Genomic DNA, 56,784 nt, shown 5'->3' on the forward strand with positions numbered 1-56,784 from the left:
GCAGTCTGGTGACGGGGGTGGATGCAGATTACCAGTTGAAGGTGGTGGTGCCGGATATGGATCACTATCAGAAGCTATTGCTGGGACACCTGACCCGGATTGAAGGGGTGACCAGCGTTCGTTCAAGCTTCGTACTGAATCAGGTGCTCAACAGCACAGAACTGCCCTTGACCCACCTGCGCAACTGATCAAAAGCCCCTCACCCCAGCCCTCCCGAAACGTCGGACCGCCCAAAGGGAGAGGGGGCCGGCCGAGGAGTCTGGCGTCATACATCGACCTGAAAGATTGAGTCGATTATGGATTCACAACAGAACGTTCAGGTCGGCGTATTTTGCGAGCATCCCCCGGTCAGTCCCCTCTCCCTCCGGGCGGTCCGACGTTTCGGGAGGGCTAGGGTGAGGGCAACAGTTCCGGATCAGACCCAGATCAATGTCACCCCACACACCTTGGCGTATACTCGCCGCGCCCTTTTAGCCCCATGCGCGTCGGAGAAACCCAATGGATCCAGCCTTATTAGAAGAGTGGATGATGACCGGTCTGGTCAGCATCCTGATCATTTTCATGGGTTTCATCGTCTGGGATCTGGCGAAGAAGTCCAAAGCCGGGCGCTTTGGCTCGCTCATTCTGTTCTTCGTACTGGGCCTGGGCGTGGCCGCGTTCATCATCAAGAGTGTGGTGATCGGCCTGATCGAATCCGGCGCTTTATAAGCGCGCCGGCACTTCCTTCCACTGGCCCTGATCGAGTCCGTCGATCGTCCAGTCACCAATCTTCACCCGCACCAACCGCAATGTCGGCAGGCCTACCGCCGCCGTCATGCGCCGTACCTGACGGTTGCGCCCTTCGCGAATCACCAGTTCCAGCCATGACGTCGGTATGGTCGCGCGAAAACGCACCGGCGGATTGCGCGGCCACAACTCAGGCTCATCCAGCTGCCGCGCTTCGGCGGGCAAGGTCATGCCGTCATTCAGTTCAACGCCATCGCGCAAGCGCTGCAATTGCTCAGCCGTCGGCACACCTTCGACCTGCACCCAATAGGTCTTCGCCAGTTTGTGTTTCGGATCGGCGATACGCGCCTGCAACTGCCCGTCGTTGGTCAGCAGCAACAATCCTTCACTGTCGCGATCCAGGCGTCCGGCCGGATAAATGCCGGGCACATCGATGAAATCCTTGAGCGTCGCCCGCCCTTCACCGTCGCTGAATTGCGTCAGCACATCGAACGGTTTGTTGAACAGGATCAGTTTCGGCTCTGCCGGGGGTGCCTTGGCAACACGGCGCGGCGCGGACGACTGAGGCTTCGCGCCGGGGCGGCGGGAAGGTGGACGCGGGGGACGAGACATAAGAGAGCAGACATTTAGCGATCAGGGCTGACAATGCTAGTGCCCCGACCGCCAAATGACCACGACTAAGCGTTAACGGAACGGCGGCTCGTCGAAGCTGCGCAATTTGCGCGAGTGCAACGAGTTGAGTTCAGTGCGCAGCAGGTCCACCGCTTCAATGCCGATCTTCAAGTGCTGGCTGACCGCGCGTTCATAGAAGGCATTGGCCGAACCCGGCAGTTTGATTTCACTGTGCAGCGGTTTATCTGAAACGCAGAGCAACGTGCCATATGGGACCCGCAGGCGATAACCCTGCGCTGCAATCGTGCCGCTTTCCATGTCCACGGCCACGGCGCGGGACAGGTTGATCAACGGTCGTTCCTGCGCCCAGCGCAATTCCCAGTTACGATCGTCATAGGTCAGCACGGTGCCGGTGCGCAGGCGTTTTTTCAGATCATCGCCCTTCTCGCCAGTGACATTGGCGGCAGCCTGTTGCAACGCCATTTGCACTTCTGCCAGGGCCGGGATCGGGATGTTCGGCGGCACCACACGGTCGAGAATGCCGTCGCGACGCATGTAAGCGTGGGCCAGCACATAGTCGCCGATGGTCTGCGACTGACGCAGGCCGCCGCAGTGGCCGATCATCAGCCAGCAATGCGGACGCAGCACCGCCAAGTGGTCGGTGATGTTCTTGGCGTTGGACGGGCCGACGCCGATGTTGACCAGCGTCACGCCGTGGCCATCGCTGGCGATCAGGTGATAGGCCGGCATCTGGTAACGGTGCCAGACCACACCGGCAGCAATCGCCGACGCTTCGCCGTGATCCATGCCCTTCTCGATGATCACGTTGCCCGGCAAGACCATGCGCACGAAACGCGGGTCGCGGCGCAACTGTTCCAGACCATGGACGATGAACTGGTCGACATAGCGGTGATAGTTGGTCAGTAGAATCCACGGCTGCACATGCCGCCAGTCGCTGCCCGTGTAGTGCACCAGACGGCGCAGGGAGAAATCCACGCGCGCGGCGTCGAACAAGGCCAGCGGCAGCGGATCGGTGTTTTCCCAGTCGTAAAGACCGTCGGCGATGCCATCGGTAGCGGCAGACAAGTCGGTGCTCGGGAACACCCGCGCCAGCACGGCAGCGGTGACGCCAGAGCCGGCGAGTTCATCGCCCTGCTCGACCACGTACGGATACGGAATGTTTTGCTGGCTGACGCCGACTTCCACAGTCACGGTGAAGTCGTGCATCAACGGCACCAACTGTTCGAGCAGGTATTTGCGGAACGCCGCCGGGTGGGTGACGGTGACGCTATAGGTGCCCGGCAGTTGCACCTTGGCATAAGCGCGGGTGGTCTGCGGCACTTCGCCCTGGCAATGATAGGTCAGACGCAGTTCGGGATAACGAAACAGAGCACGCTGCGCAGCGTCGGGTTCGACGCGATCCTTGAGGTAACGCTTGAGCGCCGAGTTCAGCGCAGTGGTGGCCCGCTCATGCAGCTCGGCCAGACGGTCCACGGCTTGTTCGGCGGTTTGAACGACAATAAACGCTTCGGTCACGATCAGCTTCCTGTGTTCTGACTTGCAGAGCTTCATCTTGCCTGCATCGTGGCGTCACGGGAACAGTGGCGTTGTGGGTGTACCCAAATCTTTCAGACAAAGCGAACCCCTGTGGGAGCTGGCTTGCCAGCGATGAGGCCGGCACATGCAACATCAGTGTTGACTGACAGGCCGCCATCGCTGGCAAGCCAGCTCCCACAGGGTTTTGTAGTGTTGGGGAGATTGCGGTCAGAAACCTTGCGGGGTCGAGCGGGCGACGATAGCTTCGACGTCTAGCCCACGCGGCAAGGCGCCGTAAACCCGGCCGCCACCGCTCAGGCGGCTGGCGATGAAGGCATCGCTGACCGTTGAATTTCCGGCCTCCAATAAAAGCCTGGCCTGTAAACCAAGCGCGATGTCTTCGGTCAGTTGCCGAGCCCGATACTGAATGTCACTGGTGTCCTTGAACTGCGCCTGCAACTGCTGAATATGCGCGGCCAGGCGCTTGTCACCGTGCCCGTCGCCCAATTCGCTGAACAACACATCAAGCACACCCGGCTCTTTCGACAACGCCCGCAGTACGTCCAGACATTGCACATTCCCCGAACCTTCCCACGTCGAGTTCACCGGTGCCTCACGGTACAGACGCGGCAGGATGCTGTCCTCGACATACCCGGCGCCGCCCATGCATTCCGCCGCTTCGTTGATCATCCCCGGCGCACGCTTGCAGATCCAATACTTGCCCACCGCCGTCACCAGCCGCGCAAATTGCGCTTCGTGGCGATCATCCAGATGATCCAGCGCCTTGCCCATGCGCAAACTCAGGGCCAGCGCGGCTTCGCTTTCCAAGGCCAGATCAGCCAGGACGTTTTGCATCAACGGCTGTTCGCTGAGCAGTTTGCCGCCGACCTTGCGGTGTGCGCAGTGGTGGCTGGCCTGGGTCAGCGCCTGACGCATCAACGCGCTGGAACCGACCATGCAGTCGAACCGAGTCATAGCGACCATCTCGATAATAGTCGGCACGCCGCGCCCCTCCTCACCAACCATCCACGCCAGCGCGCCACGGAACTCCACTTCGCTGGAGGCGTTGGACTGGTTACCGAGTTTGTTTTTCAGGCGCTGGATGTAGAACTGATTACGCGTGTCGTCCGGGCGATGCCGTGGCAGCAGGAAACAACTCAAACCCTTGTCGGTCTGCGCCAAGGTCAGAAACGCATCGCACATCGGCGCCGAGCAGAACCACTTGTGCCCGACCAGTTCATAAGCCTGACCCGGGCCACTGGCGCCGACCGGGTAAGCCTTTGTGGTATTGGCGCGCACGTCGGTGCCACCCTGTTTCTCGGTCATGGCCATGCCGATGGTCACGCCGGCCTTGTGCGCCATGCCGACGTTGCGTGGGTCGTATTCGGTGGCGAGGACTTTCGGTAGCCACTGCTCAGCGATGTTCGCCTGCAAACGCAGGGCCGGCACACTGGCGAAGGTCATGGTCAACGGGCAACCGCTGCCGGCTTCTGCCTGGCTGTGCAGATAGGTCATCGAGGCGCGCGCGACATGCGCGCCGTCCTGTGGATGGGTCCATGGCAGCGACGTCAGGCCATGCTCGATCGCCGTGCCCATCAGTTCGTGATAGGCCGGATGAAATTCCACCAGATCGATGCGATGACCGTAGCGGTCATGGCTGGCGAACGTTGGTTTGTTCTGGTTGGCGAGGAACCCGGCTTCCATCAACGGCCCACCAGCGAGTGCACCGTAGGCATCGATCCGCGACTCCGCCCACCCGGCACCAAAGCGCCGCGACCACTCCTGCAACGGCAGGTCGATGCGGTACAGGTTAGTGCCGTCCAGCGACGGTGGCTGGTTGGTGACTTCGTGAGTTTCGGCGAACTGATGCAGGTTCATTACGGGCTCCTTCGGGCAACCAAGGAACCCAGTTAAGCACCGCTCCGCAACCGGTCAAAGTGTCATATCCGCCGAATTTGCGGCGCTTTTACCCTGTTAGCAGCACAACACCCGCCGCTCCAGCGCAGATTGCAGATCTTCGAATTTTACGGGTTTGCTCAAGTAATCGACCGGCGCCCCCGTTGCGCAAAGCTCTCGGTCGGCAGTTAGCGCCAGCATGAATACCGGCAAGTTCGCGCAGCCCGGCAACGCATGAATCTGGCAGCACAATGACGCGCCGTCGTAAGCCGGCAACTGGCAATCGATCAGCACTGCGTCGAAAGTCTCTCGTTGCAAGCAATCAAATGCCGCCGCGCCGTTGTCGGCGGTACGCACGCGAAAGCCGAGCTTGAGCAACATGCCACGCATCACCAGTTGGTTGACACTGTTGTCATCCACCAGCAGCACCGTGCAGTCCTGCGGCGCACGCACACAATCGTGCGAAGGCGCGACGATCGGCGCAGCTTCAACCGCCGGCAGTTCAAACTCAACGTCCAGTTGAAAACGGCTGCCACGTCCGGGCTCCGAGCGATGAGTGAGCTTGCCGCCGAGCAGCTCAACCAACTGTCGGCAGATCGCCAGCCCCACGCCCAGTCCGCCGTATTCGCGGGTCATCGAACCGTCGAGCTGGAAGAAGCGCTGGTACATCGTCGCCTCGCCCAGATCGGTAAAACCGATGCCGGTGTCGATCACCGCAAACGACAACGCCAGGCGATTGTCCGTCGACGGTTTGCCGGTCACCCGCAGCGCCAGCCCGCCGACGCGGGTGAACTTGATCGCGTTGTCCAGCAGGCATTCCAGGCATTGCGCGAGTTTGGCGCTGTCGCCGTACAGGCGATCTGGCAGGGTCGGCAGCACCTCGACCTTGAAGTCCAGCGACTTGCTCGCCGCGTTGCTGTCGAACTGCACGCGCAACGCTTCGACCACCGCGCGCAGGCTGAAACTGCCCGGCGCAGCCTTGAGCTTGCCGGCCTGCAATTCCGTGAGGGTGAGGATGCCGTTGACCATGCGCATCATGTCCCGCGCGGAACCGGCGGCGGTCTGCTGGTATTGCTCAAGCTCCGGATCCAGCTCGACGGTCTGCATCAGCTCCAGCGAACCGATCACGCCGTTCATCGGTGTGCGCAGTTCGTGGGTCAGGGTCGCGAGGAATTCGTCCTTGAGTTTGTTGCTGTGGGCCAGTTGCTGGTTGAGCACTTCGAGTTTCTGCCCGGCGTCATACAGGGTCTTCGCCTGTTGCTCGCGCATCGCATTGATCCGGTCGGCCAGTGCCAGCGACAGCAGCGCCACTTCGATAGCTGAGCCGATCTGGCTGGCATACATGGTCAGGAATACGTTCGGCAGCAGGCCGAGCACCATCAGCGTGTTGACGATGCCGCCGAGCAGAAACGCCGACCACGCGATGATGAAATAGCGCGCCACGCGCAAACCACGCCACCAGGCCAGAATCCCGGCGGCAAAAATCACCACAGTGAAGGTCAGTGCCAATATCGTCGCCAGACGCAGCGACAGTGCGTAACTGGTCATCAGCGACAAACCGACCACCAGCGCACCGAACGCGATCAGTGCAATCAGCAAGCGATCAAGCCAGCGACTATGGTTTTTGGTCTGCAGGAAACTGCGGGCGAACTGACTGCCGAACAGCCCCGCACAGCCGATGAAAAATGGCGTGGCCGCGTTGGCCCACCACGGATTGTCCGGCCAGAAATACTCCACCGCCGCACCGTTCACCGACAGCTGATAAAGGCCAAACGAGGCGATATAGAAGATGTAATAGAGGTAACTGGTGTCGCGCACACTCAGGTAGATGAACAGGTTGTAGACCAGCATCCCCAACAGCACGCCATAAATGATCCCCAGCACATACAGGCGCACCGGCTGATCTTCGAGGTACGCCGTGCTCGACCACAACGTCACCGGCGCCTGAATCGAGCCTTCACTGGCCAGTCGCAGGTACACGGTTTGTTGTTGACCCGGTGCGAAAGCGAGGTCGAACAAATAGTTGTTCTGGCGGATCTCGCGACTGGCGAACGGCAAGGCGTCGCCGGTTTGTCGGACGAGGCGGTAGTCGCCATTGGCGTCGGCCGTATAGAGGTCGAGATGGTCAAGCGGTGGATAAGCCAGTTCCAGCAGCCAGGTGCGCTGGGCGGCGGGATTGCTCGGACGGTAATGCAGGTCAATTTTCAGCCAGAACGCCGAACGCGAGTAACCGGCATTAAGCGTGGCTTTATCGTGGGGTTTGAAATTGCCGGCGGCAGCCTGCGCGCGAACATCGGCAATGCTCGCCTGACCGCTCGGGTCTTCGAACACTTGCAGCGACCGGCCCAGAGGGAGGCTCTGGGTAAATTCGTCGAATTCGACGGCGCTCGCCATGAGGGGCAAGCAGAACAACAACATCAGCAAATAGCGCATTGAAGCCCCAGCGTGGCTCGTCCGGTTGTGTCAGGAAGCCCCCCCATTCCCTTTGAGTAGACGTAAAACCGGTATTACCTGTTATTGGTTTGGATCCAGACTAGCATAGCCGTTGATGGCCATTGAGCACCATTGAAATTTTTCCTACAAAGGCTCTAGAACGGGCGTTCCAGAGCAAAGCAGCGGGCTAGAGCTGTTGAGTTGGTCAACTTGTGACAGCATGGTCGCAATCTCTTGCCGGGTTATCGACCCGCCACAACAGCACTGAACCCGAAAATCAGCTTTGGTGGTAAGCTCGCGCACCATGAATATCTACAGCTCCCGCCCCGTTGTCCTCTGTCTCTCCGGCCACGACCCAAGTGGTGGCGCCGGCTTGCAGGCAGATATCGAAGCCCTGCTCGCGCAGGGTTGCCATGCGGCTCCGGCCGTCACCGCCCTGACCGTGCAAGACACCGTCAACGTCACTGACTTCCGCGTCCTCGACCGTGAGTGGGTGTTGGCTCAAGCCAATGCCGTACTCAACGACTCCGAAGTCGCGGCAGTCAAACTGGGCATGCTCGGTTCGCTGGAAATGGTCGACACCGTTGTCGAACTGCTTTCCGCGCACCCGCACTTGCCGGTGGTCTGCGACCCGGTGCTGCGCGCCGGCGGCGGCGGACGCCTGGGCAAGGACGAGGTGGGTTACGCGATGCGTGAGCGTCTGCTGCCGCTGTCGATCATTGCCACCCCTAACCTTCCTGAAGCGCGAATCCTCGCCGAACTGCCCGAAGGCACTGCGGACGAGTGCGCTGAAAAACTCCTGCCGTTCGTCAAAAACCTGCTGATCACCGGCGGCCATGGCGACGAAACTGAAATCCACAACCGCGTTTACAGCCGCGACGGCCTGCGTGAAACCTTTATCTGCCAGCGTCTGCCGGGCAGCTATCACGGTTCCGGTTGCACACTGGCCAGCGCCCTCGCCGGTCGTCTGGCCCAGGGCGAACACCTGGCCAGCGCTGTGCGCAGTGCTTTGGATTACACCTGGCGCACCCTGCGCGATGCCGAACAACTGGGCAAAGGCCAGTTCGTCCCGCGTCGCCTGCCGCTGGATTTCTGCTCGTAACGTCGTGAGGTCTGCCTGATGAAACTACGTGGCCTGTATGCCATTACCGACAGCCAGTTGCTGGCCGGCAAGTTTCTGTCTTACGTGGAGGCGGCGCTGGAAGGCGGCGTCACCCTGCTGCAATACCGCGACAAGAGCAACGATGAGGCCCGCCGTCTGCGCGAGGCCGAAGCGCTGCGCGATCTGTGCGAGCGCTACAAGACGCAGTTGATCATCAATGATGATGCTGAACTGGCGGCGCGCCTCAACGTTGGCGTGCACCTCGGCCAGACCGACGGCCCGCTGTCGCCGACCCGCGCCCTGCTCGGCTCGAAAGCGATCATCGGTTCGACCTGCCACGCGCAAATCGCGCTGGCCGAACAAGCGGCCAAAGAAGGTGCGAGTTATGTCGCCTTCGGTCGCTTCTTCAACTCCAACACCAAGCCCGGCGCGCCGACCTGCAGCCTCGATCTGCTCGACGAAGCCAAGCGCACGCTGCACCTGCCAATCTGCGCGATTGGCGGCATCACCCTCGACAACGCCGCGCCGCTGGTGGCCCATGGGGTCGACCTGCTCGCCGTAGTCCACGGTCTGTTTGGTGCCGAGAGCACCGCCGAAGTGACCCGCCGCGCCCGCGCGTTCAATGAATTACTGAAAGTCTGATTTGAGAGCCCGATCATGTCTCGTTCCGAAACGCTGTTTGCCAATGCCCAGAAACACATCCCCGGTGGCGTGAACTCGCCCGTTCGTGCGTTCAAGAGCGTTGGCGGCACGCCGCTGTTCTTCAAGCACGCTGAAGGTGCTTACGTTACCGACGAAGACGACAAGCGTTATGTCGATTACGTTGGTTCGTGGGGTCCGATGATCCTCGGCCACAGCCACCCGGACGTGCTGGACGCAGTGCGCAATCAGCTGCAACACGGCTTGTCGTACGGTGCGCCGACCGCGATGGAAACCGAGATGGCCGATCTGGTCTGCTCGCTGGTGCCATCGATGGACATGGTGCGCATGGTCAGCTCCGGCACCGAAGCGACCATGAGCGCGATCCGTCTGGCCCGTGGTTACACCGGCCGTGACAGCATCATCAAGTTCGAGGGCTGCTATCACGGCCACTCCGACAGCCTGCTGGTCAAGGCCGGTTCCGGCGCACTGACCCAGGGCGTACCGAGCTCGGCCGGTGTGCCGGCGGCGTTCGCCAAACACACCCTGACCCTGCCGTTCAACGACATCGACGCGGTTGAGAAGATGCTCACTGAAGTCGGCCAGGAAGTGGCCTGCATCATCGTTGAGCCAGTGGCCGGCAACATGAACTGCGTACCACCAGCGCCGGGCTTCCTAGAAGGCCTGCGCACGCTGTGCGACAAGCATGGCGTGGTGCTGATTTTCGACGAAGTGATGACCGGTTTCCGCGTTGCCCTCGGCGGTGCTCAGGCGTATTACGGCGTCAATCCAGACCTGACCACCTTCGGCAAGATCATCGGTGGCGGCATGCCGGTCGGCTGCTTCGGCGGCAAGCGTGAAATCATGCAGCGTATTGCGCCGCTGGGCCCGGTGTATCAGGCCGGCACGCTGTCGGGTAACCCACTAGCGATGGCCGCCGGTTTGACCACGCTGCGTTTGATCAGCCGTCCGGGTTTCCACGCCGAGCTGACCGACTACACCACGCGCCTGCTCGATGGCCTGCAACAACGCGCCGATGCTGCTGGCATTCCGTTCGTGACCACGCAGGCTGGCGGCATGTTCGGTCTGTACTTCAGCGGCGCCGACGACATCGTAACCTTTGAAGATGTGATGGCCAGCGACGCTGCCCTGTTCGGTCGCTTCTTCCACCTGATGCTGGAAGGTGGCGTGTACCTGGCGCCGAGCGCCTTCGAAGCCGGGTTTACCTCGATCGCCCACGGCGAAGCCGAGTTGAAACTGACACTGGACGCTGCCGAGCGCGCCTTCGCCGCACTGAAATAACCGCACTACCGCTGACGTTGGCTATCACCAGCGTCAGCATTCACCTACATCGACGCTGTTTTTCCGATGCCCCTGCTAAAAATCTCCCCTAAAGTGGTCGATATATTCCCCGCGCAGCAGAAAAACGAGTAAAGACTTTGTAAGGTTGGCCCTGCTTATTTCATAATGCGCGCTTATTGGATCCCTCGATGGGTCCGCGTGCCCTTCAGAGGTAAGTCGATTCCCATGAACCGCACCGGCCGCACCCTTGCCTTGGGCTGCCTGTTGCTCCTTCAGCCCCTGCTCGCGCATGCACAAGCAGGCGGCAACTCGTTGTTGATCCCGGCGATGGGTCGTTGCACCCTCAATACTCAGCCGCAAGACGTCACGCAGGCACTGGCTGCTTGCCAGAAAGCCGCGGACGAAGGGGATGCGCAAGCGCAATACGAGTTGGGTGAGTTCTACTACGACGGCAAGAATGCCCCACGCGACCTCAATCAAGCCTTGAGCTATTTCGAAAAAGCCTCGTTGCAAGGCCACGCTCAGGCGCAATTCAAACTTGGCACCATGTTCTTCCACGGTGAAGGCGTGCAGGCCAACAATATTCAGGCGTACATCGTGCTGAAGATGGCCGCGGTCAACGGCGCTGAAGACGCGCTGGACACGGCCGACGAAGTCTCCGAAAAAATGTCCCGCGAAGACCTTGAAACCGCGACCCAGGTGCTCGGGCAAATTTTCCGTAAATACCTGATGGAACTGCAGAGCGCCGATGGGCGTACGCCGTTTTCGCCTCTTCCCTGATTTCTCTATAGATTTTTCTGGCCTCTTCGCGAGCAGGTCTTGAAGCTTACTTCTCAGGCATCGGCATCGGAAACGGCATCACATTGCCGACCGCGCCGCGGGCTTCGCTGATTTTCGGGGTGCCCAGACGTTCCACTTCATCGATGCGCACAATCGAATGCATCGGCACAAAGCTGCGCACCACGCCTTCGAACTGCGCCTTGAGCTTTTCTTCGCTCGGATCGACGACCACTTGCGTGCGCTCGCCAAAGACGAACTCTTCCACTTCCAGAAAGCCCCACAGATCACTTTGATAGATCTGCTTGGCGTACATTTCGAACACCTGGCCCTGGTTGAGGAAAATCACCTTATAGATTGGAGCTTCGCGTTTGGTCATGGCGGGGGGATAACATCGGGGATAAAAATGAGGGCGCAAACTATAGCATAGCCACCGGACGCGCAGCGGTAGGAACCTGAAGGCTTGTTCCCTATAATGCGCGGTTCTTTGAATCACGTGATGACCCTAATCCATGGCCAAGAAGCTTTACATCGAAACCCACGGTTGCCAGATGAACGAGTACGACAGCTCGCGCATGGTCGATCTGCTGGGTGAACATCAGGCCCTGGAAGTCACCGCGCGTGCTGAAGACGCCGACGTGATTCTGCTCAACACCTGCTCGATCCGCGAGCGCGCCCAGGATCGCGTGTATTCGCAGCTCGGCCGCTGGCGCGAACTGAAACTGGCCAACCCAGAGATGGTGATCGCCGTTGGCGGTTGTGTGGCCAGCCAGGAAGGCGCGGCGATTCGTGATCGCGCGCCGTACGTCGACGTGGTCTTCGGCCCGCAGACCCTGCACCGCCTGCCGGAAATGATCGACGCCGCGCGTATCACCAAGCTGCCGCAAGTCGACGTTTCGTTCCCGGAAATCGAAAAATTCGACCATTTGCCCGAGCCGCGTATTGATGGCCCGAGCGCTTATGTGTCGGTGATGGAAGGTTGCAGCAAGTACTGCACGTTCTGCGTGGTGCCTTACACCCGTGGCGAAGAAGTCAGCCGGCCATTCGATGACGTGGTCGCCGAAGTCATTCACCTCGCCGAAAACGGCGTGCGTGAAGTGACGCTGCTGGGGCAGAACGTCAATGGCTATCGCGGTACGACCCATGACGGACGTCTGGCTGATCTCGCCGAATTGATCCGTGTTGTCGCCGCCATCGACGGCATCGACCGCATTCGCTACACCACTTCGCACCCGTTGGAATTCTCCGACAGCCTGATCCAGGCCCACGCCGACGTCCCGGAACTGGTCAAGCATCTGCACTTGCCGGTGCAATCGGGTTCCGACCGGATTCTCGCGGCGATGAAGCGCAACCACACGGCGCTGGAGTACAAATCCAAGCTGCGCAAACTGCGTGCGGCGGTACCGGGCATCTGCATCAGTTCGGACTTCATCGTCGGCTTCCCCGGCGAGACCGAGAAAGACTTCGAACAGACGATGAAGCTGATTGCCGATGTCGGTTTCGACTTCTCCTACTCGTTCGTTTACAGCCAGCGCCCGGGTACCCCGGCGGCCGATCTGGCCGACGAGACCCCGGAAGAGTTGAAAAAGGAACGCCTGAACGCCCTGCAACATCGCCTGAATCAGCAAGGCTTTGAGATCAGCCGACAAATGGTCGGCTCGATCCAGCGCATTCTGGTCACCGACTATTCGAAGAAAGACCCGGGCGAGCTGCAAGGGCGCACCGAGAATAATCGAATCGTCAACTTCCGCTGCGACAATCCGACCCTGATCGGCCAGTTCGCCGATGTGCACATCGACGCGGCGCAACCGCACTCGCTGCGTGGCTCGCTGATCCAATAAATGCAAAAGATCGCAGCCTTCGGCAGCTCCTACATGGATTACATTCCCCTGTAGGAGCTGCCGGAGGCTGCGATCTTGGCGGTCTCGACGCCAAGAATATTTAAGAGCTTTCGCACCCAGGCCTCTGGCGTTATCCTTGATTTCATCTTAATTGCCCCAGGGCGGCTAAATACGACCTTGAACGCACCCATAGAACCACATCGTTTTATCCTCGAGCCTTTTGAGGCTCGCCGCTTCGCCAATCTGTGCGGGCAATTCGACGAGCATTTGCGCTTGATCGAACAGCGCCTGACCATCGAGATCCGCAACCGCGGAAACCAGTTCGAGTTGATCGGCGACCCCAAGCACACCACGTCTGCGGAAAACCTGCTGCGCCGCCTGTACCGGGAAACCAAAGGTACTGAGCTGTCGCCGGACCTCGTGCACCTGTTCCTCCAGGAATCGGCCGTGGTCGAGCTGGACAATCACGCCCCCGCCGAAGCCTCTGTCGCCCTGCGCACCAAGAAAGGCATGATTCGCCCACGCGGTTTGAATCAACTGCGCTATGTGAAGGAAATCCTCGGTAACGACATCAACTTCGGCATCGGTCCGGCCGGTACCGGCAAGACCTATCTGGCCGTGGCCTGCGCTGTCGATGCTCTGGAACGCGAGCAGATCCGCCGCATCCTGCTGGTGCGTCCGGCGGTTGAAGCGGGTGAAAAACTCGGCTTCCTGCCCGGCGACCTGTCGCAGAAGATCGACCCGTACCTGCGCCCGCTCTACGACGCACTCTACGAGATGCTCGGCTTTGAATACGTGGCCAAGCTGATCGAACGCCAGGTGATTGAAGTTGCGCCGCTGGCCTACATGCGCGGTCGCACGCTGAACAACAGCTTCATCATTCTCGACGAAAGCCAGAACACCACCGTCGAACAGATGAAGATGTTCCTGACCCGGATCGGCTTCGGCTCCACCGCAGTCATCACCGGTGACATCACCCAGGTCGACCTGCCGCGTGGCACCAAGTCCGGCCTGCATCATGTGATCGAAGTGCTCAAAGACGTGCCGGGCATCAGCTTCACACACTTCCAGCCGAAAGACGTCGTGCGCCATCCTTTGGTCCAGCGGATCGTCGAAGCCTACGAGCGCTTCGAAAACCGTGACGAAGCACCCAAGGACACCTCGCGAAATGCTTGAGCTAGACCTGCAAATCGCGACTGAAGCGAACGCGCCGAGTGAAGCCGACTTCCGCCTGTGGTGCGAACTTGCCCTGCGCCAGCGCACCGCCGACTCGGAAATGACCATTCGTCTGGTTGATGAGGAAGAAGGCCGCGAGCTCAATCACACCTGGCGCCACAAGGATTACGCGACCAACGTCCTGTCGTTCCCGGCCGAAGTACCCGACGAGTTTCTCGACATTCCATTGCTAGGCGATCTGGTGATCTGCGTGGCGGTGGTCGAGCGTGAAGCCGCCGAACAAGGCAAGGAACTAAAGGCCCACTGGGCACATCTGGTCATTCACGGCTGCTTGCATCTGCTGGGTTACGACCATATAGATGACGAAGAAGCCGAAGAAATGGAAGCACTGGAACGCGAGTTGCTTGCCGAACTGGGCTACCCCGATCCGTACGCGGACGACGAACCCGAAACATCCCCTATCGTTACAACAAAGGATTCAGAGTAATCGCTATGAGCGAAGATCGATCGAGCAACGGGCAGAAGTCATGGCTGGGTAAACTGACCCAGGCTTTTGCCCACGAGCCGAAGAACCGTCAGGAGCTTCTCGAGCTGCTGCGTGATGCACATCAGAACAAACTGCTGGACAGCGAAGCGCTGGCCATCGTCGAAGGCGCCATTCAGGTGGCTGACCTGCAAGTACGCGACATCATGGTGCCGCGTTCGCAGATGATCAGCATCAAGGCGACCCAGACACCCCGTGAATTCCTCCCGGCCGTGGTCGACTCGGCCCACTCGCGCTATCCGGTGATCGGCGAAAGCCATGACGACGTGATGGGCGTACTGCTGGCCAAGGATCTGCTGCCGCTGATCCTCAAGGAAAACGGCGACAGCTTCAACATCAAGGATCTGCTGCGCCCGGCCACCTTCGTGCCGGAGTCCAAGCGCCTGAACGTGTTGTTGCGTGAATTCCGCGCCAACCACAACCACATGGCCATCGTCATCGACGAATACGGCGGCGTGGCCGGTCTGGTAACGATTGAAGACGTGCTGGAACAGATCGTTGGCGACATCGAAGACGAGCACGACGTCGAAGAAGACAGCTACATCAAGCCACTGCCCAGCGGTGACTTCCTGATCAAGGCGCTGACGCCGATCGAGAACTTCAACGAGTTTTTCGACAGCGAGTTCTCCGACGATGAATTCGACACCGTCGGCGGTCTGGTGATGAGCGCGTTCGGGCACTTGCCAAAACGCAACGAAATCACTGAAATCGGCGCCTATCGTTTCCGCATCCTGAACGCCGACAGCCGTCGGATTCATTTGCTGCGACTGACGCCAATTGCTCGTTAATTCTAAGGACTGAAATGCGCTGGACAACCCGCCCCGGCTGGCCCGGTAACCTGCTGGCCGTGGCGGCCGGTGCAATCACCACCTTCGCTCTAGCACCTTTCAACATCTGGCCGCTGGCTTTGCTGGCGGTCGGCTTGTTCTATGCCGGTTTGCGCGAGCTGAGTCCGCGTCAGGCACTGGGCCGTGGCTGGTGCTTCGGTTTCGGCCTGTTTGGTGCCGGCACCAGCTGGATCTATTACAGCATCCACCATTTCGGCGGCGCTTCGGTGCTGTTGGCCGGGTTCCTGATGCTGCTGTTTACGGCGGCGATTGCCTGGTTCTTCGCCTTGCCGGCCTGGTTATGGGCGCGCTGGTTGCGCCGTAACGAAGCACCTGTGGCTGATGCCTTGGCGTTCGCTGCCTTGTGGGTCGGCCAGGAAGCGTTTCGTGGCTGGTTCCTCACCGGCTTCCCATGGCTGTACTCGGGTTACAGCCAGCTCGATGGCCCATTGGCCGGACTCGCTCCAGTGGGTGGCATGTGGCTGGTGTCGTTCGTTCTGGCACTGACCGCAGCACTGATCTACAACGCCCCACGCCTGCTGCAAACCGGCCGCAAAGGTTTTGTTGCCGCAGGTTTGGTGCTGCTGGTTGGCCCTTGGGTGGCCGGCACTGCGCTCAAGGGCCATGCCTGGACCAGCCCCTCCGGCGCGCCGCTGAGTGTTGCCGCGATTCAGGGTAACGTCGCGCAAAGCATGAAATGGGATCCGGCTGAGCTCAACGCGCAGTTGGCTTTGTATCGCGATTTGAGCTTCCGCTCGAAACCGGTGGACCTGCTGATCTGGCCGGAAACCGCCGTGCCGGTATTGAAGGAGTCCGCCGAGGGCTACCTGACCATGATGGGCACCTTCGCCGCCGAGCGTAAATCGGCGCTGATCACTGGTGTACCGATCCGCGAAACCGTTCGTCACGAAAAACGCTTCTTCAATGGCATCACCGTGGTCGGCGAAGGCGACGGTACTTATCTGAAACAGAAACTGGTGCCCTTCGGCGAATACGTGCCACTGCAGGATGTATTGCGCGGGCTGATCGCCTTCTTCGACCTGCCAATGTCCGACTTTGCCCGTGGCCCGGCCGATCAGGCGTTGTTGCAGGCCAAGGGTTATCAGATCGCACCGTTTATCTGCTACGAAGTGGTGTATCCGGAATTTGCCGCCAGCCTGTCGGCGCGCAGTGATTTGCTGCTGACGATCAGCAATGACACCTGGTTCGGTACCTCGATCGGTCCGCTGCAACATTTGCAGATGGCGCAGATGCGCGCGCTTGAGGCTGGGCGCTGGATGATTCGTGCAACCAACAACGGTGTGACCGGACTGATCAACCCGTTCGGACAGATCACCGAGCAGATTCCGCAGTTCGAACAAGGGATTTTGTACGGTGAAGTGGTACCGATGCACAACCTGACGCCGTACCTGCAATGGCGCTCGTGGCCATTGATCATTGTCTGCTTGCTGTTGTTTGGCTGGGCACTGATGGCGAGCCGGATGTCGAAAACCCTTTAAAGCCTCCTACAATGATCGCTCCCACGCTCCACGTGGGAATGCCGCCGGGGACGCTCCGCGTTCCGCTTCGGATGTGGCGCAGAGCGCCACCGGATGCATTCCCACGCAGAGCGTGGGAACGATCAGTCAGCCCGGTAAGACAGCGAATACCCCACCTGCCCCACCGCTTCATTCAACAACTGCCCGCTCTGCCAGATCGACTTGAACTCCGGCAGCCAGCCACCAAACGGTCTCGCGTTATCAGTTCCGAGAAATCCGACCGGGGCCGGCACCACTTCAAAACCCGCCTGTTGAAAACTCCATACCGATCGCGGCATGTGCCAGGCCTGCGTCACCACGACCACGCGCTTGATCCCCTGCGGCAACAAGATATCGGCCGTGAACTTCGCATTTTCCCACGTAGTGCGGCTCTCGCCTTCCTGCCAGCGCACGGTCACGCCAAAATCGTCGCGCAACGAATCCGCCATCAACTTCGCCTCGGTCGGCGGCGTACCGTAATGCAGGCCACCAGTGGTCAAAATCGGCAAACCGGATGCCTTCGCCAGTCGAGCCGCATACCGCTGACGCTCAAGGCCCACACCGGTCGGCTGATCCTCACCCCAGGCCAGATCGCCGCGCTCACGACCTGAGCCCAACACCACAATCGCGTCGGCCCGCTGCGCCAGCGTCGCCCACTCTTCACGGGCCAACGGTGGCTCGCGTTCCAGAGCTTTCGCGCCCCACTGCACGACCACCGGCAGGCTCATCAGCCACATTCCGCCAAAGCCAATGGCAAAACACAATCCAGCCAGGCGCGGCCGTGAGCGGCGCAGCCACCAAGCGGCCAGCAACAGCAGCAAAAGAATGCCGGGTGGTAACAAAAGTTGTTTGATGAAATAACGAAAAGGCATCGAGCATCTCCACAGATGCCCGAAGCCTAAGAGTGTTAATAAAGCGTTACAACCAATAGGTGGGATCCCGTTGAAAAAGATCCGGTTCTTGACCTGCCATGCGCTTACTTGGCCTGTACAGAGCGAACCTTGACGGTGTCTCTGCCGGGCGCCTTGTCCTTGAGCCAGATGACCTTGGCCGAATGTGCTGCATCGAGCTGCTTCACTGCCTGTGACAAGCATCCATGCGTTTCACGTTCACTGCGATCCAGATAGGCCTTGACCAGTTTGAACTCGGCGGGACTCAAGCCACGCAATTCCAGTTCCAGGGGGCGCTCGTCGCGCAGCCGGTCAGCGGTTTTTAATGCGTCCAGGGCCATACCAAGACGATCGATCAATCTTTCGTACAACTCGGGTTTCGTCACGTTTTTTTGCCGTTGCTCCACCATCCCTCACCTCATTGAAGATAAGACTCACTCCCCAGTTAGAGCTTAGCTTCGCTGCACAAACCGGCTGCACGCCGCGACCAACGGCCCTCGCCACGGATTTGCCGGGACAAACAGCTGTAATCAGGGTTTCCCTAGGCCGAGCGCGGTCATGTATGCTACGGCGCTTCCTGTAATTCCACTTCCAGCTCGTCCGGGCCAACCCCGGCACCTGCGTTGAAGAGGATTAGGCCACCCCTATCCAGTACAAAAGTAGCCATGCACGAACAATATCAGCCCCGTGAAATCGAAGCCGCCGCCCAGTCGTTCTGGGACGAGCAAAAGTCCTTTGAAGTCAGTGAACAGCCAGGCAAGGAAACCTACTACTGCCTGTCGATGTTCCCTTACCCCAGCGGCAAGCTACACATGGGGCACGTGCGCAACTACACCATCGGCGACGTGATCTCCCGCTACCAGCGCATGCTCGGCAAGAACGTTCTGCAACCTATGGGTTGGGACGCGTTCGGCATGCCGGCAGAAAACGCCGCGATGAAGAACAACGTCGCGCCGGCCAAGTGGACCTACGAAAACATCGCCTACATGAAGACCCAGCTGCGCAGCTTGGGTCTGGCGGTCGACTGGTCGCGCGAAGTCACCACCTGCAAACCGGATTACTACCGCTGGGAACAATGGCTGTTCACTCGCCTGTTCGAAAAAGGCGTGATCTACCGTAAAAACGGCACCGTGAACTGGGACCCGATCGACCAGACCGTTCTCGCTAACGAACAGGTGATCGACGGTCGCGGCTGGCGTTCCGGCGCGCTGATCGAAAAGCGCGAAATCCCGATGTACTACTTCAAGATCACCGCTTATGCGGATGAGCTGCTGGAGAGCCTCGACGAGCTGACTGGCTGGCCTGAACAGGTCAAGACCATGCAGCGCAACTGGATCGGCAAATCCCGCGGCATGGAAGTGCAGTTCCCGTACAACGTCGACTCGATTGGCGTAGCCGGCACCCTGAAAGTCTTCACTACCCGTCCGGACACCCTGATGGGCGCGACCTATGTCGCCGTGGCTGCCGAGCATCCGCTGGCGACCCAGGCAGCGCAGAACAACCCTGAGCTGCAAGCGTTCATCGCTGAATGCAAGGGCGGCAGCGTTGCTGAAGCCGACGTCGCCACACAAGAGAAAAAAGGCCTGCCGACCGGCCTGTTCGTCGAGCACCCGCTGACCGGTGAGAAACTGCCTGTTTGGGTCGCCAACTACGTGCTGATGCACTACGGCGACGGCGCTGTAATGGCCGTACCGGCGCACGACGAGCGCGATTTCGAATTCGCTCACAAGTACAACCTGCCAGTGAAATCGGTGGTGCGTACCAGTTCCGGCGACAGCAACCCGGCCCCGTGGCAAGACGCCTACGGCGAGCACGGCACACTGATCAACTCCGGCGAATTCGACGGTCTCGACTTCGCGGGTGCGTTCGACGCCATCGAAGTGGCCCTGATCAAGAAAGAACTGGGCGCCTCGCGCACTCAGTTCCGCCTGCGCGACTGGGGCATCAGCCGTCAGCGCTACTGGGGCTGCCCGATCCCGATCATCCACTGCGATGCATGCGGTGACGTGCCGGTACCGGAAGATCAACTGCCTGTGGTCCTGCCGGAAGACGTGGTGCCGGACGGTGCTGGTTCGCCGCTGGCGCGCATGCCGGAATTCTACGAGTGCAGCTGCCCGAAATGCGGTCAGCCTGCCAAGCGTGAAACCGACACCATGGACACGTTCGTCGAGTCGTCGTGGTACTACGCCCGTTACGCCTCGCCGCACTTTGAAGGCGGTCTGGTGGAAAAATCCGCAGCCGACCACTGGTTGCCAGTCGATCAGTACATCGGTGGTATCGAACACGCCATTCTTCACCTGCTCTACGCGCGCTTCTTCCACAAGCTGATGCGTGACGAAGGCCTGGTCAGCTCCAACGAGCCGTTCAAGAACCTGCTGACCCAAGGCATGGTGATCGCCGAAACCTACTACCGTCGCGAAGCCAATGGTGCTTACACCTGGTTCAACCCGGCGGACGTAGAACTCGAGCGCGACAGCAAAGCCAAGGTCATCAGTGCCAAGCTGAAATCCGACGGTCTGCCGGTAGAAATCGGCGGCACCGAGAAGATGGCCAAGTCGAAGAACAACGGCGTTGACCCACAGTCGATGATCGATCAGTTCGGCGCCGACACCTGCCGCCTGTTCATGATGTTCGCTTCGCCACCTGACATGAGCGCTGAGTGGTCCGACTCCGGCGTCGAAGGTTCGCACCGCTTCCTCAAGCGCGTCTGGCGTCTGGCGCAAGCCCACGTCACTCAGGGCTTGCCGGGCAAGCTGGACATCGCCAGCCTGAACGACGAGCAGAAGGCCGTGCGCCGCGCCATTCACGTGGCCATCAAGCAGGCCAGCCACGACGTCGGCCAGAACCACAAATTCAACACCGCCATCGCCCAGGTAATGACGCTGATGAACGTGCTGGAAAAAGCCGCGCAAAGCACCGAGCAGGATCGCGCGCTGATTCACGAAGGTCTGGAAGCCGTGACGCTGTTGCTGGCACCAATCACGCCGCACATCAGCCACGAACTGTGGAACCAGCTGGGTCACGCCGATGCAGTCATCGACGCCGGGTGGCCTGCAGTGGATGAAAGCGCTTTGGTGCAGGACAGCCTGACCCTGGTCATCCAGGTCAACGGCAAACTGCGCGGCCAGATCGAAATGCCGGCCAGCGCGACCCGCGAAGAAGTTGAAGCAGCAGCCCGCGCCAACGAAAACGTACTGCGTTTCGTCGACGGCCTGACTATTCGTAAAGTGATCGTTGTGCCGGGGAAACTGGTCAACATCGTCGCCAGCTAATTGGATCGGGCGCCAGGCTCGCCTGGCGCCAAGTAAAACCTTTCGGGCCGTACAATCGGCCCACGTGGTTTCAAGGGGAGCAACACAATGATCAAACGCAATCTGCTGGTGATGGGCCTCGCCGTTCTGTTGAGCGCCTGCGGTTTCCAGCTGCGCGGTACCGGCACTAACGAACTGTCGATCAAGGAACTCGACCTGAGCGCCCGTAATGCCTACGGCGAGACGGTCACGCAACTGCGTCAGGTGCTGGAGTCGAGCGGCGTCAAGGTTTACAGCGGTGCTCCGTACAAACTTTTCCTGGCTGACCAGCAGGAGAGCCAGCGCATCCTCAGCTACGCCGGTGCCGGTCGTACGGGCGAGTATCAAGTCAGTACTGTTCTGAACTACGAGATCCGTGGCGACAAGAACCTGCAACTGCTCAGCGACAAACTTGAAGTTCAGAAAGTGTTTATCCACGACGGTAACAACCTCGTGGGCTCCGATCAGGAAGCCAACGACGCCCGTCGCGAAACCACTCGCGAACTGGTCCAACGCATGATGTTGCGTCTGCAGCAACTGACCCCGGGTCAACTGCAGCAGCTGCAGCAAGCTGCCAATGACCGCGCCAAGGCAGAAGCCGATGCGCTGCAAGCGGCACAAAAGGCTGAAGCGGAAACCCCGCGCCAGTCGCCGCTCGAAGTACCGCAGCAGTAAGACGTTCGGGGCGCTCAGGCGCCCCGTTCGGCATTTCTTATGAAGCTCGCTCCCGCCCAACTCGGTAAACACCTGCAAGGTGCTTTGGCGCCTGTCTACATCATCAGCGGCGATGACCCGCTACTGTGCCAGGAAGCCGCCGACGCCATCCGCAGCGCTGCGCGTCAGCAAGGTTTTGATGAACGCCAGGTCTTCGCCGCCGACGCCAATTTCGATTGGGGCACGTTGTTGCAGGCCGGCGCCAGCATGTCGTTGTTCGCCGAAAAGCGCCTGCTGGAACTGCGCCTGCCCTCGGGCAAACCCGGTGACAAAGGCGCCGCTGCATTCATCGAATACTGCTCGCGTCCCGCTGAAGACACGGTGCTGCTGATCAGCCTGCCGAAGATGGATGGCAGCGCGCAGAAAACCAAGTGGGGCAAGGCACTGGTGGAAGGCCAGCAGACCCAGTTCATCCAGATCTGGCCGGTGGACGCCAATCAGTTGCCGAGCTGGATTCGTCAGCGCTTGTCTCAGGCTGGTTTGTCGGCCAGCCAGGACGCGGTCGAACTGATTGCTGCACGCGTCGAAGGCAACTTGCTCGCTGCCGCGCAGGAAATCGAAAAGCTCAAATTGATGGCCGAAGGTGGGCAGATCACCGTTGAAACCGTGCAGGCCGCCGTGGCCGACAGTGCGCGGTTTGACGTGTTTGGTTTGACCGACGCCGTGCTCAACGGCGAGCCGGCCCACGCGCTGCGCATGCTTGAAGGCTTGCGCGGTGAAGGTGTCGAACCGCCGGTGATTCTCTGGGCGCTGGCGCGGGAGCTGCGCTTGCTGGCTAATATTTCGTTGCAATACAGCCAGGGTACGCCGCTGGACAAGTGTTTCAGCCAGGCGAAGCCGCCGGTCTGGGACAAGCGCAAACCTTTGATGAGCAAAGCCCTGCAACGCTACTCGGCGCAACGCTGGGCGCAGTTGTTGCTCGAAGCCCAGCGCATCGATGCGCAGATCAAGGGCCAGGCTGCCGGTTCGCCGTGGATGAGCCTGAGTCGCTTGGCATTATTGATGGCTGGCCAGCGACTTTCACTGCCTGCTGAATAACCTGTCCTACCGCATAACGGCTATTCGCGAGCAGGATCGCTCCCACATTTGCAATGCATTTCAATGTGGGAGCGAGCCTGCTCGCGAAAGCGCCAGAACATTCCTACACAACAGGCACTGGACAGACGCCCGACATCGGCAGATTATTTCCCCCGCAAAACCCACTCACTCGAGAGACCCCTCATGAGCAAAAAGCCATCGAAACATGGCCCCAACAAGGCCAAATCCATCGTCGCCCAACCCCTGTTCCGCAGTCGCCAGGAACGACCAGCCAAGGGTAAAGGCAGCTACCGCCGCGAAGCCTTCCAGTCTGACAGCTGGGAGGCTTCTTACTTTCTGGCCGCTTAAAGCGCAGTACCCCCCGCTCATGTTAAGGTCTGCACCTGATTCGTTTTCCTGGAACTGTGCATGCCCCTAAGTCTTTCCCGTCGCTGGCCTGTTCGCCAATTGATCGCTGCCTCCAGCTTCATTCTGCTTGTCGCCTGCGCGGAAAAACCGACCGCCGCCGATGCGCAACCCCTTCAAGCCGCGCCCGTCGCCACGGCCCCAGCGATCATCCCGCCGGTAGTGCCGTCCGCCGACCCTCTTGATCTTCAGCCGACCCAGACCTTTGCCGAATGGCAGGCCGGTTTCCGCAAGGACGCCCTCGCCGCCGGGATCCGCCCTGACCTGTTCGATCGCGCCTTTGCCAATATCAGCTTCGACGCTAGCGTGATTCGCGCCGACCGCAGTCAGCCGGAATTTTCCCGTCCGGTGTGGGAATACCTTGATGGCGCGCTCTCGCCACTACGAGTGCGTAAAGGTCAGGCACTGATCAGCCAGTACGCCGATATTCTGCAAAGCATCGAACAGCGTTATGGCGTTGACCGTCAGGCGCTGGTGTCGGTGTGGGGCATGGAAAGCAATTTCGGTCAGTTTCAGGGCAGTAAGTCGGTGATCAACTCGCTGGCCACCCTCGCTTACGAAGGCCGTCGGCCGGGCTTTGCTCATGCGCAATTGATCGCTGCGCTGCAGATCCTGCAACAGGGTGACATCACGCCAGAGAAGATGCTCGGCTCGTGGGCTGGCGCCATGGGGCAGACCCAGTTCATTCCGACCACTTACAACACTCACGCAGTGGACTTCGACGGTGACGGTCGCCGCGATATCTGGGGCAGTCCTGCCGATGCGCTGGCCTCGACTGCGCATTACCTGCAAAGCTCCGGCTGGCAGCGTGGCCAGCCGTGGGGGTTTGAAGTGCAGCTGCCGAGCAGCTTCAACTACACCCTGGCTGATGGCGCGATTCGCAAGAGTGTCGCCGAATGGCGTCAGTTGGGCGTGACCCTGCCGAATGGCGGTCAGGTGCCAGCAGGCTCTGAACAGCTGTCTGCCGCCCTGCTGCTGCCGGCTGGTTATCGTGGGCCGGCATTCCTGATCCTCGACAACTTCCGCGCGATCCTCAAGTACAACAACTCCTCGTCGTACGCGCTGGCAGTGAGCCTGTTGTCCGAGCGTTTCAGCGGTGGCGGCTTGATCAACGGCAGTTGGCCAAAAGATGACCTGCCGCTGAGCCGCACCGAGCGTATGGAATTGCAGACCCTGCTGAGTGCGCGCAATTACGATGCCGGCACGGCGGACGGGATCATCGGCGCCAACACGCGCAAGGCGATTCGCAGTGCCCAGCAGTCATTTGGCTGGCCGGCGGACGGGTATCCGACGCACAAGTTGCTGGAAAGCCTGCGTAGCCAATAGAACGAATGCCGTATGGCTGATATCGCTTTCGCGAGCAGGCTCGCTTCCACATTGAAATGCATTCCAAATGTGGGAGCCTGCTCGCGGAGACTGACTATCAGGCAATAAACCTTCAGGCCTTGATCACCACATCCTGCTCCAGCATCAATTCCTGCTTCCCGGCATCCAGCCGCACCAGCGCCCCCATCGGCAGCGTCAGGTTCGGATCGCAATGCCCGCTACGCCACCCCGATAACACCGGAATCCGCAACGGCTCGAAAGTCTGCTTGAGCAATCGGTTCAGTGCCGCGACTTCCACCCCCGCCACGTCCCCGACCAGCACACCTCGCAATTTTGCCAGTTTGCCGGCCAGGCGCATCTGTGTCAGCAAGCGATCAATGCGATACAGCGGCTCGTTGATGTCCTCGATGAGCAGAATCACCCCTTCGACATCAATCTCGTAAGGCGTGCCCAAGGTTGCGGCGATCATCGCCAGATTACCGCCGAGCAAGCGTCCGTGCGCAATGCCAGGTTCGACGGTAGTCAACGGATAAGCCACCGGATGGCTCAGCACACTCCCCGCCTTCAATTGCCCGCGCAGCATGGCGAAGAATGAAGTGACCGTCGGCGGCTCCTTGTCGCCCAACAAGTCGGCGTTGAGCAGCGGCCCGTGGAAGGTCACGAATCCTGCGTAACGACTGATGGCCAGGTGCAGCGCGGTGATATCGCTGTAGCCAACGAATGGCTTGGCATGGCGGCTCAGCAGGTCGTAATCGATCCGGTCGAGCAAGCGCGGCGTGCCGTAGCCGCCGCGCAGGCAAATGATGGCATCGACCTCGGGATCAGCGAATGCCGCATGCAGATCACGCAAACGCACGTCGTCACTGCCAGCCAGATAGCCGTCTTTTTCATAAACACCGGGAAACACCTTCAGCCCATAACCGCGGGCTCGCATCCATCGCACCGCCTCATCGGTGTCCAGAGCACCAGGACCGGCAGGCGCAATGACGCCGATCAACCCTTCCGAGGGCAGTGCAGGCACGGCTCTGTGTGGGCAAAGAGTATGGGTCGGTCGAACGGTCATCCTTGGATCTCCCTGTGAGTCATGCACACACAGTAGTCAGGAACGGGGGCAAACAGAAGAGGGTCGGCCACGCCGCAGGTTGCAGGAAAAATCAGCATCGAATGTAAGACGGGCAAAAAAATGCCCGCCGGGCGTTAAAACCTCGGCGGGCATTTTTTCATTCAGCGCCGGATCAGGAACCCAGCAGCTCAGCCTTGACCAACTTCGCTTGCTCGTCGGCGTGGTATGAAGAACGCACCAGCGGCCCCGAGGCAACGTTTTTGAAGCCCATCTTGTAACCTTCCTCGGCGAACCAGGCGAAGGTGTCCGGGTGCACAAAGCGCTGCACCGGCAAGTGACTACGGGACGGTTGCAGGTACTGGCCGAGGGTCAGCATGTCGATGTCATGTTCGCGCATGCGCTTCATGACTTCGATGACTTCCTCGTCGGTCTCACCCAGACCCAGCATCAAGCCGGATTTGGTCGGAATATGCGGCATCATCTGCTTGAAGCGTTGCAGCAAGGTCAGCGACCACTGGTAATCCGAACCAGGGCGCGCTGCCTTGTAGAGGCGCGGCACGGTTTCCAGGTTGTGGTTGAACACATCCGGCGGCTCGGCCGCGGTGATTTCCAGAGCGACATCCATGCGACCACGGTAGTCCGGAACCAGAGTTTCCAGCTGCACGTTCGGCGACAGTTTGCGGATTTCGCGGATGCAGTCGGCAAAGTGCTGGGCACCGCCGTCGCGCAGGTCGTCGCGGTCAACCGAAGTGATCACCACGTACTTGAGCTTGAGGTCGGCAATGGCGATGGCCAGGCTTTGCGGCTCATTGACGTCCAGTGGCTTCGGACGACCGTGGCCGACGTCGCAGAACGGGCAGCGACGGGTGCAGATGTCGCCCATGATCATGAAGGTCGCGGTGCCGCCGGAGAAGCACTCGCCAAGGTTCGGGCAGGATGCTTCTTCGCAGACGCTGTGCAGCTTGTGCTTGCGCAGCAGGCTCTTGATCCGGTCGACTTCCGGCGAAACCGGGATACGCACACGAATCCAGTCAGGTTTCTTCGGCAGTTCGGTGGTCGGAATGATCTTTACCGGGATGCGTGCAACCTTCTCGGCGCCGCGCAGCTTGACGCCGGCTTCTACCTTGGGACGCGGGGCCGGGCGCTCGGTCACGTCGAGCGTCGGGATCATGGTTTGCACTGCATCAGTAGTCATATCAGTCGATTCCGCCCGTCAGGGTCGTCTGCTCAGCATAGTCGAGGTGTTTGACGAGCTGCGCGCGCAGCCGGGCACTTACCTCGGCAAATTCAATCGATCCTGCGTGGTCGCTCAGCTGGGTCATCGCCAGCCCGGCATAGCCGCAGGGATTAATCCGTCGAAACGGTTCCAGGTTCATATCCACGTTCAGGGCCAGGCCATGAAAGGAACAACCGTGGCGAATCCGCAAACCCAGAGAAGCGATTTTCGCTCCATCGACGTACACGCCGGGAGCGTCTGGCTTGGCCGCCGCGGTCACGCCGTAGCTGGCCAGCAGTTCGATCAGGCAAAGCTCCATGCGGCTGACCAGATCACGCACGCCGAAACCCAGCTTGCGCACATCCAGTAACAGGTAAGCCACCAATTGGCCGGGGCCATGATAAGTCACCTGGCCGCCACGATCGACCTGCACCACCGGGATGTCTCCCGGCAGCAGCAAGTGTTCGGCCTTGCCAGCCTGGCCCTGAGTGAACACCGGCGGGTGTTCGACGAGCCAGATTTCGTCGGCGGCATCGCTGCCGCGTTCGTTGGTGAAGCACTGCATGGCATGCCAGACCGGCTCGTAAGCCATCTGGCCGAGTTCACGAAAGCCCAGCGTGCCCGGCATCACAACACCATGTGCACGAAGCCGGTCGCCCGCAGTTCGCTGTTGATGTTGTACAGCTGATCCTGATCGGTCGCGACGATGTGTAACTGAATGGTGGTGTATTTGCCGTTGCTGCTCGAACGCTCGTCGACACGCTCATCATTGATCTTCGCGAATTTTTTCACGATTTCGATGATCTTGTCTTTGTGGCCAACCCCCGTGTCGCTGATCACCTTAACCGGATAATCAACCTGGGGAAATTCGATCTTTGGCGCCTTTACTTCGGTATCGGTCATGGCGTAACGGCCTCTTGAGCGCAAGCCGTGATAACGCGCATGGCCCCGCACCGGATCGGGGCGGGGCCATGCAGGTCAACACAAATCAGTTGAACAAGCCGTAGAAGAATAGACGGATGCTATCCCACATGCGGCGGAAGATACCACCCTCCTCGACGCCATCCAGAGCGATCAGGTCAGCGCTGTGCACGACCTTGTCTTCCAGTTTGACTTCGACTTTACCGATCACGTCGCCCTTGGCGATTGGCGCGGTCAGTTGCGGGTTCATGGTCATGCTCGCAGCAAGCTTCTTCAGCTGGCCTTTTGGCAGGGTCATGGTCAGGTCTTCAGCCAGGCCGGCCTTGACTTGATTGGTGGTGCCTTTCCACACCGGGGCCTGAGCCAATTCGGTGCCCTTCTGATAGAAGGTCTGGGTTTCGAAGAAGCGGAAGCCGTAAGTCAGCAGCTTCTGGGTCTCAGCGGCGCGAGCCACTTCGCTGTTGGTGCCGAACACCACGGCGATCAGACGCTGGCCGTCACGTACAGCCGAGGACACCATGCAGTAGCCGGCTTCGTCGGTGTGACCGGTTTTCAGACCGTCAACGGTCTTGTCGCGCCACAGCAGCAGGTTGCGGTTAGGCTGCTTGATGCCATTCCAGAAGAACTCTTTCTGCGAGTAGATCGCGTAGTGAGCCGGGTCTTCGTGGATGATCGCACGGGCCAGGATCGCCATGTCGTGAGCCGACGAGTAATGCTCAGGGTTTGGCAGACCGGTCGGGTTCATGAAGTGGGAATTGGTCATGCCCAGATCAGTCACAGTCTTGTTCATCAGGTCGGCGAACGCGTCTTCGCTACCGGCGATGTGCTCGGACAGCGCCACGCTGGCGTCGTTGCCGGACTGGATGATGATGCCGTGCAGCAGGTCGCTGACAGTCACCTGCGAGCCGACTTTGATGAACATCCGCGAACCGCCGGTGCGCCAGGCGTTTTCGCTGACGGTCACCGGATCGTTTTCACCGATCTGGCCGCGACGGATTTCCAGGGTCGCGATGTAAGCGGTCATCAGCTTGGTCAGGCTGGCCGGTGGCAGACGCTGGTCGCCATTGTTCTCGACCAGCACGTTGCCGCTGCTGGCATCCATCAGAACGTAGGCTTTGGCAGCCAGTTGCGGTGGCGACGGCATCATCTCGGCCGCGAAGGCGGCTGGCGAGAGGAGCAGCGGGACTAGCAGACACAGGCGTTTGGCAAAGGTGGTGATGTTCATCCGTCTCTCGAAATCGCTAATGGAAACTGTCCTTGCGGACAAAATTTAATCAGATGACTTTCTAACGAGTCATCGCGTGTTGAGTTGCTCACTCCAGTCACCCTTGCCGGGCTTTTGTTCTTCGACGAGCCAACAACCTGGTTCACCCCCCGATACCGCAAGTGAACCGTCAATCAAGTTCTACGTATTACTCGGTGACCACACTTGGCGAACCAAGGTTGGCCAGGCGCACGCTGTTCTGCACCTGGGCAATTTCACCCGGCGAGCCGATCGGCCCCAGGCGAACCCGGTGCAGGGTCTGTTGATTGCGCACGATCGAGCTGATGAACACCGGAGCGCTCACCATCCCGCTGAGCTTCGACCTCAGCAGTTCTGCAGCGTCCGGGTTGGCGAACGCGCCCACCTGCAGATACTGGCCAGACGCTGGTGCAGAAGCGTTTTTTTTTGCACTCATCGGCACGGGGACGGTGTCGGAGGCATGTTGCTGCGGCGGTGGCGTCCATTGCTCGACGGTGCCGGCCGAGGCCGTGATCACCGGGGCGCTATTCTGCGCGACTTGCGGCTCGTTGAGCATCAAAGGCGCCGGACGGCCCTTGGCGGCCCACCACTGCTGAGGATCGATGCCTTCGACCTTGACCCGCGCGGTGCCGATTTCGGCATAACCGAGCTTCTTCGCCGCAGCATAGGACAGGTCGATGATACGGTCAGAATAGAACGGCCCACGGTCGTTGACCCGCAGGATCACGCTCTTGTTATTGTCCAGGTTGGTCACCCGAACGTAACTTGGCAGTGGCAATGTCTTGTGGGCGGCACTCATGCCGTACAGGTCGTAGACCTCGCCGTTGGCGGTGTTCTGACCGTGAAACTTGGTGCCGTACCAGGACGCCGTACCCGAAGCCACGTAGGTCTTCGATTCCTGCAGCGGGAAGTAGGTCTTGCCCAGCACCGTGTACGGGTTGGCCTTGTACGGACCGGTGTGCAGGGTCGGCGTGGCATCCGGGATACGCGATACGTCGACGTCCCACCACGGCGCGCCATCTTTATGCGCACGGTTGATGTCCAGGCCCGGCTGGGCACGCACAGCGGTCGTGGTGGTTTTCTGAGTCGGCGAACGGCTGGTCGAGCAACTGGCGACCAGCACCGCCAACGCAGCGAATGCCACCAGCTTCAGGGGTTTATTGTTAGGCAATGCCCGCATTACTTGACGCCCCGTGCTTGTACCAGCTGTTCAGACAGTTGATGTACGGCCATGGCGTACATCACGCTGCGGTTATAACGCGTGATCGCGTAGAAATTCTTCAGGCCCATCCAGTATTCAGGGCCGTTGTCGCCTTCGAGGCGAAATGCAGTAACCGGCATATCATCGCGCAGCGCATCATGACTTGACCAGCCCAGCACTCGCAACTCTCCAACCGTTTTCGTCGGTTCGATGCCGGTGGTCAGGCCTTCATCGACCTGTTCGCCACGGACATCGGCACGGCTGACCACCGGCTCACCCGCGACCCAGCCGTGACGTTTGAAATAACTGGCGACGCTGCCGATCGCATCATCCGGGTTGTTCCAGATATTGATGTGGCCGTCACCGTCGAAATCCACCGCGTAAGCGCGAAAGCTGCTCGGCATGAACTGCGGCAGGCCCATGGCCCCGGCGTACGAGCCTTTGAGGGTCAATGGATCGACCTGTTCCTCACGCGCCAGCAGCAGGAACTCACGCAGTTCCTTGCGGAAAAATTCGGCACGGGGAGGATAGTCGAAACCGAGCGTGGACAAGGCATCGATCACCCGGTAATTACCGGTATTACGTCCGAAAAAGGTTTCAACGCCAATGATCGACACGATGACTTGTGCCGGCACGCCGTATTCCTGCTCGGCACGGGCCAGCGTCGCCTCGTGCTGACGCCAGAAGTCCACACCGCGTGCAATGCGCGCATCGGTGATGAACATCGGACGGTATTCTTTCCACTGCTTGACCCGCTCGGCAGGCCTGGAAATGGCGTCGAGAATCGCCTGCTTGCGCTGAGCTTCGCGGAACACCGCCATCAGCTGCTCACCAGCAAAACCGTAGTCGCGGGTCATTTCACCGACGAACTCGGCCACCTGCGGCGACCCTTCGTATTCGCCGGCCAGCGCTTCCTGCACGCTACCCAGCAGGCCCATCAGGCCTACCAATGGCGCGCATCGAGTCGCCCAGCCACGCATAACTTGCATTGAACTCTTCACCTTATTCAAACCTGTGCGATCCACTTGCGATGGGTATGGATCGACATCAAAACCCCAAACGCTGACAGCAGCGTCACCAGCGAAGTTCCTCCGTAGCTAATGAACGGCAACGGCACCCCTACAACCGGCAACAGGCCACTGACCATACCGATGTTGACGAAAACGTAAACAAAAAACGTCATAGTCAACGCGCCGGCGAGCAACTTGCCGAACAGCGTCTGGGCTTGAGCGGTAATCACCAGCCCCCGTCCAATCAGCAACAGATAGATCAGCAACAGCGCGCAGATACCGACCAGACCGAACTCTTCGCCGAGTACGGCAATGATGAAGTCGGTGTGGCTTTCCGGGAGGAAGTCCAAGTGCGACTGGGTGCCGAGCAGCCAGCCCTTGCCGAACACGCCGCCGGAACCAATCGCCGCTTTCGACTGAATGATGTTCCAGCCGGTGCCGAGCGGATCGCTTTCCGGGTCGAGGAAGGTCAGGATTCGCTGCTTCTGGTAGTCGTGCATGATGAAAAACCACATTGCCACCGACACCGGGATCGCCGCCGCCAGCACGCTGAGAATCCAGCGCCAGCGCAGCCCGCCCATGAACAGTACGAACGCGCCACCGGCAAGGATCAGCAGCGAAGTTCCCAGGTCAGGCTGGCGCACGATCAACACGAACGGCACGCCGATCAGCATCAGACTGATGCCGACATGCTTGAGTTGCGGCGGCAGCGTGCGCTTGGACAGATACCAGGCGATGGTCGCCGGCATCAGGATCTTCATGAACTCCGAAGGCTGGAAGCGGATCACCCCGGGGATATTGATCCAGCGTGTCGCGCCCATGGCGTTGTGCCCCATGATGTCCACCACCAACAGCAGCACCACGCCGATCACATAGCCGAGCGGCACCCAACGCGCCATGAAACGCGGCTCGAACTGGGCGATGATGATCATCGACACCAGACCGATACCGAATGAAGTGGCCTGCTTGGCCAGCAGATCCCAGCTTTTGCCACTGGCCGAATACAGCACGAACAGGCTGCCGGCGGCGAGTATCAGCAGCAGGATCAACAACGGGCCATCGATATGCAGTCTTTGCAGCAACGTCGCGCGGCGACGCATCACATCCTCACTGGAGAGCATGCGATCAAAGTTATTCATCACGGGCCGTAGCCTCCGCACTGATTGGGCTGGCGTATTCGGCCTTCAAACGTCCGTCCTGATCGAGCAGCCAGGCATCCATGACCTGGCGCACCACAGGCGCGGCAACGCCGGAACCGGACTCACCGTTCTCGACCATCACCGAAACGACGATTTTCGGGTCATCGGCCGGAGCAAAACCGACGAACAGGGCGTGGTCGCGGTGGCGCTCCTGAACCTTGGAGCGGTCGTACTTCTCGCCCTGTTTGATCGCCACGACCTGCGCGGTACCCGACTTGCCGGCGATGCGGTATTGCGCGCCGATCGCCGCTTTGCGCGCGGTACCGCGGGCACCGTGCATTACCTGCTGCATGCCGTGGTTGACCTTGGTCCAGTCCGACGGATCACGCAGGATGATGTCCGGCATCGGATTCTCGTCCACCGGTTTCACCCCTTCGAGGGATTTGGCCAGGTGCGGACGGTTCCAAACGCCTTTGTTGGCCACCAGCGCGGTGGCCTGGGCCAGTTGCAGCGGGGTCGATTGCATATAGCCCTGGCCGATCCCGAGGATCAGGGTTTCGCCGGGGAACCACGCCTGCTTACGCGTCGCCCGCTTCCACTCGCGGGACGGCATCAGACCGGGGGATTCTTCGAACATGTCCAGCGAGACCTTCTGGCCGATGCCGAACTTGTTCATGTAGGCCGACAACCGATCGATACCGAGCTTGTGCGCCAGGTCATAGAAGTAGGTGTCGTTGGAACGCATGATCGCCGTGTCGAGGTCGACGAAGCCGTCACCGGTGCGGTTCCAGTTACGGTATTTGTGATCGTAGTTGGGCAGCATGTAGTAGCCCGGGTCGAATACCCGGCTCGACGCAGTCACTACACCGGAATCGAGGCCGGCAATCGCCACCGCCGGTTTGATCGTCGAGCCTGGCGGATACAGACCGCGCAACACGCGATTGAACAGCGGCCGGTCAATGGAATCACGCAACTCGGCATAGGCCTTGAAGCTGATCCCGGTGACGAACAGGTTCGGGTCGAAGCTCGGCTGACTGACCATCGCCAGCACTTCGCCGGTCTTCGGATCGAGCGCAACTACCGCACCACGACGTCCGCCGAGTGCAGCCTCCGCGGCTTCCTGCAACTTGATGTCCAGGCTCAGAACAATGTCCTTGCCGGGAATCGGATCGGTGCGCTTGAGCACGCGCAAGACGCGGCCGCGGGCGTTGGTTTCGACTTCTTCGTAACCGACCTGACCGTGCAATTCCGGCTCGTAGAAACGCTCGATGCCGGTCTTGCCAATGTGGTGGGTGCCGCTGTAATTGACCGGATCGAGGGTCTTCAGCTCTTTCTCGTTGATCCGCCCCATGTAGCCGACCGAGTGCGCAAAGTGCGCGCCCTGCGGATAGTGACGAACCAGCTGCGCCACCACTTCTACGCCGGGCAGCCGGAACTGGTTCACCGCAATCCGGGCGATCTGCTCCTCGGTCAGCTCGAACAGGATCGGCACCGGCTCGAACGGTCGGCGCCCCTGACGCATGCGCTTCTCGAAGATCACCCGGTCTTCAGGCGTCAGCTCCAGCACTTCGACGATGACGTCGAGCACCTGCTGCCAGTCGCCGGAGCGCTCGCGGGTCATGCTCAGGCTGAAGCTTGGACGGTTGTCCGCCACCACCACGCCGTTGCGGTCGAAAATCAACCCACGGGTTGGTGGAATTGGCTGCACATGGACACGGTTGTTTTCCGAGAGCGTCGAGTGGTACTCGTACTGGATCACCTGCAAGTAATACAGCCGCGCGATCAACACGCCGATCAGCAGCATGATCGCAATGGCCCCGAACACGACGCGGCTACGCACCAGGCGTGCGTCCTTTTCGTGGTCCTTGATGCGGATCGGCTGAGACATGAGGGCTGGATTACTTGTGGTAAGGGTGACCGGACAGCACGGTCCAGGCACGATACAACTGTTCGCCGATCAGGATCCGCACCAACGGGTGCGGCAACGTCAGCGGCGACAACGACCAGCGCTGATCGGCACGGGCGCAGACTTCAGGCGCCAGCCCTTCCGGGCCACCGACCATGAAATTGACCGTGCGTGAATCCAGCCGCCAACGGTCGAGTTCGACCGCCAGCTGCTCGGTACTCCAGGGTTTGCCGTGGACTTCCAGCGTGACGATCCGCTCGTTCGGCCCGACCTTGGCCAGCATGGCTTCGCCTTCCTGGCGGATGAATCGGGCCACGTCGGCATTCTTGCCACGGGTATTGAGCGGTATTTCCACCAGTTCCAGCGCCAGCTCGGACGGAAGACGCTTGGCATATTCATGCCAGCCTTCTTCCACCCACTTGGGCATGCGTGAACCGACGGCGATCAGGCGCAGTCGCACAGCAATCCCTTACAGCTGGTCTTTGTTGAGCTTGGTGAAATGCTCGTGGGTGTTTTCCGGGCTGTGGTGCTTGGCATCGGCCGCACGGCTCTGCTCGGCACCGGCCCACAGGCGTTCCAGGTCGTAGAACTGACGTGCCGAGGCGGTCATCATGTGCACGATCACCAGGTCCAGGTCGAGCAGCACCCAGTCACTGTCGCCCTTGCCTTCTTCGCCCAGCGGCTTGGCGCCCTGCTTTTTGACTTCTTCGCGAACCTTGTCGAGCATCGCGTTGATCTGGCGGTTGGAAGTACCGGTGGCGATGATCATGTAGTCAGTGATGCTCTGCTTGTCGCGAACATCGATGATCTGGATGTCTTGTGCCTTGACGTCTTCCAGGGCAGCCACGGCCAGCTTGACCAGCTCGTCGCCTTTCAGCGGCTCATTGGTGTTGACCGGCTCTGGCAGCGGGGCGCTCTTGAATGTGCCTTTGCGCTTTACTTTGGTTTGGTCTTTGTCAGTCATATAAAACTCGTTTTGCTCGTATATTCGGCGGCTTGGCGACACGTGGATTCGTATCAGTGAAGCACGCCTTGTTCAGTTCGACGCACGGTACAGACCGTGCGCATCGATGTAGGCCAGGACCGCGTCGGGCACCAGGAAACGTACCGACTTACCGCTGGCCAGCAGTTGACGGATCTGGGTGGCGGAAACCGCGAGCGGTGTCTGCCAGACGAATGCAATCTGTCCGCTCGGCCCTTTCAGGGCCAGCGGGTCGCTCACCGAACGCGCTGCCAGCAGGTTGCGCAAGGCATCCGGCGGTTCGCTGTCGGCGTCCGGGCGCTGTAGCACCAGGATATGGCAATGCTGGAGCAACTCTTCCCAGCGGTGCCAAGTGGGCAGGCCGCAAAATGCGTCCCAGCCCAAAAGCAGAAAAACCTGGGTCTCGGCGGGCATTTCCGCGCGCATCGACTCCAGGGTATCAATGGTCCAAGACGGTTTGTCCCGCTGCAATTCGCGGGCGTCCACCACCAGCGGCGGCAATCCGGCCACCGCACATTCGACCATCGCCAGCCGATCCTGCGCCGACACCTGCGGCGTACCGCGATGAGGCGGCCGCGCGTTCGGCATCAGGCGCAACTCATCGAGCGCCAGCGCTTCGGCGACTTCCAGCCCACCGCGCAAATGGCCGATGTGCACCGGGTCGAACGTGCCGCCCAGGACGCCAATGCGCCGGGGGCGGTACTCGTTGCCGGCTTGCGGCGCTGTCAGGTCGAGGTCGGTCAAGTCAGACCGTCGCCTGGCCGCGCAACTGGCCATCACCGACCACGACGTACTTCTCGCAGGTCAGTCCTTCGAGACCCACCGGGCCGCGGGCGTGCAGCTTATCAGTAGAAATACCGATCTCGGCACCCAATCCGTATTCAAATCCATCGGCAAAGCACGTCGGCGTGTTGATCATCACCGACGCCGAGTCGACTTCCGCCACAAAACGACGGGTGTCAGCGAGGTTTTCGCTGACGATCGAGTCGGTGTGATGGGAGCCGTAATGGTTGATGTGTTCGATCGCCTGATCCAGACCGTCGACCACGCGAATCGACAGGATCGGCGCCAGATACTCGGTGCTCCAGTCGTCTTCGCTGGCAGCAACGGCTTCGATGATCGCCCGCGTACGTTCGCAACCACGCAGTTCGACGCCTTTTTCGCGGAACTGGGCGGCCATCGACGGCAGGAAATCCTTAGCAACAGTTTGATCGACCAGCAAGGTCTCCATCGCACCGCAAATACCGTAGCGATAAGTCTTGGCATTGAACGCGATGCGCTGGGCCTTGGGCAGATCGGCGTGGGCACTGACGTAAACGTGGCAGATACCGTCCAGATGCTTGATCACTGGTACGCGGGCATCACGGCTGATACGTTCGATCAGGCCACGGCCACCGCGCGGCACGATCACGTCGACGTACTCGGGCATGGTGATCATCGCGCCAACAGCGGCACGGTCAGTGGTTTCGACCACTTGCACCACAGCGGCAGGCAATTCGGCCTCGGCCAGACCGCGCTGAATGCATGCGGCAATCGCACGGTTGGAATGAATCGCTTCAGAGCCACCGCGCAGAATGGTCGCATTGCCGGACTTCAGGCACAGGCTGGCAGCATCGATGGTCACGTTGGGACGGGACTCGTAGATGATCCCGATCACGCCCAACGGCACGCGCATCTTGCCGACCTGAATGCCCGACGGACGGAAGCTCATGTCGCGGATCGCACCGACCGGATCCGGCAGTGCAGCGACCTGACGCAAACCGACGATCATGCCGTCGATGCGCGCCGGGGTCAGTTCCAGACGCTCCAGCAGTGCCGGTTCCAGACCATTGGCGCGACCGGCGGCCAGATCCTGCTCATTGGCGGCGGCAAGCTCGGCGCGCGCGGCGTCCAAGGCATTGGCAGCAGCCTGCAAGGCGCGGTTTTTCTGCGCGGTGCTGGCACGGCCGATGACCCGGGAGGCTTCGCGGGCGGCGCGACCCAATCGGGTCATGTAGTCAAGAACGGACTCAGTCATGGTCTGCTGGGGTCTTGGCAAAGAGGAAAGCGGCAGATTATAGCTGCCGCGTCCCGGGACTAACAGCGGTGACGGGCGGATGGTCGAAATGAACGCGGATTCGCCGGCGTTCAGGCCCAATTAAGCCGCGCGTTGTTATCATCACGACCTCCTGAGCCTGGATAAACATTGCCTGCCATGTCCAACCTGACCGTTCGCAACCGCGTCGAACGCCTGCCGCTAGGGCTGCCGGACGCCTTTTTCGACCGTGATGCGCAAGTGCTGGCGCAGGATCTGCTCGGCAAAGTCATTCGTCACCGGGTCGGCGATCTGTGGCTGAGCGCGCGAATCATCGAAACCGAAGCCTATTACTGCGCAGAAAAAGGCAGCCACGCCTCGTTGGGCTACACAGAAAAGCGTAAGGCTTTGTTTCTGGATGGCGGCCACATCTATATGTATTACGCCCGTGGCGGTGATTCGCTGAACTTCAGCGCACAAGGTCCGGGCAATGCGGTACTGATCAAATCCGCCTATCCGTGGGTCGATGAAATCAGCGGTCCGGCGAGTCTGGCGCAGATGCTGCTGAACAATCCCGACGCGCAGGGACGTGCGCGGCCTTCGCAAAAGCTCTGCGCCGGGCAAACCCTGCTGTGCAAAGCGCTGGGGCTGAAGGTCCCGATGTGGGACGCCAAGCGTTTTGATCATGAAGTCCTTCTGGTAGAAGACACCGGGCCGGCACCTTCGCACATTATCCAGACAACACGCCTGGGCATCCCCCTCGGCCGGGACGAACAATTGATGTACCGCTTCGTCGATGCGACTTACGCGCAATGGTGCACGCGGAACCCGCTGCGACGCGGTCAGGTCGAAGGCCGAGATTATTTTCTGCTGTAAACACACACTCATGTAGGAGCTGCCGAAGGCTGCGATCTTTTGATCTTGCTTTCAGGATCAAGATCAAAAGATCGCAGCCTTCGGCAGCTCCTACAGAAGGCCATTAATGATTTGGAGTTTTTCTGTATGGGCCCATGGCTCGATAGCGTGACCGGGTGGCTGGCCGCCAATCCACAATGGCTGGCGGCTGCAGTTTTCATTGTGGCCTTTGTGGAATGCCTGGCGATTGCCGGTTTGATCGTGCCGGGCACCGTGCTGCTGTTTGCCGTCGCCGTGCTGGCCGGCAGCGGCGCCCTGTCACTGAGCGAGACCTTGTTGCTGGGCTTCCTTGGCGGGATTCTCGGCGATGCCGTTTCGTACTTCCTCGGTCGCCATTTCCACCAGAACATTCGGCGCCTGCCGGGGCTACGGCATCATCCGGAATGGATGGCCGGCGCCGAGTCGTATTTCCAGCGCTACGGCATTGCCAGTCTGCTGGTCGGCCGCTTCATCGGGCCATTGCGACCGATGCTGCCCATGGTCGCCGGCATGTGCGACATGCCCTTCCCGCGTTTTGCCGCTGTCAGCCTGCTGGCGGCCGCCGGCTGGAGTCTCGCCTATCTGCTGCCGGGCTGGGCCACCGGCGCGGCCTTCCGTCTGCCATTGCCTGAAGGGTTCTGGCTGGAGGCCGGCATTGTCGCTGGCAGCATCGCCGCAATGGTCGGCCTCAGCGTGAACAGCAGCCTGCGTCGCCACCGTCGCGCGACCATCTGGATCAGCAGCATGAGCCTGTTGATTCTGATTGGCCTGTTCATCGGCTATCCGTACCTGACAGCACTCGATCAAGGGGTGATGACGCTGGTGCAGGAACATCGCCAGCCAATGCTGGATGAAATTGCGGTCACACTGACCCTGATCGGTGAGTTCCGCAACATGCTGCTGTTCAGCGTCCTGCTGACCGGCCTGTTGCTGCTGTGCCGGCAATGGCGCCATGCGATCTTCGTTGGCGGTACGCTGCTGGTGACCGCATTGGCCAACACCGGGACCAAATACTTCTTCGCCCGGGTGCGTCCGGAAGTGCTGACCGACCCACTGACCACTTACAGCATGCCCAGTGGCCATGCCTCAGGTTCGTTTGCACTGTTTCTGACCCTGGCGGTACTCGCCGGCCGTGGCCAGCCGCCACGCATGCGCCTGACCTGGTTGCTGATCGCCTGTATTCCGGCCCTTTCCATCGCCCTGTCGCGGGTCTATCTGGGCGCTCATTGGCCAACCGACGTGCTGGCCGGCGCCATGCTCGCCGCCTGTGTCTGCGCTGCCGCCCTGTGGCTGAGCCAGCGTAAAACCCCACTCAATCCTATGCCGTTCAAGATCTGGTGGTTGATCCTGCCGGCAATGTTGGCGCTGTTCGGGTTTTTCGTCCTGCGGCACTTGCCTCATACCTTGTTGCGTTACGCCTATTGAATCTGGCGATACACAAGCCTTAATCCTTCTGCGCTGCTCTTTTAGGAATTCTCCGACAAGAGCAGCGCTGTTCTCTTATTCAAACTTACTCGCCCACGGTAAAAATCCTTATTTACCAAACCGCAACTTCGCACACTTCAAACTAAAAACAACCGAAGTTACATATCAATTACGAACCCTCACGCCAGCGCCTTCCATAACTTGAAAAACCAGTTAGATTAAATCCACATATTTGAAACCCTTCGGCACATTCTCACCCATTAAAGTGAGACCGCCTGCACTTGCCTGCCCAACAATCAATTCAACTGACGAAGCGAGGGTTTCAATACATCAACTGATTTCGAGTACGCCATGAGTCCAAAGACACCGCGCAAACCACCCCAGAGCTCAACGCAACAACCTGAAGCGAGCAAATCCCCGCCCCTGCGTACCGACACACCGTTCACTCCAGGTGGCCCTTCGATTTTCCGGTTACCGGGTTTGCCGAGTGGCCAGTATCCCGTTCACACCGCTGGCGGCTGGCCGGTCGCGGATGCAACCCCGCCTGCCGTGGTCATCCAACCGATGCAGGCGACGAACCCTGCCCGCCTCGCAAGCGATAATTCCCCCGACACCTACTGGCTGCGTGACGACTTCCTGCGTGGAATGAAACCGGCGGAGGATGACGGTTTTCGCTGGATCGTCGGACGACAGTTTGTCGACGTCGAATATGAAGGCGACTTGCGCACCACCCATGTTGGCCAGGATGCCGATGGGGTTTATCGCTGCAAGATGGTCACCGAGCGGTCCGCGTCAGGACCGGCGCTGTACCGGAATGAAGGCCGGTTGACCTGGCGCCTGACGGAGCATCCGGCACCCGCCATGGCCTCGACAAAACGACCTGCGCCGCTACCGGGCGATCAACCGGGGATCGACCCCGTCGCGAAACGGCCTCGACCCGCCCACCTCGATTCGAATCTGTACAAGGCATCGCTGCGTTCACCGGATGCCCAAGGCTATTACGAACTGGCCCCTGCATTCGGGGCGAACAACGTGATCACGCAATTTGCCTTTATGGACGCTTTTGGTCACTGGATCCCGGTCGATCCGCCCGCAGGCGGATTCGGTGCCGAGCCCACGCTCTTGAAGCATTGGACAGACCATGAGATCTGGCAGGTGTACAACATCCATGGCCAGGATCTCGTGCGTTTTCGCACCGAAGCCCAAGCCAGCGGCAAGAGTCCGCAATGGGCGACTCCCGAAGTCACGAACCCGCACCGCGACTTGCTGCGCGACACCCTGCGCTGGCTGCACCCAAGCATGAATCCTGCACAGCGCGAAGCATTTCTGCAGTCCTATAACCTGCTGCCCAGCCAACTGGCCCGCTTGCAACAGGACCTGAAGACCGAACTGCAAATGCCGCAATGGGCGCAGGCACACAAACACCTGATCGACGACCTCGACCATCCGCAGCGTCTCGAGCAACTGAGCCGCGAGGCTGTCGAGGAACTTAACCTCAAGCGTGATGCCCGGCATGACTGGTACAGCCCGGAAACCAGCATGACCGCGCCGGTGCGCGAAGCGCTGCTGGGCAAACTCGGCTATCTGCGCAACAAGAACAATTGCCTGTACCGCACCGACGTGCCGGCGCTGTTCCGTGGCGATGAACGCACACCGTTCGAGCTCGCCAATGACGGCTTCATGCTACCGCGATACCAGCACAAACCGGGCGCCACCACGCATAAGCCGATGAGCGCAACCTTCAGCCTCAAAGAAGGCCTGATGTACGCAAGGGAGCCTGACCCCGAGTACTTGCGGTTCAACAGCCAGACGAGCAAATACCCGGGGCGGGATGCTGACGATAGCGCCTCGGGCAGCGATGTCAGTGATACCGAGAGCAGCTCATCGTCCGAATGGTCCGACGCCACAAGCCCGGTGCCGTGGGATCGCGATCGCCGCTATGAATCAACACGCACACGTCAGCGGGAAATGTTTCTGTATGTGCTCGACACCTGCGACCTGGAAGTGGTGCCTCATGAAGAAAACATGAGTTTCAATTCAGCGGCCCGCGACACACCCCCCACCTGGTTTCCCTCCGATGACTTCGAAGGGCTGATATCAGTCAGCCGCAGAGGACTGGATGCCGAGCGTATCTGGCTGCTGAATTCGGACCTGAGCAAAGCCGTGAGGGTCGATGACCTCAAGGAACAGGCAGGCGCGAACGCTGAGCGCATCGAAGCCGCCACCCATGCCGGACACGAGAACAAATTCGCCTACGACCAGTTGATCGACAACGCCGAAGCCGCCGGCAAACCTGTGCTCAGTCTGTCGGGCAACGGCGACGAATTCGCCTACGCCATCCACTGGCCCGAGTCGACAACGCCGGCGGCTCGACATCAATGACACACCGGTAGGGACACCGGTCATGCGTTTTCATTAAAGGATTAATGACATGTCAAAACTTATCGCTCCGCCACTTCAAATCGCCAATATCAGCGCCGTTCAGGTCAATCCCGTCAGCGCCTCGGCCAACCCCCATGCGCCGCCGGCGGGCACGCTCAACGCAGTGTTGCCAGACGACGCTGACGCCCCTTATCGACGCACACTCAAATCCCTCGACAAACATTTCGGCCCCTTGCGCATCGGCGAAATACTCACCAGCCGCGTAGAACTCCTGGCCTTGGGCGCGACCGTGCACGGCCAACCCATCAGCCCGGGGAATGCCGGCATGCAGCGCGTGGATCAACACTTTCTCGACGGACTCAATTTCGATGCAGACCGGGTGCAGGCGCGTCTGCTGTCCGTCGACAATCCGGACAGCAATGTAGCGGCGATGCTGTTTTATGAAATCGCCTGCAAGCGCTCAGTCGATGCCGGGGCGCTGTTCGTCGCCGATATAACCATTGCTACCGGCAGCGCGGTGGACCGCCTGAACCAGTTGGGCAAGGCTGCGCAAAAACTGGATATTCATCGCGCCGACGCACTGGAAAATGCCCCGGGCTGGATCAGCAAAAACAAAAGTTATTTGATGAGCGGCGCCGGGGTCGGCATGCAGGCGTTCGGCATCTACAGCGGCTACAAGGCGATGATTGATGCGATCAAGCACGGAGACACGCTGGAAGCGGTTTTCCAGGGTGGCTCGATCGCCGCCGAGTTCGGCTCGCTGATCATCGAACGCGGGCTGACCAAGACCGGTGAGGCCATGCTCAGAAACGGCGGCAACGCGCTGAAGTATTTCCCGCTGACCTCGGTGGGCAAATACATGAGCCGCGGTGCCGGGATGTTCGCCAGCGCCATCACCTTGCCCTTCGACATTCTCGATGCCATCAAGTCGTTCAATGCCGCCGCCGCAGCGCAGGGCAAAGAGGCCCAGGATCATTACGTCAGCGGCGGTCTTAGCGTCGCCGGGGCGAGTATCAGCCTGGTGCTGGGCGTCGCCGCACTGGCCGGGTTTGGCAGCGTCGCCGGGCCGGTCGGGCTGGTCGCCGCCGGACTGCTTATCGCCGCCTCGATGATCTACCAGGCCGCCCGAGTGGTGGACGACATCGATGACTACATCGAACTGACGCTTGAAGAACGCATGCGCTCCGGCTGGTTCGCCTTCACCAACAAGGAACTGGACCAGGACGTACTGGATCGCTTCAAGCTCGCCAAGGGCTATCGGGACCACCAGCGAAAACTGGAGTTGTCGGCCAAGGACATGCTGGAGAACGCCTACAAACACGCCATCGAACACGTGATCAACGGTGCCTTTCAGGTTGAATTGAAGCCCGTTGAAATCTGGCGCTACCAGTGGGACGAAAGCGCTGGCCAACAACCGTTCAAGCTCGACAACCAGGCCGTGGTTGTCGACGGCGATGACGTGATCGATGCCGGCAAAGGCCTGCCCGCCAACCTCAAAGGCAAAGTGTCGGGCAGTGCCGGTGACGACAAAGGCATTTTCTGGCGCTTGGGTGACGGCAATGACCGGGTTATCGGGGTCCGGGACAAGCCCAATCTGTTCACTTATCGCGCGGATCACAAGGCTCTGACCGGAGGCGACAGGGACGATGCGTTCTATCAGGAGATTACCGAGCAGCAATTGAACCTCACCAGCAAACCGGCCCACCTCAATGTGCTGGACGGTGGCGCAGGTGCCGACACCCTGGCCTTCGAAGGCAGCCGCCCGCTCAGCGACACCCGCCATATCGGTCACGACATCAACCTGCACAATGGCAGAGTGGCGCTGCGCGGTCTTGATCCTGAGGAAAATGCCGTTGACGTCGCGCAGCTCACGTCGATCGAAAACGTCTCGACCCTGCGCAGAGGCACCAGCCGAGTCAGCGGAAACGACGCGGCCAACCGGATTTCCGCCAATGGCTACGACCGCATCAGCGCCGGCGCAGGCGATGACACGATTGCCGTCTACGGAGCGGACTGTCGGGTGGACGGCGGCAGCGGCGCAGATCGTTTTTACATCGCCAGCAGCAACGCCCGCACGACCCTTAACGAGGACGCTGAAGCGTCGAGTCTGATCGAGTTCGGCTGGCCGGCGGAGGTCATCCAGCGTTGGCAGATCGTCGGCACTGCGCTGGTGATCAGCTCATTGCGCGGCAAGGATGGTAACGACCCGGAACATGTACTGACACTCGAAAATGTCTACCAGTGGGTCGATGGCAAACGCCTGTTGAACAATGACCGATTCCGTTTCAAGACCGAGGATGGCTATGAGCTGCTGGTCCAGCTACCCCAGCAGCCAGATGAGGCGCTGCAGCAGGATATAACCCCCGTCGTTGTCGTCATCGGCCAACCCGCCGCTGCACCGCAAATCGTTAACGGCGGCATGATCGAGATCGCCGAACAGGGCTTGAAGCAGCACTTTGTTGCTCGCACCGAGCGTCCGGTGGAATTCGTTGCCCAGCGCAATACCGCCGAAACGTCCCGCACTGTTTATCTGGAATTCGACAACGCTGAAATCATCGATGTGCAGGTCAGTTATGAAGTGCAGGTGCGCAAAGGCGTCTCTGGCACGACCCACTTGTACTACACAGACTTCACCCTGACGGTCTCCCTGCCGTCGAAATTGGTTATGTTCAAAGGTGTGGTCCAGCCCATCGCGGCGGCCACCGGTTACAGCGGCAGAAACAGCCTGAAAGTCACCACCCCACGCCTGCAGCAGAACGTTGTGCTGGTTCTGCAGGACCAGGTTTCCTACCGCCTGCAAGTTCCCGCACTGGATTATGAAGACGATGTAAAAAACCCCGGCACCCGCGTACGCAGCACCCGAAGTTGCCTCAAGCAACGCAATGGCAACTATCGCTTTGTCAGACCATTGGCCAGCGTGAAACCGCTGATAACGGCAGAACCCAGTCGCATCACCATCGACACCGGTTCGCACACCGGCATCTATGTACTCGATGGCCAGAGTTCGACGTACGATGTCCATCTGGCCAGCAACACCATCATTCGCCTTTCGACGCCAGGCGCTGCAGCGAAAACCGCCGATGCATCGACCTGGACGCTGTACACCGACAAAATGAAAGAAACGGTCACCCGCGACGACATCCAACTGGACGGCAATCGTCTGCACATCGCTAGCGTCACCGTCGAATTGCCCGATATCGAAGACGACATCCCGGTGGAATCCATCAGCGTGGCCACTTCGGCCGGCCATATTTATGAAGTTTCGCTGTTGTTTGAAGTGCTGCAGCTTTACGTCATTGATGCACGTGGCTACGCCGATATCGAAGCTCTGTTGGCCGAGGTCAATGCCCATCAACAGCGAAACGAACTGGCAACAAGGGTTCATGTAACCCACGTCGCAATCGACGCCGGAACGATCGGTACGGTGGTTTACAACGCAGTAAGGAAACACTGGGCGCTGGCCAGCGATCCACAGGTGCGAATCAACCCGCAAGACCTGGTCTTTTCCAACGACAAGACCTGACCCTCACCACGTGCCCGTCTGGATCAGACGTCCACACGGGCACCCGTCCTCCTCAGCCTACGGACAGGCTGACTCGCAAAAAACGGAGTTTATTCATGCGCCAAAAACCCGGGCTACGGCCTAAATCACCTTTAGTCGAAACGCCCGTCACCTCTACACTGGCCTCCGCAGATCATTCGCCGAGCAGAGCGATATTTGCAAACCCTGAAAACATTCCGGGGCCTATACCCGTCGAGGCGCCCTCCTCACCCAAACGACCTCGTCTGGAGGAACCCGGGACCTCCCAAGCAAAAACCTCCCCCATCGAAGTGAGCGTCACATCGAGATCCGCCACAGACAGGCCAGACTTTTCGATGACGTCGCTGGAAGATTTCGCCCATCCGTATTTCGGCGATCTGCCAGGGCCGAATGAATCCGGCATCCGGCGTTATCTCGCCAAGGACTGGGTGGACGTGCGACTGCCAGGCTCAGAAGGCCGACACCACGTTTGTGTTCAATACGATGCCGACCTCAGGGCCTATCGGGCAATGTCCTCCTGGCGCCTGGCACCAGGCCCACCCATTTACCGGACCACGCAAGGCCATCTGTGGAGCCTGGATCGGCACCTCACCCTCCTCAACGTTGATGACTACGCGTTTTCCGCAACACCGAATGCTGACGGTTACTACACCTTTCGCGCTCTCGGTACGAGCGGCGATGACGCCATCCTCGGCTATGCCATCAAGGATCCGGAGCATCACTGGATTGCCATCGATCCTGCGCAGGCAAAACGCAACAGGATGGCCGATGCGCCACTTGCGCAATGGTCGGATCAGGACATCCAGCGCATGTACATTCTGGATGACACCCGGATTGCCGCCTTCCGCGCAGAAGCACAAGCGACCGGCAAGGCGCCGGGCTGGGCACTTCGCGCGCAGAACACCGAAGACCATCTGTTTGTCGCTGATTCTCTGAAGTGGCTGCATCCAAACATGACCCTTGCCCAGCGCCTGCAATTGCAGCGCAGCTATAACCTGACCCAGGAGCAACTGTGTCGGCTGCGCACAGAGTCGGGCGACGGCCAGATACCGCAATGGGCTGAACAGCACAAACGCCTGACGCTCGATGCGACCAATGAGCAGCGCTTCAAGCTGATCGGCGAAGAGCTGGAAAACTACGTTGAGGAATTACGGAGTCAAGGGCTGGCCCTCGCCCACCATTGGCCCGCCACCCGCTACAGCGACGCCTTTTTGGCCGACTACGCGACCCACCTCGGCTACCAGCGAACCCGCCACGGCATGTTGTATCGCACCGACATTCCGGCGATGTTCCGCGGCGAAACCCGATTACCCTTCGAGTTGGCGCGGGATGATCGAATGATGCACCGTAAAGGCAATCCCAAGGGCACCACGAACAAGCGCGCATTGAGTGCAACGTTCGGACTGCATGACGCCACCGCTTACGCGGCGACCAAGGGCGGCTTCTATCACGAGTTGCATTACAACTCGCAGGCCAATCGTTTTCCCGGGGTGAATCCTCAAAGCTCGAAAACACGAACCGGCGAATCCTCCGACTCGGGCAGCAGTTCGGTGTCGGAGGGTAAACGAACCGGCGACGAGACCGACTCTGACAGCTCGTTCGTTTTCGATGATTCGAAAGATTATGTATCCACGCGCCGCCAGCAAACCACGTCATTCGTCTACGCCATTGATACCCGAGGCCTGGAAGTGGTGCCGGGGGCAGAAAACAAGGCATTCAACCCCGCTAACGGCACATTCCTCTTCGACGACCTGGAAGGGCATATCTCCACGCCCACACGCGGCATCAGTGCCGAGCGGATCTGGCTGGTGCGTTTCGACCTGACGCAAGCCGCCCGGGTCAAGGATGTGCTGACACAGGCGGGTGACCGGGTCGTGGCCATCGAGCAGGCCACCTGGGCGGGAACCGACAGTCGAGCTGCCGGGTATTTTGGCGCCAACGCCTATGACAGCCTTATCGATGAAATCGCCGGTTCTGGCGGCGTGATACTGGATCTGCCCAAAGGCGACAAGACGTTCGCCGACGACATCGTCTGGCCTGTGCCCGAGCATTACCGAACCTGAAAAAAGGCGCCATTCACCCAGACATGAATGGCGCCTTTTTATGGAGTAGCGGCTGGGCTCTATTTGATAACCTTGATCACAAATATTGCCGGTTTGTGATTGAAGGCGTTATGCCCCGTCCTGTTAGGATCGACGTCGAGGAATGTGCTCATTCCGCTGCTTATATGGCGATACAAGGGCTTGTCATCAGGTTCGTGGATCAACTCTAGATAGGCAGGACCGGACTCGATATGACTGAAGGAAGCCTTTGAAGCACCAGACTTGCTGATTGAAAAGTATTGCTCTGGCGCACGGATACTGGCCAACAGATTATGAGTCTTGTCCTCTATGAATAACCGCGCACCATCGAATGTTCCCGCGAGCACAAGGCTGATGGCATATTCGTCACCCTTTGGGACGAACTTCAACAACAGAGGTGTGTCGTCATCATGGTCAGCCAGCGTTATGAAGCTGGACACGCGCGAATCCGCCAACCCCACTTCGGCATCCAGTTTTTCTGCCTTGGTTATGCGAAGGTCACGCAAAGCCTGTTGCAAACGTAGTTGATTAAGTACCACTGGCCTGCCATCAAGATAAAGATGCGCAGTGAATGTCTGGTTGTTTGTTTTTGCTAAAGCCATGGGATTGCCCACCTGTAAACACCCCGCCGTCAATTAGCCACGACGACAGGCAATGCTGAAAAAGTAAATAATCAAACCGCAGTCGCAGTCACTACGGCGGTGGCGGACGCCGACATCCGTGGCACTTCGCCGCCAGGGACTTTTTCAGATTTTCGTTTACGCCGGGCTATTACCATCCGGTCCGCATAAGTGGATGCCGCCTCAATTACGTGGCTAACGTTATGATCCGCCCCGGCATGTTTCAAAATATACTTGCCAGCAATATCATCCCAAAACGCCCATTCATCTTCATAGACAGTCATGCTCTCATCCTTATTTTTATTCAAGTTATCCGCTTCCTGCGGACAACTTGAAATTAAGACAAAGACAAAAGCAAAACAATGCTGGCAGGCGCCATCAGTTAATTCAAAGTGCAACTAGGCGAATAATTCACCTTGTAGTTCGTCGAGCAGCGCCTGGATTGCATCCAGCCGCTGCTGGGGATCATCGAGTTGTAACAGATCGATCTTGTCTTCTTCGGCGAAGGGCAGCAGATAGGCCAACTGATTGGCCAGCGATTGCTGACCCAGCGCTTCAGTGCCCATGTCCAGCGCTTCCACCATCGGGTGCTCGGCCAGTGCCTTGAGCAGCGCCACCAGATCAGCATCCTCGTCCTGTAACGGTTGCTCGGGTTCGTCATCCAGCCAGTCGACATCGGCGAGGATCAACTGATCGCGCTGCACCTCGGTACTCAACACCGTGAACCGCCGCCCGCCCTGCACACGAATGCCGAGCAAGCCGTTGTCCTGCTGCTGAAAGTCGGTGATGCGCGCTTCGCAGCCGACCCGAGCAAAACCTTCTGGCGCGACGCCGACTTCGTGGCCATCAAGGATGCACACCACACCGAAACCGCCACCCTGCTTCATGCAGCGGCCGATCATGTCGAGATAGCGCGCCTCGAAGATCTGCAAATCGAGGTTGCAGCCGGGAAACAACACGGTGTTCAGCGGGAAAAGCGGCAGACTCATAGATATTTCCTTACACCACCATCGACACCGCCAGCGGCAGGAAGACTGCCGTGGCCACGCCCATCAGACTCATCGCCAGCGCCGCAAACGCGCCGCACTCATCACTTTCCTGCAACGCCACCGACGTGCCGACCGCATGCGCGGTCATGCCCAGCGCCATGCCACGCGCCTCGGGACTGTGCACGCCGAGGCGAGTCAGTAGCGCCGGGCCGAAGATCGCACCGATCACCCCGGTGATCAACACGAATACCGCCGCCAGCGCCGCAACGCCACCAATCTGCTCAGCCACCAGCATTGCGATCGGCGAGGTCACCGACTTCGGCGCCATGGTCATCAGAATCATGTGCTCGGCACCGAACCACCAGCCCAGCGCCACCCCCATGCCGGTGGCGACTACGCCGCCTATCACCAGCGTAGTAAAAATCGGCCAGAACAATTGGCGAATACGCCGCAGGTTGAGATACAGCGGCACCGCCAGTGCCACGGTCGCAGGGCCGAGCAGAATGCTGAGGATCTCGGTGCTCTTGCGATATTCGGCATAGGTCAGGCCACAGCCGACCAGCACACCGATCACCAACAGCATGGAGACCAGCACCGGTTGCAGAAAGATCCAGCGGGTTTTCTCGAACGCCGCCAGCACCAGTTGATAGGCGCCGAGGGTGATGCCGATGCCGAACAGCGGATGATGGATAACGGAGGCCCAGGCGCCCTGCCAGTCAAAGAGCATCAGGACTCCTCCGATGTGCGGGCATGCCGTTTGACCAGGCGTTGCATCAGCACCCCGGTGAAGGCCATCGACAGGATCAACGACAGCACCAACGCACCGACAATCGCCCAGAAATCCGCAGCAATGTCGCTCGCATAAACCATCACGCCCACGGCCGGGGGCACCAGCAGCAATGGCAGATAGCGCAGCAGGCTGCCAGCCGCGAGGTTCAGCGGCTCACCCACTTCACCGCGAACGATCAGGAAGACCAGCAACAGCAGCAGACCGATGATCGGCCCCGGCAGCACTGGCAAGAGCAAATGATTGAGCGCCGTGCCGAGCAATTGGAACAGCACCAGCAGGGTCAGGCCACGTAGCAACATCCGACATCTCCGTCTTACTTTTCACCCAGCAGGGGCTCGGCATTATAAGCACGCCTGCGCTATGGATCGGCATTCGCCAAAAGCATGGTCGGTTGACCGGAGCAAATCGCCATGATGATCTACAGTGGTTCGCAGGGCGGTCAAATCCCCCACCTGAAAAACTATAAAACCGATGAACCCAAGGAGAGTCTCAATGCCCTATGTTCCCGTTGCAGAGCTCAAAGATTATGTCGGCAAGGAACTCGGACGTTCCGAATGGCTCACCATCGATCAGGAACGCATCAACCTGTTCGCCGAAGCCACCGGTGATTATCAGTTCATTCACGTCGACCCGGTCAAAGCCGCGCAAACGCCATTTGGCAGCACCATTGCCCACGGTTTCCTGTCGTTGTCGCTGATCCCGAAATTGATGGAAGACATCCTGATCCTGCCGCAAGGCGTGAAGATGGTGGTCAATTACGGCCTGGACAGCGTGCGTTTCATCCAGCCAGTGAAGGTCAATTCCAAGGTCCGCCTCAAGGTCGATCTGGGCGAAGTGACCGAGAAAAAACCGGGCCAGTGGCTGCTCAAAGCCACCGCGACACTGGAGATAGAAGGCTCGGACAAACCGGCCTATATCGCCGAGCCACTGTCGCTCTGCTTCGTCTGATGGTTCTGGATGCGAAGCAGCGCACGCTGTTTCGCGTCAACACTGTTTTTACCGGCTGCATTAGGTCACATAGCTGCGGCATACTCGGTCGCCTAATTGCCCGGATCCCGCTATGCGCTCACTCGCTCGTCTTGCACCCCTTGCCTTGACCCTGATGCTCACCGCGTGCGGCGACGGCGAATCGCTGCTGCCCCCGGATGCGCGCCTGCCCGACGGTGGACGCTATCGTGGTGAACTGGTCGATGGCTTGCTGCAAGGTCAGGGCCGCGTCGACTACCCCAACGGCAGCTGGTATGCCGGGCAGTTCGATAAGGGTCAGTGGCATGGTCAGGGCGAATGGCATGGCAGCAACGGCGAGGTCTATCGCGGACAGTTTCAGCAAGGCCTGTTCGACGGCCAAGGCAGCCTGACCACCAACGCCAGTAGTTACACCGGCGGCTTCAAACAGGGACGCCGCGAAGGCGAAGGCACCCTGAAAGAAAACGCCATGACCTACCGTGGCGAGTTCAAGGCTGACCAATACTCCGGGCTCGGCCGTCTGGAAATGGACGACGGCAGCTCCTATCAAGGCCAGTTCGCCCACGGCAAGCCCAACGGCGAAGGCCAACGCGGCGATGCCAGCGGTAACTCGTTCAGCGGGCATTTCGTCAACGGTCAGCTGGAAGGCAAAGGCACCTTCAACAGCGCGGACGGCGATATCTACGTCGGCGGCTTCAAGAACAATCAACTGCACGGCAAAGGTCGCTACGAAAACGCCGACGGCGATGTCTGGCTCGGCCAGTTCAAGGAAGGCGCGCTGACCGGCAAGGGCGAACTGATCGGCGCCGACGGTAGCCATTACATCGGCACGTTCAGCGACTGGCGCTTCAGCGGTCAGGGCCGTTTGAACCTGTCCGATGGCAGCTTTTACATCGGCGGCTTCGACAACGACAGCTACTCCGGACGCGGCACCCTGGTGCTCACCGATGGCAGCGTGATGAGCGGCACCTGGGTCAATGGGCAGCGCGTGCGCGACGCCGACGGCAAGTTATTGCCCGATACGCTCGAACTCGGCTTGCTCGCTCAGGGCCGCCTGCTTGATGACGCGTTGGCCGCCATTCCCGCGTCGACCCCGGCGGTCGAGTTATACACGTTGACCCTCGGCGGCGACGGCAAACAAAGCGTGTTCCTGCGCGAATCCGACTACGTCGCTAACATGCTCAACACGCGCTTTGGCGCTTATGGCCAGGTCCGCCTGGTCAACCACCGTGACCACCTCGGCGACCGGCCGATGGCCACCCGCGAGAACCTGCGTCGTGCCGCGCAAACGCTGGCCGAACGCAGCGGCCCGGAAGACCTGCTGTTCATCTACCTGACCAGTCACGGCACCGCCGAACATGAGCTGGTGCTCGACCAGCCGCGTATGGAACTGGCCGACCTGCCCGCCGATGAACTCGCCGCTGTACTGGCGCCGCTGAAAAATCGCGACAAGATCATCGTGATTTCGTCGTGCTACTCCGGCGGCTTTATCCCGGCGCTGAAAGACGAACGCACGCTGATCATGACCGCCTCGCGCGCCGATCGTGTGTCCTTCGGCTGCTCGGAAGAAGCCAACTTCACCTACTTCGGCGATGCACTGTTCGCCCAGGCGCTGAACCAGACCGATGATCTGGAGCAAGCCTTCAAACTGGCCAAGGCCACCGTCGCCGAGCGTGAACTGGCGGATAATTTCGAAGCGTCGGAGCCGCAGATCTGGGCGCCGAAAACCGTGCTGTCGCACTGGCAACTGCTGCGCAAACAGCAAGCCAGAAAAGCATTGCAGAGTGCTGCATTGAACGACGGAGCGACAAAGAGCAACTAAGCTGAACAGTATCAAGGGAGAGACACTATGTACTTGACGCCTCAGCACGTATTGCTTGCCGGAGCCACCGGTTTGACCGGTGAACACCTACTCGACCGTTTGCTCAACGAGCCGACGATTTCACGCGTGCTCGCCCCTTCCCGTCGCCCCTTGGCTGAACATCCGCACCTGGAAAACCCCGTGGGTGATCCACAGGCATTTCTGCCGCAGCTCAGTGGCCGTGTGGATATCGCCTATTGCTGCCTCGGCACCACCATCAAACAAGCAGGCTCGGAAGCGGCGTTTCGCGCGGTGGATCTAGACATGGTGGTGGCGTTCGCCAAACGCGCGCGGGAGATGGGCGCGCGGCATCTGATTGTGATCAGTGCGATAGGCGCCGATCCGAAGTCGTCGGTTTTCTACAATCGGGTCAAAGGCGAAATGGAGCAGGCCTTGCGTGCGCAGGACTGGCCGCAATTGACCATTTGCCGGCCTTCACTGTTGCTGGGTGAACGGACCGAACCACGTCTGGCCGAGCAACTGGCCGCGCCGTTGTCAAAGCTGATTCCGGGTAAATACCGGGGCATCGAAGCGTGCCAATTGGCGCGAGCGATGTGGCGGTTGGCGCTGGAAGAGCAGGATGGGGTGCGGGTGATCGAGTCGGATGAGCTGCGCAAGCTGGGCAAATAATCTTCCGCCGCATGATCGTTCCCACGCTCTGCGTGGGAACGATCTGTCTAACTACAATCCGCCCGTTGCCTGAAAACTCACGCCTATCACCGTGAGCAGTGACAACGGCAACAACAGCGTATCAAGCAGCGCACTCGCCGGCAGATCCACCCCCGGATAACTCGGCGCCTCAGCCCCGAACCGATCCATCGCGCAACACCCGCCATTCAATGCATACAAGTCCAGCCGCGTCCCGGAGTACACCACCGGCGCCCCCGGTTTCGCTGCATCCAGCGTGCGCGCCGTCGCACACCCGGTCAGCAACAACACCAGGCCGATCGCGAGCAGCTTATTCATCGCTGCTCAGATGATGCTCACCCCAACGTGGCAGCATGTCCTGGGGAATGCCGAGCAGATTGAGAATCCGCGCCACAACGAAATCGATCAGGTCATCAATGGTCTGCGGCTGATGATAGAAACCCGGTGAGGCCGGCAGAATTGTCACACCCATGTTCGACAGCTTGAGCATGTGCTCCAGATGAATACTCGAATAGGGCGCTTCGCGCGGCACCAGAATCAATTGGCGACGCTCTTTCAAAGTGACGTCGGCGGCGCGTTCGATCAGGTTGTTGCAGGCGCCGGTGGCAATTGCCGACAACGTCCCGGTGGAACATGGCACCACAACCATCGCTGCCGGTGCGCCGGAGCCCGAAGCTACCGGCGACATCCAGTCTTCCTTGCCGTACACGCGGATCTGCCCGGCGGCAGCCCCGGTGTATTCGGTCAGGAAGGCCTGCATCATCTGCGGCTTGGGCGGCAACGTCACATCGGTCTCGGTGGCCATCACCAGTTGCGCAGCCTTGGAGATCAGGAAATGCACCTCACGATCTTCCCGCACCAGGCAATCGAGCAGGCGCAAGCCGTATTGCGCGCCAGACGCGCCGGTCATCGCCAGCGTGATGCGTTCGGGGCCATTGCTCTCAAAACGAGTGTTCATTGCAGCGCCTCGGCGAGTTTGCCGTGCAGGCCGCCGAAGCCGCCGTTACTCATGATCACCACATGCGTGCCCGGCTGCGCCTGGCTCTTCACGCGCTCGATGATGCCTTCCAGCGAATCGCTGACAATCGATGGCACCGTGCACAACGCGGCAGTGCCGGCCAGGTCCCAGCCGAGGTTAGCCGGGGCGTACCAGATCACCTGATCGGCATCGACCACGCTGTCCGGCAAACCGTCACGGTGCGCGCCGAGTTTCATCGAGTTGGAGCGCGGTTCGATGATCGCGATAAGAGGCGCGTCGCCGATGCGCTTGCGCAAGCCATCGAGGGTGGTGGCAATGGCAGTCGGGTGGTGGGCGAAGTCGTCATAGATGGTAATGCCGCGTACTTCAGCGACTTTCTCCATGCGGCGTTTGACGTTCTTGAACGCACTCAGGCCAGCGATGCCCATCGACGGCACCACGCCCACATGACGCGCAGCCGCCAAAGCAGCCAAGGCGTTGGCGACGTTGTGCTGACCGGTCAGCTCCCATTCGACGGTGCCTTGCGACACGCCTTCGAACATCACTTCGAACGCCGAGCCGTCTTCGCTCAGCAGTTTGACCTGCCATTGGCCGCCGGCACCGGTGGTCTGCACCGGGGTCCAGCAGCCCATTTCGATCACACGTTGCAAGGCTGGCTCGGTGGTCGGATGGATGACCAGACCTTCGCTTGGGATGGTCCGCACCAAGTGGTGGAATTGCCGTTCGATCGCCGGCAGATCCGGGAAGATGTCAGCGTGATCGAACTCAAGGTTATTGAGGATCGCTGTGCGCGGACGGTAGTGGACGAATTTCGAGCGCTTGTCGAAGAAGGCGCTGTCGTACTCGTCGGCCTCGATCACGAAAAACGGCGTACCGCCTAAACGCGCCGACACCGAGAAGTTCTGCGGCACGCCACCGATCAGGAAGCCCGGGCTCATGCCGGCGTGTTCCAGGACCCAGGCGAGCATGCTGCTGGTGGTGGTCTTGCCATGCGTACCGGCAACCGCCAATACCCAGCGACCTTGCAGCACATGGTCAGCCAGCCATTGCGGGCCGGACACGTAAGGCAGGCCTTTATTCAGCACATATTCCACCGCCGGGTTGCCGCGGGACATGGCGTTGCCGATCACCACCAGATCCGGTGCCGGATCAAGTTGCGCCGGGTCGTAGCCCTGCGTCAGTTGAATGCCCTGGGCTTCCAGCTGTGTGCTCATCGGTGGATAGACGTTGGCGTCGGAACCGGTCACGTGGTGGCCCAGCTCTTTGGCCAAGACTGCCATTGAGCCCATGAAAGTCCCGCAGATACCCAGAATATGAATGTGCATAGTCGACCTCGTAAAACATGGCCGCAGGTTAGCGTAGGGAGGGGGAAATCGCACTCTTTAGGTGAGGGGCAGGACTGGTTGACCTCAGCATCTCGGTTCGGCTGCTAATTGTCGCCCCTCACCCCAGCCCTCTCCCGAGGGAGAGGGAGCCGATCTCGGTCGCTTTCAAATCCTGAGTTCGGCTCAATATTTCAGGTCGGTGTAAATCGCCAGAACACCTCGATCAGTCCCCTTTCCCCCAGGGAGAGGGAGCCGATCTTGGTTGCCTGCAAATCCTGAGTTCGGCTCAATATTTCAGGTCGGCGTAAATCGCCAGAACGACTCAGTCAGTCCCCTCTCCCTCTGGGACAGGGAGCCGACCTCGGTTGCTTTCAAATCCTGAGTCCGGCTCGATATTTCAGGTCGGCTTAAATCGCCAGAACGACTCAGTCAGTCCCCTCTCCCTCTGGGACAGGGAGCCGACCTCGATTGCTTTCAAATCCTGAGTCCGGCTCGATATTTCAGGTCGGCTTAAATCGCCAGAACGACTCAGTCAGTCCCCTCTCCCTCTGGGACAGGGAGCCGACCTCGGTTGCTTTCAAATCCTGAGTTCGGCTCAATATTTCAGGTCGGCTTAAATCGCCAGAACGACTCAGTCAGTCCCCTCTCCCTCTGGGACAGGGAGCCGACCTCGGTTGCTTTCAAATCCTGAGTCCGGCTCAATATTTCAGGTCGGCGTAGATCAGTAGACCGACTCGGTCAGTCCCCTCTCCCTCCGGGAGAGGGCTAGGGTGAGGGCCTTCTAACTGACTCGCCGCTCAATCCCATGCTTACGCAGCTTCCTGTAAAGAGTGTTGCGGCTGACACCCAGTTGCTGCGCCGTTTGGGTCATGTGCCAGCGGGTTTGCTCCAGCGTATTGAGCAGAGCCAACCGTTCGGCGTCTTCCAGCGGATGATCGGACTCCTTAACCGCTAATACTGCCGGACTCCCCTGCCGAATCATCACCGGCAAATCCTC

53 protein-coding genes (2 of these 53 running past the window's edge) are annotated in these 56,784 nt (G+C 59.9%); 24 read left to right on the forward strand and 29 right to left on the reverse strand.

Annotation, left to right across the window (positions count from 1 at the left end; translation table 11 throughout):
- Together ACOYXH_RS21640 and ACOYXH_RS21645 are read left to right on the forward strand one after the other, a co-directional pair.
- Positions 1-188: the 3' portion of an Lrp/AsnC family transcriptional regulator gene (locus ACOYXH_RS21640; protein WP_008081091.1), read on the forward strand. 292 nt of this gene lie to the left of the window's left edge; only the last 188 of its 480 coding nucleotides appear in the window; the start codon falls outside the window, past its left edge; it ends in the stop codon at positions 186-188.
- Between the two features lie 310 nt (positions 189-498).
- Positions 499-708 (forward strand): DUF2788 domain-containing protein, encoded by a 210-nt coding sequence (locus ACOYXH_RS21645; RefSeq protein WP_042561226.1) that lies wholly within the window; start codon positions 499-501, stop codon positions 706-708.
- On the opposite strand, the gene ACOYXH_RS21650 is transcribed toward ACOYXH_RS21645, so the two are convergent.
- The 4 genes from ACOYXH_RS21650 to ACOYXH_RS21665 form a co-directional block, all read right to left on the reverse strand.
- Complete coding sequence (locus tag ACOYXH_RS21650) at positions 703-1,338, reverse strand: pseudouridine synthase (protein ID WP_093434639.1); 636 nt, start codon at positions 1,336-1,338, stop codon at positions 703-705. The genes ACOYXH_RS21645 and ACOYXH_RS21650 overlap by 6 nt on opposite strands.
- Positions 1,339-1,410: 72 nt before the next feature.
- Positions 1,411-2,910 (reverse strand): AMP nucleosidase, encoded by a 1,500-nt coding sequence (amn, locus tag ACOYXH_RS21655; RefSeq protein WP_016986142.1) that lies wholly within the window; start codon positions 2,908-2,910, stop codon positions 1,411-1,413.
- A 192-nt stretch (positions 2,911-3,102) separates the two neighbouring features.
- Positions 3,103-4,752, reverse strand: coding sequence for an acyl-CoA dehydrogenase family protein (locus tag ACOYXH_RS21660; RefSeq protein ID WP_095125488.1), 1,650 nt, complete (start codon positions 4,750-4,752; stop codon positions 3,103-3,105).
- 96 nt (positions 4,753-4,848) lie between these two features.
- Positions 4,849-7,203 (reverse strand): 7TM diverse intracellular signaling domain-containing protein, encoded by a 2,355-nt coding sequence (locus ACOYXH_RS21665; RefSeq protein ID WP_460409945.1) that lies wholly within the window; start codon positions 7,201-7,203, stop codon positions 4,849-4,851.
- Between the two features lie 304 nt (positions 7,204-7,507).
- On the opposite strand from ACOYXH_RS21665, the gene ACOYXH_RS21670 reads away from it, so the two are divergent.
- The 4 genes from ACOYXH_RS21670 to ACOYXH_RS21685 all read left to right on the forward strand — a co-directional run bounded on the left by ACOYXH_RS21670 (position 7,508) and on the right by ACOYXH_RS21685 (position 11,026).
- Positions 7,508-8,305 carry a hydroxymethylpyrimidine/phosphomethylpyrimidine kinase gene (locus ACOYXH_RS21670; RefSeq protein ID WP_007909650.1) on the forward strand — a complete coding sequence of 266 codons (798 nt, stop codon included), beginning with the start codon at positions 7,508-7,510 and terminating at the stop codon, positions 8,303-8,305.
- Positions 8,306-8,323: 18 nt separating this feature from the next.
- Complete coding sequence (gene thiE, locus ACOYXH_RS21675) at positions 8,324-8,947, forward strand: thiamine phosphate synthase (RefSeq protein ID WP_095125490.1); 624 nt, start codon at positions 8,324-8,326, stop codon at positions 8,945-8,947.
- A 15-nt stretch (positions 8,948-8,962) separates the two neighbouring features.
- Complete coding sequence (gene hemL, locus ACOYXH_RS21680) at positions 8,963-10,246, forward strand: glutamate-1-semialdehyde 2,1-aminomutase (RefSeq protein WP_093434628.1); 1,284 nt, start codon at positions 8,963-8,965, stop codon at positions 10,244-10,246.
- A gap of 225 nt (positions 10,247-10,471) precedes the next feature.
- Positions 10,472-11,026 (forward strand): tetratricopeptide repeat protein, encoded by a 555-nt coding sequence (locus tag ACOYXH_RS21685; RefSeq protein ID WP_003228518.1) that lies wholly within the window; start codon positions 10,472-10,474, stop codon positions 11,024-11,026.
- A 46-nt stretch (positions 11,027-11,072) separates the two neighbouring features.
- Here ACOYXH_RS21685 and ACOYXH_RS21690 read toward each other — a convergent pair whose 3' ends face one another.
- A complete protein-coding gene (locus tag ACOYXH_RS21690) occupies positions 11,073-11,402 on the reverse strand; it encodes a DUF1820 family protein (protein ID WP_003185742.1) in 330 nt (109 codons plus the stop codon).
- Positions 11,403-11,535: 133 nt separating this feature from the next.
- Between ACOYXH_RS21690 and miaB the strand changes: the two genes are divergently transcribed.
- From miaB to lnt, 5 genes are all read left to right on the forward strand, one after another.
- Positions 11,536-12,864, forward strand: coding sequence for a tRNA (N6-isopentenyl adenosine(37)-C2)-methylthiotransferase MiaB (gene miaB / locus ACOYXH_RS21695; RefSeq protein WP_095048763.1), 1,329 nt, complete (start codon positions 11,536-11,538; stop codon positions 12,862-12,864).
- A gap of 177 nt (positions 12,865-13,041) precedes the next feature.
- Positions 13,042-14,040: a PhoH family protein gene (locus ACOYXH_RS21700; RefSeq protein ID WP_095048764.1), complete on the forward strand. Its 999-nt coding sequence runs from the start codon at positions 13,042-13,044 to the stop codon at positions 14,038-14,040.
- A complete protein-coding gene (gene ybeY, locus ACOYXH_RS21705; RefSeq protein ID WP_064390733.1) occupies positions 14,033-14,527 on the forward strand; it encodes an rRNA maturation RNase YbeY in 495 nt (164 codons plus the stop codon). Before ACOYXH_RS21700 ends, ybeY begins: the two co-directional genes overlap by 8 nt.
- Before the next feature lie 5 nt (positions 14,528-14,532).
- Positions 14,533-15,372 (forward strand): HlyC/CorC family transporter, encoded by an 840-nt coding sequence (locus ACOYXH_RS21710; protein ID WP_007909641.1) that lies wholly within the window; start codon positions 14,533-14,535, stop codon positions 15,370-15,372.
- 14 nt (positions 15,373-15,386) lie between these two features.
- Positions 15,387-16,910: an apolipoprotein N-acyltransferase gene (gene lnt / locus ACOYXH_RS21715; protein ID WP_095048765.1), complete on the forward strand. Its 1,524-nt coding sequence runs from the start codon at positions 15,387-15,389 to the stop codon at positions 16,908-16,910.
- Positions 16,911-17,032: 122 nt separating this feature from the next.
- Here the strand turns inward: lnt and ACOYXH_RS21720 are convergent, their stop codons facing one another.
- Positions 17,033-17,800 (reverse strand): YdcF family protein, encoded by a 768-nt coding sequence (locus ACOYXH_RS21720; protein ID WP_258708862.1) that lies wholly within the window; start codon positions 17,798-17,800, stop codon positions 17,033-17,035.
- A gap of 104 nt (positions 17,801-17,904) precedes the next feature.
- On the reverse strand, positions 17,905-18,228 hold the full coding sequence (locus tag ACOYXH_RS21725) for a hypothetical protein (RefSeq protein WP_095048767.1): 324 nt from the start codon (positions 18,226-18,228) through the stop codon (positions 17,905-17,907).
- A 255-nt stretch (positions 18,229-18,483) separates the two neighbouring features.
- On the opposite strand from ACOYXH_RS21725, the gene leuS reads away from it, so the two are divergent.
- From leuS to ACOYXH_RS21750, 5 genes are all read left to right on the forward strand, one after another.
- Positions 18,484-21,090 carry a leucine--tRNA ligase gene (gene leuS, locus ACOYXH_RS21730; RefSeq protein ID WP_095048768.1) on the forward strand — a complete coding sequence of 869 codons (2,607 nt, stop codon included), beginning with the start codon at positions 18,484-18,486 and terminating at the stop codon, positions 21,088-21,090.
- An 87-nt stretch (positions 21,091-21,177) separates the two neighbouring features.
- Positions 21,178-21,783, forward strand: coding sequence for an LPS-assembly lipoprotein LptE (locus ACOYXH_RS21735; protein WP_095048769.1), 606 nt, complete (start codon positions 21,178-21,180; stop codon positions 21,781-21,783).
- 39 nt (positions 21,784-21,822) lie between these two features.
- Positions 21,823-22,860 (forward strand): DNA polymerase III subunit delta, encoded by a 1,038-nt coding sequence (gene holA / locus ACOYXH_RS21740; RefSeq protein WP_095048770.1) that lies wholly within the window; start codon positions 21,823-21,825, stop codon positions 22,858-22,860.
- Positions 22,861-23,043: 183 nt separating this feature from the next.
- On the forward strand, positions 23,044-23,208 hold the full coding sequence (arfA, locus tag ACOYXH_RS21745; protein ID WP_064390740.1) for an alternative ribosome rescue factor ArfA: 165 nt from the start codon (positions 23,044-23,046) through the stop codon (positions 23,206-23,208).
- Positions 23,209-23,268: 60 nt separating this feature from the next.
- A complete protein-coding gene (locus ACOYXH_RS21750) occupies positions 23,269-24,591 on the forward strand; it encodes a lytic murein transglycosylase (protein WP_095048772.1) in 1,323 nt (440 codons plus the stop codon).
- A gap of 112 nt (positions 24,592-24,703) precedes the next feature.
- Here the strand turns inward: ACOYXH_RS21750 and ACOYXH_RS21755 are convergent, their stop codons facing one another.
- From ACOYXH_RS21755 to ACOYXH_RS21815, 13 genes are all read right to left on the reverse strand, one after another.
- Entirely contained in the window at positions 24,704-25,654 is a 951-nt protein-coding gene (locus ACOYXH_RS21755) for a S66 peptidase family protein (RefSeq protein WP_095125493.1), read from the reverse strand.
- A 172-nt stretch (positions 25,655-25,826) separates the two neighbouring features.
- Positions 25,827-26,825: a lipoyl synthase gene (lipA, locus tag ACOYXH_RS21760; protein ID WP_167394918.1), complete on the reverse strand. Its 999-nt coding sequence runs from the start codon at positions 26,823-26,825 to the stop codon at positions 25,827-25,829.
- A gap of 25 nt (positions 26,826-26,850) precedes the next feature.
- On the reverse strand, positions 26,851-27,498 hold the full coding sequence (lipB, locus tag ACOYXH_RS21765; RefSeq protein WP_460066123.1) for a lipoyl(octanoyl) transferase LipB: 648 nt from the start codon (positions 27,496-27,498) through the stop codon (positions 26,851-26,853).
- Positions 27,498-27,773 carry a DUF493 domain-containing protein gene (locus ACOYXH_RS21770; RefSeq protein WP_008087908.1) on the reverse strand — a complete coding sequence of 92 codons (276 nt, stop codon included), beginning with the start codon at positions 27,771-27,773 and terminating at the stop codon, positions 27,498-27,500. Before ACOYXH_RS21770 ends, lipB begins: the two co-directional genes overlap by 1 nt.
- An 85-nt stretch (positions 27,774-27,858) precedes the next feature.
- Positions 27,859-29,016 carry a D-alanyl-D-alanine carboxypeptidase family protein gene (locus tag ACOYXH_RS21775; protein WP_038361911.1) on the reverse strand — a complete coding sequence of 386 codons (1,158 nt, stop codon included), beginning with the start codon at positions 29,014-29,016 and terminating at the stop codon, positions 27,859-27,861.
- 187 nt (positions 29,017-29,203) lie between these two features.
- A complete protein-coding gene (locus tag ACOYXH_RS21780) occupies positions 29,204-30,214 on the reverse strand; it encodes a septal ring lytic transglycosylase RlpA family protein (RefSeq protein ID WP_093434584.1) in 1,011 nt (336 codons plus the stop codon).
- Positions 30,214-31,224 carry a lytic murein transglycosylase B gene (mltB, locus tag ACOYXH_RS21785; protein WP_007909597.1) on the reverse strand — a complete coding sequence of 337 codons (1,011 nt, stop codon included), beginning with the start codon at positions 31,222-31,224 and terminating at the stop codon, positions 30,214-30,216. The genes ACOYXH_RS21780 and mltB overlap by 1 nt, the downstream gene beginning before the upstream one ends.
- 17 nt (positions 31,225-31,241) lie before the next feature.
- Entirely contained in the window at positions 31,242-32,345 is a 1,104-nt protein-coding gene (rodA, locus tag ACOYXH_RS21790; protein WP_095048844.1) for a rod shape-determining protein RodA, read from the reverse strand.
- 31 nt (positions 32,346-32,376) lie between these two features.
- Positions 32,377-34,272, reverse strand: a complete 1,896-nt coding sequence (gene mrdA / locus ACOYXH_RS21795; protein WP_095048778.1) for a penicillin-binding protein 2 — start codon at positions 34,270-34,272, stop codon at positions 32,377-32,379.
- A 10-nt stretch (positions 34,273-34,282) separates the two neighbouring features.
- Positions 34,283-34,750, reverse strand: coding sequence for a 23S rRNA (pseudouridine(1915)-N(3))-methyltransferase RlmH (rlmH, locus tag ACOYXH_RS21800; RefSeq protein WP_003185785.1), 468 nt, complete (start codon positions 34,748-34,750; stop codon positions 34,283-34,285).
- A 9-nt stretch (positions 34,751-34,759) separates the two neighbouring features.
- On the reverse strand, positions 34,760-35,254 hold the full coding sequence (gene rsfS / locus ACOYXH_RS21805; protein ID WP_016986117.1) for a ribosome silencing factor: 495 nt from the start codon (positions 35,252-35,254) through the stop codon (positions 34,760-34,762).
- A gap of 72 nt (positions 35,255-35,326) precedes the next feature.
- The gene (gene nadD / locus ACOYXH_RS21810) at positions 35,327-36,049 is read right to left on the reverse strand and encodes a nicotinate-nucleotide adenylyltransferase (RefSeq protein WP_095048779.1); all 723 of its coding nucleotides are present in this window, start codon (positions 36,047-36,049) and stop codon (positions 35,327-35,329) included.
- On the reverse strand, positions 36,018-37,289 hold the full coding sequence (locus ACOYXH_RS21815) for a glutamate-5-semialdehyde dehydrogenase (protein ID WP_220557044.1): 1,272 nt from the start codon (positions 37,287-37,289) through the stop codon (positions 36,018-36,020). The genes nadD and ACOYXH_RS21815 overlap by 32 nt, the downstream gene beginning before the upstream one ends.
- A gap of 177 nt (positions 37,290-37,466) precedes the next feature.
- Between ACOYXH_RS21815 and ACOYXH_RS21820 the strand changes: the two genes are divergently transcribed.
- From ACOYXH_RS21820 to ACOYXH_RS21840, 5 genes are all read left to right on the forward strand, one after another.
- Complete coding sequence (locus tag ACOYXH_RS21820; protein ID WP_460066129.1) at positions 37,467-38,162, forward strand: DNA-3-methyladenine glycosylase; 696 nt, start codon at positions 37,467-37,469, stop codon at positions 38,160-38,162.
- 126 nt (positions 38,163-38,288) lie between these two features.
- The gene (locus ACOYXH_RS21825) at positions 38,289-39,605 is read left to right on the forward strand and encodes a bifunctional DedA family/phosphatase PAP2 family protein (RefSeq protein WP_095048781.1); all 1,317 of its coding nucleotides are present in this window, start codon (positions 38,289-38,291) and stop codon (positions 39,603-39,605) included.
- A gap of 351 nt (positions 39,606-39,956) precedes the next feature.
- Complete coding sequence (locus ACOYXH_RS21830; protein WP_460066131.1) at positions 39,957-41,987, forward strand: hypothetical protein; 2,031 nt, start codon at positions 39,957-39,959, stop codon at positions 41,985-41,987.
- Positions 41,988-42,036: 49 nt separating this feature from the next.
- The gene (locus tag ACOYXH_RS21835) at positions 42,037-45,510 is read left to right on the forward strand and encodes a calcium-binding protein (RefSeq protein ID WP_460066133.1); all 3,474 of its coding nucleotides are present in this window, start codon (positions 42,037-42,039) and stop codon (positions 45,508-45,510) included.
- Between the two features lie 353 nt (positions 45,511-45,863).
- Complete coding sequence (locus ACOYXH_RS21840) at positions 45,864-47,591, forward strand: hypothetical protein (RefSeq protein WP_460409946.1); 1,728 nt, start codon at positions 45,864-45,866, stop codon at positions 47,589-47,591.
- 59 nt (positions 47,592-47,650) lie between these two features.
- Here the strand turns inward: ACOYXH_RS21840 and ACOYXH_RS21845 are convergent, their stop codons facing one another.
- The 5 genes from ACOYXH_RS21845 to ACOYXH_RS21865 all read right to left on the reverse strand — a co-directional run bounded on the left by ACOYXH_RS21845 (position 47,651) and on the right by ACOYXH_RS21865 (position 50,307).
- Positions 47,651-48,211, reverse strand: a complete 561-nt coding sequence (locus ACOYXH_RS21845) for a hypothetical protein (RefSeq protein WP_095048784.1) — start codon at positions 48,209-48,211, stop codon at positions 47,651-47,653.
- Positions 48,212-48,282: 71 nt separating this feature from the next.
- A complete protein-coding gene (locus ACOYXH_RS21850) occupies positions 48,283-48,513 on the reverse strand; it encodes a hypothetical protein (RefSeq protein ID WP_095048785.1) in 231 nt (76 codons plus the stop codon).
- A 114-nt stretch (positions 48,514-48,627) separates the two neighbouring features.
- Positions 48,628-49,218, reverse strand: coding sequence for an LON peptidase substrate-binding domain-containing protein (locus ACOYXH_RS21855; protein WP_095048786.1), 591 nt, complete (start codon positions 49,216-49,218; stop codon positions 48,628-48,630).
- 10 nt (positions 49,219-49,228) lie between these two features.
- Positions 49,229-49,945: an LrgB family protein gene (locus ACOYXH_RS21860; protein ID WP_095048787.1), complete on the reverse strand. Its 717-nt coding sequence runs from the start codon at positions 49,943-49,945 to the stop codon at positions 49,229-49,231.
- On the reverse strand, positions 49,945-50,307 hold the full coding sequence (locus tag ACOYXH_RS21865; protein ID WP_095048788.1) for a CidA/LrgA family protein: 363 nt from the start codon (positions 50,305-50,307) through the stop codon (positions 49,945-49,947). Before ACOYXH_RS21865 ends, ACOYXH_RS21860 begins: the two co-directional genes overlap by 1 nt.
- 193 nt (positions 50,308-50,500) lie before the next feature.
- Between ACOYXH_RS21865 and ACOYXH_RS21870 the strand changes: the two genes are divergently transcribed.
- From ACOYXH_RS21870 to ACOYXH_RS21880, 3 genes are all read left to right on the forward strand, one after another.
- On the forward strand, positions 50,501-50,956 hold the full coding sequence (locus tag ACOYXH_RS21870; RefSeq protein ID WP_007909575.1) for a MaoC family dehydratase: 456 nt from the start codon (positions 50,501-50,503) through the stop codon (positions 50,954-50,956).
- A 112-nt stretch (positions 50,957-51,068) separates the two neighbouring features.
- Positions 51,069-52,796: a C13 family peptidase gene (locus ACOYXH_RS21875; protein WP_099757277.1), complete on the forward strand. Its 1,728-nt coding sequence runs from the start codon at positions 51,069-51,071 to the stop codon at positions 52,794-52,796.
- A gap of 27 nt (positions 52,797-52,823) precedes the next feature.
- The gene (locus tag ACOYXH_RS21880) at positions 52,824-53,465 is read left to right on the forward strand and encodes an oxidoreductase (protein WP_095048790.1); all 642 of its coding nucleotides are present in this window, start codon (positions 52,824-52,826) and stop codon (positions 53,463-53,465) included.
- A gap of 51 nt (positions 53,466-53,516) precedes the next feature.
- Here ACOYXH_RS21880 and ACOYXH_RS21885 read toward each other — a convergent pair whose 3' ends face one another.
- The 4 genes from ACOYXH_RS21885 to ACOYXH_RS21900 all read right to left on the reverse strand — a co-directional run.
- Positions 53,517-53,801 carry a YceK/YidQ family lipoprotein gene (locus tag ACOYXH_RS21885; protein ID WP_095048791.1) on the reverse strand — a complete coding sequence of 95 codons (285 nt, stop codon included), beginning with the start codon at positions 53,799-53,801 and terminating at the stop codon, positions 53,517-53,519.
- Positions 53,794-54,441: a flavin prenyltransferase UbiX gene (gene ubiX, locus ACOYXH_RS21890; protein WP_007909567.1), complete on the reverse strand. Its 648-nt coding sequence runs from the start codon at positions 54,439-54,441 to the stop codon at positions 53,794-53,796. The genes ACOYXH_RS21885 and ubiX overlap by 8 nt, the downstream gene beginning before the upstream one ends.
- Positions 54,438-55,787, reverse strand: coding sequence for a UDP-N-acetylmuramate:L-alanyl-gamma-D-glutamyl-meso-diaminopimelate ligase (mpl, locus tag ACOYXH_RS21895; protein ID WP_007909560.1), 1,350 nt, complete (start codon positions 55,785-55,787; stop codon positions 54,438-54,440). The genes ubiX and mpl overlap by 4 nt, the downstream gene beginning before the upstream one ends.
- Before the next feature lie 781 nt (positions 55,788-56,568).
- Positions 56,569-56,784: the 3' end of a sigma-54-dependent Fis family transcriptional regulator gene (locus ACOYXH_RS21900; protein ID WP_095125500.1), read on the reverse strand. The gene runs 1,698 nt beyond the window's last position; the window shows 216 of its 1,914 coding nt (coding positions 1,699-1,914); the start codon falls outside the window, past its right edge; its stop codon occupies positions 56,569-56,571.

Source organism: Pseudomonas sp. Mb7 (assembly GCF_054790525.1).

Bases quoted from the DNA above. Each gene is read 5' to 3' on its own strand.
- ACOYXH_RS21850 (WP_095048785.1), bottom strand. From the start codon at position 48,513: ATGACTGTCTATGAAGATGAATGGGCGTTTTGGGATGATATTGCTGGC.
- ACOYXH_RS21870 (WP_007909575.1), top strand. From the start codon at position 50,501: ATGCCCTATGTTCCCGTTGCAGAGCTCAAAGATTATGTCGGCAAGGAA.
- ACOYXH_RS21835 (WP_460066133.1), top strand. From the start codon at position 42,037: ATGTCAAAACTTATCGCTCCGCCACTTCAAATCGCCAATATCAGCGCC.
- ACOYXH_RS21720 (WP_258708862.1), bottom strand. From the start codon at position 17,800: ATGCCTTTTCGTTATTTCATCAAACAACTTTTGTTACCACCCGGCATT.
- ACOYXH_RS21815 (WP_220557044.1), bottom strand. From the start codon at position 37,289: ATGACTGAGTCCGTTCTTGACTACATGACCCGATTGGGTCGCGCCGCC.
- lipA (WP_167394918.1), bottom strand. From the start codon at position 26,825: ATGATCCCGACGCTCGACGTGACCGAGCGCCCGGCCCCGCGTCCCAAG.
- ACOYXH_RS21665 (WP_460409945.1), bottom strand. From the start codon at position 7,203: ATGCGCTATTTGCTGATGTTGTTGTTCTGCTTGCCCCTCATGGCGAGC.
- miaB (WP_095048763.1), top strand. From the start codon at position 11,536: ATGGCCAAGAAGCTTTACATCGAAACCCACGGTTGCCAGATGAACGAG.
- ACOYXH_RS21660 (WP_095125488.1), bottom strand. From the start codon at position 4,752: ATGAACCTGCATCAGTTCGCCGAAACTCACGAAGTCACCAACCAGCCA.
- ACOYXH_RS21645 (WP_042561226.1), top strand. From the start codon at position 499: ATGGATCCAGCCTTATTAGAAGAGTGGATGATGACCGGTCTGGTCAGC.
- rodA (WP_095048844.1), bottom strand. From the start codon at position 32,345: ATGCGTCGCCGCGCGACGTTGCTGCAAAGACTGCATATCGATGGCCCG.
- mpl (WP_007909560.1), bottom strand. From the start codon at position 55,787: ATGCACATTCATATTCTGGGTATCTGCGGGACTTTCATGGGCTCAATG.
- arfA (WP_064390740.1), top strand. From the start codon at position 23,044: ATGAGCAAAAAGCCATCGAAACATGGCCCCAACAAGGCCAAATCCATC.
- rsfS (WP_016986117.1), bottom strand. From the start codon at position 35,254: ATGACTGACAAAGACCAAACCAAAGTAAAGCGCAAAGGCACATTCAAG.
- ACOYXH_RS21840 (WP_460409946.1), top strand. From the start codon at position 45,864: ATGACGTCGCTGGAAGATTTCGCCCATCCGTATTTCGGCGATCTGCCA.
- ACOYXH_RS21670 (WP_007909650.1), top strand. From the start codon at position 7,508: ATGAATATCTACAGCTCCCGCCCCGTTGTCCTCTGTCTCTCCGGCCAC.
- ACOYXH_RS21820 (WP_460066129.1), top strand. From the start codon at position 37,467: ATGTCCAACCTGACCGTTCGCAACCGCGTCGAACGCCTGCCGCTAGGG.
- ACOYXH_RS21845 (WP_095048784.1), bottom strand. From the start codon at position 48,211: ATGGCTTTAGCAAAAACAAACAACCAGACATTCACTGCGCATCTTTAT.
- ACOYXH_RS21825 (WP_095048781.1), top strand. From the start codon at position 38,289: ATGGGCCCATGGCTCGATAGCGTGACCGGGTGGCTGGCCGCCAATCCA.
- lipB (WP_460066123.1), bottom strand. From the start codon at position 27,498: ATGCCGGGCACGCTGGGCTTTCGTGAACTCGGCCAGATGGCTTACGAG.
- ACOYXH_RS21650 (WP_093434639.1), bottom strand. From the start codon at position 1,338: ATGTCTCGTCCCCCGCGTCCACCTTCCCGCCGCCCCGGCGCGAAGCCT.
- ACOYXH_RS21875 (WP_099757277.1), top strand. From the start codon at position 51,069: ATGCGCTCACTCGCTCGTCTTGCACCCCTTGCCTTGACCCTGATGCTC.
- hemL (WP_093434628.1), top strand. From the start codon at position 8,963: ATGTCTCGTTCCGAAACGCTGTTTGCCAATGCCCAGAAACACATCCCC.
- ACOYXH_RS21710 (WP_007909641.1), top strand. From the start codon at position 14,533: ATGAGCGAAGATCGATCGAGCAACGGGCAGAAGTCATGGCTGGGTAAA.
- ACOYXH_RS21830 (WP_460066131.1), top strand. From the start codon at position 39,957: ATGAGTCCAAAGACACCGCGCAAACCACCCCAGAGCTCAACGCAACAA.
- ACOYXH_RS21885 (WP_095048791.1), bottom strand. From the start codon at position 53,801: ATGAATAAGCTGCTCGCGATCGGCCTGGTGTTGTTGCTGACCGGGTGT.
- ACOYXH_RS21865 (WP_095048788.1), bottom strand. From the start codon at position 50,307: ATGTTGCTACGTGGCCTGACCCTGCTGGTGCTGTTCCAATTGCTCGGC.
- ACOYXH_RS21860 (WP_095048787.1), bottom strand. From the start codon at position 49,945: ATGCTCTTTGACTGGCAGGGCGCCTGGGCCTCCGTTATCCATCATCCG.
- ACOYXH_RS21770 (WP_008087908.1), bottom strand. From the start codon at position 27,773: ATGACCGATACCGAAGTAAAGGCGCCAAAGATCGAATTTCCCCAGGTT.
- ACOYXH_RS21755 (WP_095125493.1), bottom strand. From the start codon at position 25,654: ATGACCGTTCGACCGACCCATACTCTTTGCCCACACAGAGCCGTGCCT.
- lnt (WP_095048765.1), top strand. From the start codon at position 15,387: ATGCGCTGGACAACCCGCCCCGGCTGGCCCGGTAACCTGCTGGCCGTG.
- ACOYXH_RS21735 (WP_095048769.1), top strand. From the start codon at position 21,178: ATGATCAAACGCAATCTGCTGGTGATGGGCCTCGCCGTTCTGTTGAGC.
- nadD (WP_095048779.1), bottom strand. From the start codon at position 36,049: ATGGCCAGTTGCGCGGCCAGGCGACGGTCTGACTTGACCGACCTCGAC.
- holA (WP_095048770.1), top strand. From the start codon at position 21,823: ATGAAGCTCGCTCCCGCCCAACTCGGTAAACACCTGCAAGGTGCTTTG.
- ybeY (WP_064390733.1), top strand. From the start codon at position 14,033: ATGCTTGAGCTAGACCTGCAAATCGCGACTGAAGCGAACGCGCCGAGT.
- ACOYXH_RS21775 (WP_038361911.1), bottom strand. From the start codon at position 29,016: ATGAACATCACCACCTTTGCCAAACGCCTGTGTCTGCTAGTCCCGCTG.
- ACOYXH_RS21690 (WP_003185742.1), bottom strand. From the start codon at position 11,402: ATGACCAAACGCGAAGCTCCAATCTATAAGGTGATTTTCCTCAACCAG.
- ACOYXH_RS21685 (WP_003228518.1), top strand. From the start codon at position 10,472: ATGAACCGCACCGGCCGCACCCTTGCCTTGGGCTGCCTGTTGCTCCTT.
- ACOYXH_RS21780 (WP_093434584.1), bottom strand. From the start codon at position 30,214: ATGCGGGCATTGCCTAACAATAAACCCCTGAAGCTGGTGGCATTCGCT.
- mltB (WP_007909597.1), bottom strand. From the start codon at position 31,224: ATGCAAGTTATGCGTGGCTGGGCGACTCGATGCGCGCCATTGGTAGGC.
- ACOYXH_RS21750 (WP_095048772.1), top strand. From the start codon at position 23,269: ATGCCCCTAAGTCTTTCCCGTCGCTGGCCTGTTCGCCAATTGATCGCT.
- ubiX (WP_007909567.1), bottom strand. From the start codon at position 54,441: ATGAACACTCGTTTTGAGAGCAATGGCCCCGAACGCATCACGCTGGCG.
- thiE (WP_095125490.1), top strand. From the start codon at position 8,324: ATGAAACTACGTGGCCTGTATGCCATTACCGACAGCCAGTTGCTGGCC.
- ACOYXH_RS21855 (WP_095048786.1), bottom strand. From the start codon at position 49,218: ATGAGTCTGCCGCTTTTCCCGCTGAACACCGTGTTGTTTCCCGGCTGC.
- mrdA (WP_095048778.1), bottom strand. From the start codon at position 34,272: ATGTCTCAGCCGATCCGCATCAAGGACCACGAAAAGGACGCACGCCTG.
- leuS (WP_095048768.1), top strand. From the start codon at position 18,484: ATGCACGAACAATATCAGCCCCGTGAAATCGAAGCCGCCGCCCAGTCG.
- amn (WP_016986142.1), bottom strand. From the start codon at position 2,910: ATGAAGCTCTGCAAGTCAGAACACAGGAAGCTGATCGTGACCGAAGCG.
- ACOYXH_RS21880 (WP_095048790.1), top strand. From the start codon at position 52,824: ATGTACTTGACGCCTCAGCACGTATTGCTTGCCGGAGCCACCGGTTTG.
- ACOYXH_RS21725 (WP_095048767.1), bottom strand. From the start codon at position 18,228: ATGGTGGAGCAACGGCAAAAAAACGTGACGAAACCCGAGTTGTACGAA.